This is a genomic window from Thermococcus sp. JCM 11816, assembly GCF_055396515.1.
In genome coordinates this window covers 818678-872346 of record NZ_AP043741.1, presented here as the reverse complement: position 1 = coordinate 872346, position 53669 = coordinate 818678, and the positions used below count along the sequence as shown (strand labels likewise).

Here is a 53669-nt window from a genome sequence, read left to right as displayed (position 1 = left end):
CTCTCGTAAAGCGGCCCCAGCTTTTCCATAAGCTCCGGGAACTTTGCGAACATCCTCTTTTTTGAGTCGGGCCTGAGCTTGAGGGTGGAGACCGTTATGTGGCTCACAAAGGAAAGTGCATCAAGCGTCTCGTCGAAGTCTTCCCATGTGTAGTGGGGGATTATCGGGTCTATCCGGGCGTAGACAGGAATGCCAGCGTTCTTTGCCTTTTTCAGTGCCTTTATCCTTCTCTTTGGGGATGGGGCGTTGGGTTCAAGGAGCTTTGCCTTCCTCTCGTCCACAGTCGTTACAGTTACTCCAACAGCGCACCTCAGCTCGCTCAGGATGTCTATATCCCTCTCAAAGATGTCGGACTTCGTCAAAAGGAGGCAACGGACGTTGTACCCCCTAAAAAGCTCGAGGATCTTTCTGGTAATCCCAAGCTCCCGTTCTATGGTTGGATACGGATCGGATGAGTATGAAAGTGCCACTATTGCGTTTTTGTCGAGCTTTCTGAGTTCCTTTTCAAGCTTGGGGAGAAGACCCTCTTTAGTCCTCACGCGGAAGGCGTTGGGAATGTAGCTGGTTATGTAGCAGTAAACGCATGCATGGTCGCAACCGGTGTAAGGGTTGAGGGTGTACTTGAAGGGGCACGTACAGAGGGGGCTTTTCCAGGGGTCGAATGGCCTTATGTACATGGTCTCCACTTGGAAAGACATTTAAAAAAGTAAACCTTAGCGCTCTCGGTGGTCTCATGGTCAAAGGGAGGGTAAAGTGGGTTCCGGGTGAGGAGTTTCAGTTCATCGGAAGGATGGAAGACGACAAGTGCTCTGTCATCCTGGGTGATGGCGGTATAAGTCCAATGAAGCTCCTCCTCCTGAGCGTGGCCGGGTGCACGGCCTACGACGTCGTCATGATCCTTCAAAAGATGAGGGAGCAGATAAAGGGGCTGGAAGTCGAGATTTCTGGAGAAAGGCGCGAGGAGCACCCGCGCATCTACACCAAAGTCCATATCCATTACAAGATATACGGAAACGTTAAAGAGGAGAAGGCTAGAAGGGCCATAGAACTCAGCCAGGACAAATACTGTTCCGCCTCTGCACACGTAAAGCTCAGCGGTGCCGAGCTTACATACTCCCTTGAGATAGTCCCTGATGATGAGTAAACCCGTTGCTGAGAAAAAGATGATGATGGATGGACCAGCTGACCTTTCTTTTTTAAAGCTCCCCACACAGCTCCGCGAAGTTGCGGTAGATGTCCGCTCCGTGTTCGGTGTGGGCAACCTCCGGGTGGAACTGGACGCCGTAGATAGGGAGGCTTTCGTGCTTCATTGCCTCGACGGGACAGGTCTCGCTCCTGGCTAAGAGCTTGAAACCTGGAGGGAGCTCCTTGACCTCGTCCATGTGGCTCTCCCAGACCCTCAGCTTCCTCGGAAGCCCCCTGAATATATCATTCTCGTTGAGTATCTCTATCTCGACGAGGCTGTATTCGGCCTTCTCTCCCCTTCCGACCTTTCCTCCGAAGTGCTTTGCTATGAGCTGGTGGCCGAGGCAGATGCCGAGTATCGGAACGTTGAACTCGTCGTAGTGCTCAAGGATGGCGGAGCAGTTTCCTGTTTTGTTGATGTCAGGGCCTCCCGAGAAGATTATCCCCTTCGGCTTCATCGCCTTGATCTCCTCGAGCGGCGTCGTGTTCGGGATTATCTTCGCCTCGACGCCGAGATAGCGAAGAGTTCTCCAAATCCTGTGGACGTATTGGCCCCCGTTGTCCATTATGACTATCATCCATTCACCCCCACGAGCTTGAAAAACTCATCGGCCTCTTCAACGAGGTAGAAAGCCTTCACACCAATGGACCTGGCCATTTCGGCCATTTTTCGGTCGTTGGTTAAAAGAACGGCATTCAATAGCTTAGCGGTGGCTATGAAATATAGATCGGAAACGTAGTGCTTCAGCTCAAAGGCAAGCTCCATAACGGTGTCCATGATGATCTCTTCAGGCACCCACGTTACTATCTCATCGTATCCCGAGAGGGCTTCGCTGACTTCACTCCTCTCAAAATACCTTGAAAGAACTGCCACGAACTCCGCCCTTCCAATCCTTGGGGCGAATCCTTCAAGTGAATCCGACTGAATCAGCTCGACAATCCGTTCCGCGATCCTCGTCCTCTCTGGATAAAAACTGGAGAAGAGGTGGAAAATCACTGAGGTGTCAATAACGGCCCGCATAGTCCCTCTCCTCACGCATCTTGAGCAGGTAGTCAGTTGGATCCATGTCCACGGTCTCTGGAGTGATCTTTTCTCTAAGCTTCCTCGCCAGCTCTATGATAGACCCTTTTTTCACTTTCAGCAGTACCCTCTCCCCTTCCTTCAGCTTCAGCGGCTTAAGCGGCTTCAGCACACCGTTCTCGTAAACCGCTTCAACGACCTCGACGTTCTCTCCCATTCTCCCACCGCTCTAGCTTAGTCTTCAAAGTAAATAAGGGTTTCACTCGAACTCTATCGTCGCCGGAGGCTTGTTCGTGATGTCGTAGAGCACCCTCCCGACCTCAGGAATCTCGCTCGTTATCCTGAAGGCTATCCTCTGGAGTACCTCCCAGGGGACGTTCATCGCGTTGGCCGTCATTCCATCGAGGCTCTCGACAACCCTAACGGCAACCGTCTCCTTGTAGGCCCTTATGTCGCCCTGAACGCCGACTGTCTTGACGCCCAGCAGAACTGCGAAAGCCTGCCATGGCTTAAGCCCGGCCTTCTCAATTTCCTCTTCAACTATAGCGTTTGCTTCTCTCACGATTGCGACCCTCTCAGGTGTGACCTCTCCAAGAACCCTAACGGCCAGCCCAGGTCCAGGGAAGGGCATGCGGTTGTATATCTTCTCCGGAAGACCGAGCTCCTTCGCCAGCTCCCTGACCTCGTCCTTGTAGAGGTCCCTCAAAGGCTCGATCAGCTTGAGGTTGAGCCTCTCAGGCAGTCCCCCAACATTGTGGTGGCTCTTTATCTTGCCATGGCTCTCTATCCAGTCAGGGGCTATCGTCCCCTGGATCAGGAAGTCGGCGTTTATCTCCTTCGCAACTTCCTCAAAGACCTCGATGAATACTCTTCCGATTATCTTCCTCTTCTCCTCCGGGTCGGTCACGCCCTTAAGCTCCCTGAAGAATCGCTCGCTCGCGTCAACGTAGTGGAGGTTCAGTCCAAACTCGTCCCGGAAGGTCTTGACTACGAACTCGGGTTCACCCTTGCGCATGAAGCCCGTGTTCACGAAGACAGCGTGCAGTCTGTCACCTATAGCCCTGTGCGCCAGAACTGCGGCGGTTGAGCTGTCAACACCACCAGAGAGGGCTATGATGGCCTTTCCATCACCGACAGTCTCTTTTATCTCCTTAACCTTCTCCTCGATGAAGTTCTCCCACATGAGCACCACCTTTCAACATTATCTTGCTAATTTTAGCTTAAAAATTTGTTGTTTTTGAGTCAAAAATGTTAAAACGAAAAACCCTCACTTCCCGAGTGGGTAGTTCGGCGCCTCGTTGGTTATCAGTATGTCGTGCGGGTGGCTCTCGATGTAGCCAGCGTGGGTTATGATAACGAACTCGCCCCTCTCCTTCAGCTCGGGGATGTTCCTCGCGCCCACGTAGCCCATTCCTGCCCTGAGGCCGCCTATGAGCTGGTAGAGAACTTCTCCAACCGGTCCCTTGTAGGGAACCACTCCCTCAACTCCCTCCGGGACGAACTTCTTCGTCTTCATGTGCCCCTTCTGGTAGTAGCGCTCCGCTCCTCCCTTCATCATGGCCCCGAGCGAGCCCATTCCACGGTACTGCTTGTATCTCCTTCCGTTCATGACTACCTCTTTGCCCGGCGCTTCCTTCGTTCCAGCCAGCAGGGAACCGAGCATAACGGCGTCAGCCCCGGCCGCTATCGCCTTCACTATGTCCCCGGAGTAGCGTATTCCACCGTCAGCTATCACGTGGAGGCCGTACTCCTGGGCTTTGTCGGCGACGAGGGCTATGGCGGTAATCTGAGGAACGCCCACTCCAGCAACTACCCTCGTGGTGCAGATGCTTCCCGGCCCGATTCCGACCTTGACGGCGTCTGCGAAGGTGAGATCATCAACCGCCTTCGGGTTTGCGATGTTGCCCACTATGAGGTCGGCATCCACGGCGTTCCTTATCTCCTTCATCGCCTTTATCGCCTTGAGGTTGTGGGCGTGGGCCGTGTCGACGACTATAACGTCGGCTCCAGCATTATCGAGGGCCTTTGCCCTCTCAAGGTCGAAGGGGCCAACGGCCGCAGCAACGAGCAGGTCACCGTTTTCGTCCCTTACCGCGTTCCGGTACTTCCTCCTCTTCGCGAGGTCGCTCATCGTTATTATGCCAACGAGCCTTCCCTCACCGTCAACCACAGGAAGCCGGTCTATCCTGTGGTCGAACATTATTTGTACTGCCTCCTCCGCCGTTACCGTCTCGGGCACTGTTATGACTTCGCCCGTCATGACCTCGCTGACCTTCGATCCCTGCTTCGCCGCTATGTCCTTCTTGGTGATCACACCAACGACCCTTCCTTCATCGTCAACGACTGGCAGACCGTCAACGCCGTTGCGCTCCATGAGGAACAGCGCGTAGTCGAGGCTCTCATCTGGCTTTATGCTTATGACATCCTCAACGATGAAACGCTCGGCCCTCTTGACCCTCTTCACCTGTTCGACCTGCTCCTCTATGCTCATGTTCCTGTGGATTACTCCCAGGCCGCCTTCCCTTGCCATCGCAACGGCCATCTCCCACTCGGTAACCGTGTCCATGGCCGCGCTGAGAATCGGGATGTTCAGCCTCACGTTGGGCGTTATCTGTGTAGAAACGTCCACGTCCTTCGGCTCGACTTCGGTCGCCTGCGGTATCAGGAGAACGTCGTCGAAGGTGTAGCCCTTAAGAGCATTAACAAGTTTTTGTTCAAATTTGCCCATATCTTCCGAACCTCCTCACCCTTTTTGACTTGAGAATGATGAGGGCTTTTAAGGCTTGCGGAAAAAGGGTTAAATATCAGGACAAAGTACTTTACCTGGTGGTACCGTGGACTCCTACCTAATGGCGGCGGCGTTTGACGCTGGAGTAAAGCTAGCTGCGGGAGGAATGCTCCTGTTTTTCTCCCACCAGCGGCATAGAAAGGCCGCCTACTACTGGGGTTTTGCCTGGATAATATATGCCTACGCTATAATCGGGGATCTAGGCATTCATCCTGAGATAGCGGCGGTTCTGCTTGGCTTCTTTTCATCTCTGATCCTGCAGGGGGTCTTAAGGGTAAACGAAGAGGTCTCAATGTCTCAGGATTACATCCGGGCTCTTTCGTGGGGACCGGCCGCCATTGGAGTGTACACAGCGATTCTCCTCCTTTTCCTCGAAAAAACGCCTGAAACAGCCGTTATGGGGATCGTCTACGGAGCCTCCGGTATCTTCTTGAGTATCGGCGGACTTATACTTTATCGGATGAGGGAATTCTACGATCAGGACACTGCGTACCTCGGCCTGTCCCTGAGCACGTACGGGGTATATCAAATGCTTTATCCCGTGTTATGGAGCGAGGGCTTTAAGTTCTGGGGGCTGTTCATTGGCCTGGTTCTGACCGTCGTTACGGCCCTCTTCATGGTTCAGCTCTCGCTTGGGGAGGTCTTTGAGATTGAAGAACCTAAAACGCAGGTGGAAATTCAGCCAGGAGTCCTGGTAGTGGATCCGGCACAGTTTGAAGACTTCAAAAAGCAGTTTAGGGAATACCCCGTTCTGGCTTTTGTGAGGAACGTCGAAGTGCCAAGTAGCTGGAAAGTATATAGGATAACAAACCTTGGCGGTTATGGGAACGTTTCTCCAACCAATCTCCCAAGGATCCTCGAAACTGCGGTTGATTACATCCGTTCATTCGAGAACTCTGATTTAAAGCCTGTCATCGTTCTCGAAGGGCTCGAATACCTCAAGCTCTACAACGATTTTAGGGCCATAGCAAAGTTCCTGACATCCCTGCGGGACTACGTCGCTGTTAGCAATGGAACACTCGTGCTCGTCCTAGAAAAAGACGCCTGGGAAGAAAGGGAGATGAAAACGCTGGAGAGGCTCCTCACGTGAGGAGTTCTCCCAGTCTGTCCTCTTCCAAGCCCTGCTTCAGCTCCATCGCTATCCTCCTGCCCGTGCTGACGGGGAAGTCGTATCGGAGCCAGGTGTACGGCGAGCCGTGCACGAAGGGGTTAGTTCCAGCCACTATTCTCGCGGATATCTCGAAGACCACGAACTCCATGTCAGGAGTAAAGACACCCTCCAGGCAGAACGGGCCCCAGAGGCCACCCATGAGCTCCTCCGCAGCTTTCACCACTCGTTCTCCAGCCTCGATGACGTCCATTAGCAGGCTTTCCCTTAGAACGATCGGAATGTTCCCGACGACGGTGTAGTCGGTGCTGATTCCAAGATCAATCTGCTCCCTCGCCGGAATTCTTCCTATGGCGTCCGCGTTGGACTCGTAGCGCCTGTCAACGCTCATCAGCTCAAGCTCGCCGTTGAGCTTCGAGTAGAAGTAGTGAGGGTAAACTGGAACGCCCACCACGTACTCTTGTATCTGCACTCTCGAGAGGTCTTCCTTCTCCCTGACGCCGAGCCTCTCAGCTTTCCTCCAGAAGTCCTCGGGGGAGCTGGCCAGGAAGTACCCCCTTCCCCCGCCTGCACCAAAGGGTTTTACGATGACGGGCCCGTCTATGTCGTCTGGATCTTCGTAAATCCTGGGAAGCCTAAGTCCGGCTTTCTCCAGCCACTTCCTTTCGAGGGAGCGGTCGCTCTCCCACCTTAACACGGCTTTGTTGCCGTAGTAAGGAACCTTCATCTTCTCGACCAGCTCAACGCCGAGGTGGGCAACGAAGGAGCCTGTTGGAACGACGACAGCCTCAAGCTCAAGCAGCTCCTCCTCGGGGTACTTGCCCTCTATGAAATGATCAGCAACTGGAAAGTACTTGGTGTAGAGCGGCTTAACCCTGGAAGGGCCGAAGGCAACCGTCTCGAACCCCTCGTCTTTTGCCCCTTTCAAAATCTGGAGGGCAGAGTGGGAAGCATAGGTCGCTACCCTCATTCCTCCTCACCCAGGAGCTTCGGAAAGGACTCGTGAACCTTCTTAAGCTCGGACACAGGCTTCCTTAGAAGCTCATCTCCATTCCAGAGGAAGACGGCACCGCTTCCTCCTGCTCTGCCGATTACTGCGAAGTGCCTGAAGAGCGCCTTAAGCTCCTCAAGTCTTTCCTCGGGGAAGACTACGATGTAGCGGCCGTGGCTCTCGCTGAAGGCAACCTCAAGCGGGTTAGAAGTCTCGGCGGGCACCTTCGAGAGGTCAGCGGTGAAGCCCGTGTTGCCCCAAACTGCCATCTCCGCCAGGGCCACCGCTATTCCGCCCTTGCTAACGTCGTGGACGGCCTTCACGAGTCCCCTTCTGATCGCCTCAAGGATTCCCTTGGCGTTCGCCTTTTCCTCCTCAAGGTTCACGCGCGGAGCGATTCCGCCTTTCAGACCGAGCCTTGTGTAGAGCTCGCTCCCTCCGAGCTCCCTCTTAGTGCTCCCAACGACGCCTATAAGGAGCCCTTCTTCGAGGCCAGAGCCAGGTATTTTCTCAAGCTCCACCTTTCCGAGGCCAGCAACGACTGGAGTCGGCTTTATCGGCCTGTCAACGACCTCGTTGTAGAAGCTGACGTTTCCGCTCACGTACGCTAAACCGAAGGCTCTTGCAGCATCCGCCAGTCCCCTGACTGTCTCCGCAAAGCTCCAGTAGACCTCGGGTCTCTCTGGGGAGGCGAAGTTGAGGTTGTCCACCAGGGCTAGGGGCTCGGCACCGACGCTCACGAGGTTCCTGACGACTTCAGCTACCGCACCCATCGCCCCGTGGTAGGGGTTCAGGTGGCTGTGGTTTGGATTACCGTCGGCCACGAAGGCCAGCCCGTAGCGCTCGTTTATCTTGAGCACTGCAGCATCTCTTCCTGGCTTTACCACCGTCCTGCCCTGAACCTCGTGGTCGTACTGCTCCCATATCCAGCGCTTGCTCAGAACGTTCGGGCTGTTCCAGACGAGCTCGAAGGCGTCAGAAAAGCTTATCTCGGGTGTCTTAACGTCCCTTTCGAGGCTGTAGGGCTTCATCTCCCACTCGATTGTCGGAACATCCGTGAGGAGTTCTATCGGGAGATCAGCGACCTTCTCACCGTTCCAGTAAACGATGTAGCGCGGCTCATTAATGATCTCTCCTACGACAGTCCATTCGAGGCCGTACTTCTCGAAAATTTTCCCGATTTCTTCAACGTCCTCTCCCCTGACTGCAAAGAGCATCCTTTCCTGGCTCTCGGATATCATTACCTCCGTCGGTGTCATGTTTGGCTCCCTTAGGGGGACGCGGTCGGCGTAGATAACGGCACCGAAGCCCTTCTTCCCGGCCATCTCCGAGGAAGCGCAGGTAAGTCCGCCGCCGCCGAGGTCTTTGAGCGCTCTAACTTTCCCTGTGTAGACGGCCTCAAGCGTGGCTTCAATTAGAAGCTTCTCGGTGAAGGGGTCGGGAATTTGGACCGCCGAGCGGTCTTCCTCCTCCGCGTTCTCGCTCAGTTCCTCGCTTGCGAAGGTCACGCCGTGGATTCCGTCCCTGCCGGTCCTGTTACCGACGAGGACGAGCTTTAACCCGGCTTCCTCAACGTAGCTGTGGACGAAGTGCTCCGGCCTCATTATCCCAACGCAGGCAACATTCACGAGCGTGTAGTTATCCAGGCTCTCGTCGAACTCTGTCTCGCCGCCAACCGTCGGAACTCCTATCCTGTTGCCGTAGTCCGCTATGCCCTTCACGACGCCCTGGAGGAGGTAGCGGTTGCGCTCCTTCTCAAGCGGCCCGAAGCGTATCGGGTCGAGGAGGGCTATCGGACGGGCGCCCATACAGAGTATATCCCTGACAATTCCGCCGACACCCGTGGCGGCACCGCCGTAGGGCTCAACGGCTGAAGGGTGGTTGTGGCTCTCTATCCCGACGGCTATCCACGTCTCCTCGTCGAACCTCACTATTCCAGCGTCCTCTCCCGGGCCCAGAACCACGTGCTCGTTCTCCGTTGGAAGGAGCTTAAGGAAGGGCCTGCTAGACTTGTAGGAGGCGTGCTCGCTCCACATTACTTCGAGCATGGCCTTTTCCACTTCGTTCGGCTCCCTCCCGAGCCTCTCCCGGATGAGCTTCTCCTCGTGGGGGAACATCGTGACACCTCCTTTATTATCAGAAAAATGTAAAAATTTGGAGTTTTTAAGGTTTATTTTGACGAAGAAATGTTAATGCACGTTCGCTTCTAAGCTCTCAAATCACTTTTAAAATGGGCCACAAGCCAGAGTGCGGAGACCGCTATGACCAATTCCATGATGCCTGCCGTGAGGAGCACGAAACTGACCCCCATTTTGTCTGCGAGCACTCCTCCCCCTGCCATTGAAACAAGGGAGAATGCCGAAGTCAGAAAGTACTCAAAGGACAAGACCCTCCCTAAAAGATCAGAGGGAACCGTCTTTTGGAACAGCGTCTGTAGGGAAATGTTGAGAACGCTGTTAGCGGCGCCGTTAAAGACTCCTATCGCTGCCGCCAGGGACAGATAACCCACCTGGCTCCACATTATTGGGGCGAGTGCCGTCATAAAGAGGCCAGCGATGAACGTCGTCTCATCAGAGAACCTGTCCCCAAGGAGGCTCATCAGAAAACTTCCTATGAAGAATCCCGCACCGAGGGCCGTGAGCAGGACGCCGTAGCCGACCTCGGCCGAAGCTGACAAGCCCGCCGAGTAGGGAACCAAAAGCACGTTTATTATTCCCCCGCCTATCATAAGCCCCCGGAGATTAAAAGAAGAGTTAGCACAGGCCTGGACGTTTTAACGAATGCCAGGCCTAATTTAACCTCCTCCAGAAAGCTGTCCTCCATGTCGGAGGACGGCTCTTCAACCACATCAAGCTTCTTTAGGAGTATCACCGAGATCCCAAAGATTATGGCCGCTAAGAGGGGTGCGCGTTCCCTACCAATCGCAAGGATCATGAGGGAAGCGAGCGTGGGGCCCAGAGTATCTATCAGGTCATCGGCTAATGTCAACAGCGAATTGGCTGTTTTAAGCTGGTCAGTTTTGACTATTGAGGGGATTATTGCGGAGCGGGCAGTTCCAAAAAACAGCGAACAGGCATCGAGCAGGAAGGTGACAAAGTACAGATACAGGAGAAGATAGATGCTGATGGAGGAGTTAAAAACCGCGGCGAGAGACAGCACGAAAACCGCTTTGAGAAGGGTTGAGGTTACCATAACCTTTTTTCTGCCGTGTCTGTCCACGATCACTCCAACTACTGGCGAGAGTAGTAAAAGCGCCAGTGTTTTTGCAATGAACACCCCCGAAGTGTCCGCTGTGGAAGACTGGTTGTAGATGTAGAAGACTACGCCGATGAAGAAGAGGTACTCGGCGATTCTTGAGATTAGCTGGTTGATAAGCAGATAGGGGAAGTTCTTCCGCGTAAGGAGGTCTTTTTTGGAGTTTAGACTTGGGACTTCCATAATCAGCACCACACGCTCCAACCCTGCCTTAGACTCCGAACAGCAACCTTGGAATGTCCCTAACCCTCTCGTCCGTGTAGTTTATGAATGCCTTGAGGAGCCGGTAGATTTCGAAGAGCCTCGCCTCCTCACCGGTTCTTGGCTTTTCCCTCCTATCTGCGCGCGAAAAGGCGTCGAGGACATCAAAGCGCTTAGCTAAAAGCCTCGGCGTTTCCTCCTCCATAAGCCAGTTTATGAAGTAGTAGACGTTGAAGGCCTTCTCCCTGTTGGTGGGATAAAGCTCCCTGACGAATGAAAAAGCTCCCACAATGACGTTCTCCAGTTCCTCCGACGAGAGTTTTTCCAGGGCCTTCAGGTACTCCTCTTTTAGCTCCCTCACGGTTTCATCCTCGCGGTAGCTTGATTTCCAGAGTTCAACACCCTTTAGCACCCTCTTTGGGTTCCTGACGTAAACAGCACCTTTATTTCCGTCGACGATTACCTCATCGCCGTCCCTTATCGCTTCAACGTCAACCCCGACCACGCAGGGAATTCCGAGCTCCCTCGCTATTATCGCCGGGTGGGAGAGAATGCTATCCACCTTCGTCACTATTCCTGCGGCCTTCGCGAAGAGGTTGTAGTGCTCGGCGTGGAGAACGTAGGTAACGAGAACCTCGCCTTCCCCAAAAATCATCTCGGCCTCTTCTGGGGGCTGGTCGTCCAGCACAAACCGCGCCCTACCTCTCGCCACTCTAGGGCTCGCCGGGATGCCCTTTAGAGCGTACCAGTTCTCGGCGCGGATATTCTCTGTCTCCCCTTTCTGACCGAGCACCGTTATGTCCCTTGACTGGAGTATCCAGAGCGTTCCATCGTAGGCCCACTCTATATCTTGCGGCCTTCCAAAGAGGGACTCGACTTCAAGACCCACGGTGAGAAGCTCCCTCATAAGCTCGTCATTAACCTCTTCCGGGTTTCTTGGAAGCAAAACCCGCTCAGCGCTTTTTCTACCACCCACAAGCTCCTCGCCGCTCCCCCCTACAAACTCGACTAAAGCTTTTTCCGGTTCTGTGGACGAGCGTGTAAAGAGCACACCAGCGAACTCGGGCGTTACCTCCCTCTGGACTATCGCCGCCATTCTCGGCTCTTCTTTTAGGCCCATCCGCTCCATGTAAGCCCTAACCCTCTCAGAACTGGCGCTCTCAAAAACCCTTTCTATTCCTTTGATTAAATCGTCGAAGGAGTTCACTCCAGTAATGCTCTCGAAAACCCCTGCAAAGCTCGCCTTAGAGCCGTCTTCTACTGTCGCGGAACTGCGCACAACGACTGGGAACTTTCCTTCGAGGAGGTAGGGAGAGGTGAAGTAGTCCTTCACTTCTTCCACGACTTCCTGGGGGAGCTTTCCTTCCTCCTTCCAGAGATCGTAAGCTCTCGTGGTCACCACGAAGCCTGTGGGCACGTTGAAATACCTTGTAAGGATCGAAAGGCGGTGGGCCTTGTTTCCGATTTCATCCACGCTGCCCCCAGCGGAAAGCGAGCGGACGAACATTTATAATCCCCTTTAGTGAAGGGAACACTACACTAAAAAGGTTTTTGGCAAAGAGTGCAAAGAAGGAGAATTTGAGAAGTTACTTCCTCGCCCACTCCACCATGCTCCTGAACAGCTTCAGCCCGTCCTCACTGCCCAAAAAGCGGTCGCTCGCCCTCTCTGGGTGAGGCATCGTTCCGAGGACGTTGCCCTTCTCGTTTGCTATCGCCGCTATGTTGAGGAGCGAGCCGTTCGGGTTCGCTTCCTCCGTGATGTTGCCTTTCTCGTCGCTGTACTGGAAGGCGATTCTGACCTTTGAGGGGTCGTCAGCGTAGTAGTTGCCCTCGGCGTGGGCTATCGGCATCCTGATGACCTCTCCGGGTTCGTAGAACTGGGTAAATGGGGTTTCGGTATCGGCGACCCTGAGGTGCACCCACCTGCAGATGAACCTCGGAACTTTGTTCGGCCTCAACGCCCCGGGTAAAAGGCCGGCCTCAGTCAGAACCTGAAAGCCGTTACATATCCCGAGGACGGGCTTCCCATCTCGGGCGAACTCCTTCACTTCCTCAATTATCTCCTGACGAGCTGCTATAGCCCCTGCCCTTAGGTAGTCGGCGTAGCTGAAGCCCCCGGGAAGGACGACGCCGTCAAAGTCCTTAAGCGAGGTCTTGTACCAGACTCGTTCAGCTTCCGCCCCAGCCTTCCGTATAGCTCTCTCAGTCTCGAAGTCGCAGTTCGTTCCCGGAAAGACAACGACGGCAAACTTGACCATGTCAGCTCACCGGCTCTATGCTGTACTCCCACTCGTGGATGAGGGGATTGGCGAGTAGCTTCCTGCACATCTCCTCGGCTTCTCTCTCTGGATTTTCGCTCTCGAGCTCGAACTCGAAGTACTTGGGAACCCTGAGGTTCTCCACCTTAAAACCGAGGTTTCTCAGCGCGTTCTGGATGACCCTCCCTTCTGGATCGTTCAGCCCCTCCCTGAGCCTTACGATGACCTTAACCTTCCACTTCATCCTCATCACCTCACGTAACAACCTTCTCAAGCTCGTCCAGCTCAATTGCCCTCTTGATTTCGAGCGCAACCCTTCTTCCCGTGCTCATCTCCTTCCGCCAGAGGGCGTTGCCGTAAGGATGTCCCATCGCCATGTGGATGTTTGTTCCCCCACCGGTTCTCGGGGCAACGTCGTAGATGTAGAAGTTCAGATCCTTGTCCACCGCAGTCTGGAGCGTGAACGGCCCGATTATTCCGGGTGGATAGTATCTCTTTGTTGCCTCGACGTACTTCTCGGCCATGTCGAATACCTTCTCCAGAAGAGACTCGCGGAGCGTCGAGGAAGCGTGGCCGGTGACGGTATATTCGGGCTCGAACTGCCACTCTGGAAGTGTGAGCTGCTGGCTTGCTGGAAGCCTAACGTGGCCGTCCAAACTCGTCTCAAAGCGCCAGTCTATTCCGAGGAGCTCTATCTCCTCATCGAGCGGCGAGTAGAAGAAGTCGAAGTTGAAGACCGGGCCGATTATGTAGCGCTCTATTCTAGCCCTGGCGAGATCTTCTTCTGTGATGACGCCGAGCTTCATTAAGCGCTCTGACTTCTCCCTGAACTCTTTGTAGGAGGCGGCCGTGAAGAAGCCCCTCTCAAGCCTCTTCTTTGCGTGGGGGAGCTTGACTATGACGAGGCCTACCTCGTCGATTTCCTCCGGCTTAACGGGTTCTGGGTAGGGTAGACCTGCCTTCTCAAGGAGCCAGTAATAGCTCTTCTCCTCGCTCCTCTCCTCGCTTCTCAGAAGGTTTCTGCTTCCAAAGAGGGGCACAAGGAATTCGTTCTCAACCCTGTCAATGCCAGTGTAGACAACAAAGGAGCGGTTCGGAACGAATATCACGTTCCTCTTCCTCAGCTCCTCCTGGATATCTATGATGTTGGCAAACTTCTCCAGGATCAGGACCTCGTCAATGAAGCCCTTGGTAAGACCGTCCCTTGTCTTCTTCTCCTTGAAGTACTCCGCATAGGTTTTGTGTCGCCCCCTCTGGGCAACCACGATTGTCTTAAAACCCTCCGCCTTTGCCCCATCGGCTATGTCAAGGGCCGAGTGGCTCCCGATGACGCCCACCTTTATCTTATCCTTCTCATACCCTTCAAGAACCTCAAGAATTTGCTTCCGTTCGATCATTTCACTCACCCCTCATAGCCCTAACAAGCTCTATTCTCCTTGCTATGCTCTCCCTCGTCCCCACGTCCTTCCTGTAGAAAATTTCCCCCCTTACGTGCCTTATTCCAGCTGAGGCTATTCTTTCGGCCTCCTCCAGAGAATCGGCAACTCCAACAACGGCCAAAGCCCTTGAGCCGAGCATCCTGAAGTTCTCGTCGAGGGAAGCGTAGTAGACTTTAGCTCCCTCTCCACTGATTTTCACTTCATCAACGTGAAGTTTGACCCCTCTAACGGGGTTGGTTGGATAGCCCTTTGGAGCGATGTATTTCACAACGGTGGCCTTCCGCTCGAACTCCGCTCTTTTGAGGTTGCCATCCACTATTCCCTCGCCTATTTCCACGAGAGAGCTCTTCAGAATCGGCAGGACGTTCATTGCCTCTGGATCGCCGAAGCGGGCGTTGAACTCTATTATCTTCGGCTCGTCCTTGGCGACCATGAACTGGCCGTAGAGGATGCCCTTGTAGGGTGTCCCGTTCTTCCTCATGGCCTCGACGGTTGCTTTGAGCGTCTCAAGGGCCTTCTCGTAGTCTTCCTTGGGGATGAAGGGGAGAAGATGGTCCTCGCAGGAGTAAGACCCCATACCTCCTGTTATCGGTCCCACGTCGCCTTCGTAGGCGTGGGGGTAGTCCTGCGCGAGGGGCATCGGGACGACTCTCTTCCCGTCGGTGAAGACCTGGAAGGTGAACTCCACGCCGTCGGTGCGCTCCTCGATGAGGACCTTCCCGTCCCTCTTTATCAGCTCCTCGGCGTAGGCTTTAGCCTCCTCGTTGTCCTTCAGCTGGTAGCCGACGACCTTGACACCCTTTCCACCCGTGAGGCCAAGGGGCTTGACGACAACTGGCCTTCCAAAGTCGTCGATCCAGGATTTCATCTCTGAAACGTCGTCGAAGACCTTGAAAAGCTTCCTTCCGGGAATCTTGTACTCTTCCATCAGCCACCTCGCGAAGGCCTTGTTGGTCTCGAGCATGGCCGCTTCCCTTGTGGGTCCTACCGTTGGAACCCCGTTCTCTTCCAGAACGTTGACGATGCCCTTCTCAAGGGGCGCCTCCGGACCGATGAAGGCCATATCTACTCCCCACTTGAGGGCAAAGTCGAGGACTCTCGGGACGTCGGTTTCCTTCGCGAGGGCGTAGTCCTTTGCGAGCCTCGCGATTCCGGGGTTTTTGTGGCCTGCCACAACGTAAAGCTCAGCATCTCTGGCAAGGACTTCAGCGATCGCGTTTTCTCTCCCACCTGCACCCACGAGCAGAACGCGCATGAGTTTCACCATTTTTGTGTAAAAAATTGAGGTTTTTAAGCTTTATTTTTACATTTAATTGGCAAAAAACTGTTTAATAGAAGTTGCTCCTAACTACTGGAGAGGGGACACCTATGGGGCTTTCAAGGTTGGTTGATTCTGTTCCTGAAAACGGAGTACTCACAGTTATTGCGAGGGGGCCCGATTCCAACGGGGACGTTATTGGGGTAAGGCTTCTCAAAGAGCTTATAAGGCGTGAAGAGCCTGTCTTTGTGGTTCTCTACGAGCCACTCCTCGTTTTCAGGTCTAACCTGGAAAGAGTAGGGATTTCTCTGGAAGATGTGCTTGGGGAGAAGTTTGTAGTTTTTGATGTCTTCGGGAGCTTTAAGGGGATAGATCGGAATCTCCCCCACGTTTATCAGCTGAGCGGGTACCTTGACGACGGTGTTTTTGTCACCAAGTACAGTGATTTTGTAAGAACTCTATCCGAGAAAATATCGGCCAGCCGTATCTGGCTCTTTACGTATTTGAGTTCTGGGGCCTGCAAGCTCTTCAAGAACCCCAGGAAGACCTACCAGTTGGTATGGAGTACAAAAACTGAAGTGACGAGTAAAATCCCAGACATTAGGGCCATACTGGTCTATGACAGTACAGACTGCCCCGAGATAGAGGACTTTATCTACACGTTCTCCGATATTGTGGTCGAGGTTACGAGAGAGATGTTTAAGAGAAAGGCATACGTAACGAAGGGACTTGAACCCGAGGTTTTCGATCCTTTTGAGGGTGATGAACATGATTAAACTCGGGATAAAGCCTCTAGACGAGGCCCTTGGTGGGGTTAAGGAGCACTCATACATACTGCTTCACGAGGAAGACCCTCGCTCCCTCGGCCGTGAGCTAGTCTTTGAGTTCATGAAGAATAAGCTTGAGAACGATAACCTGGTAGGGTTCTTCAACATCAGCCATGCTCTTCCAATCCTCATTGAGATCATGAAAAAGAGGGGCATTAATGTTGATGAGTACCTTGATTCGCTCAACCTAGCAATAGTGGATACCTTTGGAAGTCTTTACGGCCCGAGGATAGAGAGGCGCGGTGTCTGGTACCTTTCAGGTTCCCTCTCCTATGAGCTTCTGTCCAGGAAATACGCTGAGGTCGTCAGGGCACACAAGGAGCTCTGGAAGAAGGAGAACATGTTTGAGGGCAGGGAGCTATGGGGAGTGGCTATGGACCTTTCGGAGTATTCAAATATTTTCGGGGAAGCCAACGCCCTGAGCTACTTCGAGGTCTCTGCTGAGATTAGGAGACGCCACAGGGCCTACAGAGAATACCCAACGGGCACTAACATATGGGTCTTTTCTGGAAAGCCCGATCGTGTGTTCTCGTCCCTTTACAGGAGGGTCGATTACGTTGTGAGAACGAGGAGCGAGCTCACCGAAGAGGGGGTAAAGCGCTATATGTGCATACTCAAGGCCCCGGGGGTGTCTGATGTTATATCATTCGAGTACTCATTCACCCGGAATGGCATTGAGATGAAGAGGACTGATTAGCAAAGATTTTGAATTTTTATCCCGAGCCTTTTAATCGGCAAAAACAAAGAAGAATTAAGGGGGGAGATCCCCATTCTCAATTTTACCTTCCTCTCCCATTCCACTCTCTTATTCGAACTTGATTCCTGGTTACATCCCCTTTACTTAACCCTGCTGATTTTAGTACACCCACGTAACTTACCAGCGTGTAATGCTATTCCTGGGACTATTTAAATTTTTCGGGTATTTTCCAATACATTGGACTAGTAAGCATATATGCTCATTTTGTTAATGGCCAGAACTGTATCTAAGGAATGCCTACATCACTTAATTTTTGCCATAGGTGTTCATAACTTTGTAATAACATTCAACAGTTCGAAGCGGAAGAAAATTGAAGAATCAAAACAGGCGTCAGAGTAAGTGCTTTCTCTTCTCGTAGTCCTGGGAGTGCCAGTTAGCTGATCTCGTCCTCAGCTCTATCGAGTGGGCCACCATTTCGGCCTTCCTCTTTGCCTCTCCCACGTCTTTGTCCCACGCTATTGCAACGCCGAGCCTCCTTCCAGGGTAGGCCTCGGGCTTGCCGAAGAGCCTCACTGTGGCGTTCGGGACGCTGAGAGCCTTTGCCAGCCCCCTAAAGCGCGGTGAATAACCGGAAACGTTGGCCTTTATGACGTGAGTGGCCGCTGGAGTAAGCATAGGGAAGAGCCTGTAACCGTCTACCCACTCGCCTGGAATCGGGAGTCCGAGAACTGCCCTAAGGTGAAGTCCAAACTCCGAAAATCCAGTGGGGTGAGATGCCAGAGTCACCATGCCGGTGTCGTGGGGCCTCGGGGAGACCTCGTTTGCCCATACCTTATCGCCTTTCACGAACATCTCGACGCCAAAGATGCCCAGTCCGCCGAGAACGTCCGTTATGCGCTTCGCTATCCTGTAAACTTCCCTCTCGGCCCTTTCGCTTATCTCGGCTGGCTGCCAGCTCGAGTGGTAGTCGCCGTCAATCTGATAGTGGCCAACGGGCTTGGGGAAAGTAGTTACTACCTCACCGTTTTCGTCGTAGTGCCTCACAGCTAACTCCGTAATCTCCACATCGAAGTCTATGTGCTCCTCCACGATGAGTTTCTCGGCACTTCCCCTGGCTTTCTTCTTGGCCTCCTCCCAGGCTTTCGGGACGTCCTCAGGGCCTTTGACGAAGTAGGAGCCCTTCCCCGAGGAGCTCATTATGGCCTTGGTGTGGCAGGGGTAGCCTATCTTTTCACAGGCCTCGTAGAGCTCGTCGAGAGTTGAGGCATAAGTGTATCTGGAAGTTGGAACCTTCGCTTCCCTTGCCAGGGTCTCCCTCGTCCTCTCGCGGTGCATTGCTATCCACGTTGCTTTGGCGTTCGGAACTACGAAGTAGCCGTCTTTCTCAAGCTCGAAGAGGGCATCTAGATTTATAGCCTCGATCTCTGGAATTATCGCATCCGGTTTCTCCCTCTCGACGACTGAAAAGAGAAAGTCTGCTTTCCTCATGTCTCCCACGTAGGAGCGGTGGGCAATCTGCATAGCTGGGGCGTTGGCGTAGCGGTCAACGGCGATGACCTCAACTCCCAGCCTTTGGGCCTCGATCGCTATCTCCTTCCCGAGCTCTCCGCTCCCGAGGAGGACTATCTTCTGAGCGGAATCAGTCGTGGCAGTTCCAAGTTCATCGCGGGGCCTTATCATGAGCACCACCCCTTGTTTTAACGTTTAAATGTTAAAAACTTAAGATATTTAAGCCTTTTTAGTCATGAAAATGGCAAACTTTTTAAGCCGTTTCTCCAACTCTCCCCGGTGGTGCTCATGCTGACCTACGCTCAGGCGGGAGTCGATGATGAAAAGACTTCGAGGGCCTTGAAAAGCATAATCTCTCTTGCCAAGGGGACTTTCGAGTTCAGAAGGGGTAAGCTCGGAGAGCCGGCCGAAGACCTCGGCCACTACGCGGCCTTAATGGACTTTGGTGACTTCTATCTTGCCATTACTACGGACGGAGTTGGGACGAAGGTTTTGGTGGCTGAGGCCGTCGGGAAGTTCGACACGATAGGAATAGACATGATAGCGATGAACGTAAACGACCTGCTCTGCGTTGGGGCCGAGCCGGTCGCTTTGGTTGACTATCTTGCCGTTAAAGAGCCGGATGAAAGAGTGTTCGAGGGGATAGCGCAGGGCCTATACGAGGGGGCAAGGCAGGCTGGAATAGCTATCGTCGGAGGCGAGACCGCTGTGATGCCTGATCTAATCAACGGCTTTGATCTGGCTGGAACGGCCATCGGAGTCGTTGAGAAGAGGAAGGTGATTACCGGGAAGAAAATCAGGCCGGGGGATGCTGTGATTGGAATAAAGAGCTCGGGAATACACTCCAACGGTCTTACTCTTGCTAGAAAGCTCCTCATCCCCAAGTACGGTCTCGACTACGAGTACGAGGGGAAAAAGCTCTGGGAGTGGCTCCTCGAACCTACGAGGATTTACGTCAAGGCCGTCCTTGAGCTTATCGAGAACGTTAAGGTGCACGGCTTGGCACACATAACAGGAGGGGGCCTTCTCAACCTCAAGCGCCTTACTTCCTTCGGCTTCTCCATTGAGATGCCGCCTATTGAGGGAATCTTCAGGCTAATCTATGAGAACGGCGTCCCTCTTGAGGAGATGTTCCGCGTTTTCAACATGGGCGTCGGGATGGTTGCCGTTGTCCCGCGGGAGGAGAAGGAAGAGGCCCTCCAGCTCCTAAACAGACACTTCGAGAGCTTCGAGCTCGGAAAGGTTGTGAGAGAGCCTGGAATAAGGATCGAGAACTATGGGATAAAGCTTTAACGTCTCATTCCTCTTCTTTCTTCGGTGATATCATGGAGCTGACGGTCAGGAAGAAGGCATTCCTTGAGCAGCTTCCGGACGTTGTTAAAACGGCCGTTGAGGAGTACGGCACTGCCCTGAAAGGCATAGAAATAAAAGAGGACGATAAGGGCTGCTACACCGTCATGATTACCTACGAACGGGAGCTTCGCCTGTGATCCTCTCATAGAGCCTCTCGTAGGCGGAGATGAGATCGCCCTTGCCGAAGCGGAAGACGTCCTTGTCGAGGCTCTCCTTGGTTTCGGCATCCCAGAAGCGGCAGGTGTCGGGGCTTATCTCGTCGCCGAGGACTATTTCGCCCCTCGTGTTCTTTCCGAACTCCAGCTTGAAGTCAACCAGGATTATCCCCCTCTCCGCGAAGTACTTTCTCAGGACATCGTTCACCTGAAGGGCAATTTTTTCCATCTCTTTAAGTTCGCTCTCACCCACACCCAGGACTCTGGCGTGGTACTGGTTTATCATGGGGTCTCCGAGAGCGTCGTCCTTGTAGTAGAGCTCTATTATCGGCTCCGGGAGTTCCATGCCCTCCTCAAGCGGAAGGCGTTTCTTTAAACTCCCAGCCACGACGTTCCTCACCACAACTTCCAGAGGGTACATCTTGAGCCTCTCGCAGATGAGCCTGTTGTCGCCTGCTACACCGATGAAGTGGGTCTTTATGCCGTTCTCCTCAAGAACCCTGAAGAGATGGGCACTTATCTGGGCGTTGAGCCAGCCCTTTCCTCTGAATTGGGCCTTCTTCTCGCCATTAAAAGCGGTCGCATCGTCCTTGAACTCCATAATGACCTTACCGTCATCGAGAGGGATTATTTTCTTGGCCTTTCCTTCGTAGACGTCCACGCTAATCACCATTTTTATGTAAAAACTTTGTTCTTTTTAAGAATTTTTTGCCATTAGAATGTCAATCACTGGGCAAAGTTTTTAAACTTGAATCTGCAAAAGACTATCGTATGAAACGTTTAAATTAGCACGTTTAAATCAAAAACCCCTTTCAAGACGGTGCCCGGTGAGAGCAATGCGCGAAAAGTGCGGTATCTTTGCAGCACTCTCAGAGAACGCGCCGAAGAAAGCATACTACGCCCTGATAGCCCTTCAACACCGCGGCCAGGAGAGCGCAGGAATAAGCGTATGGAAGCACAAAATAAGAACCGTTGCTGACAGGGGACTTGTCCAGGACGTTTTCAATGGGAAAACACTCTCCTCTCTCCGCTCCAACCTCGCGATTGGGCACGTCCGCTACTCCACATCCGGCTCCCTCACCGAGACCCAGCCGCTTGAAACGGAGTGCTGTGGGAAGAGGATAGCAGTTGCCCACAACGGCACCCTCACGAACTTTCTCCCTCTGAGAAAGAGTTATGAGAATAGGGGGGTTAGGTTTCACCACTCCGTTGATTCTGAACTTCTTGGGATTTCGTTTCTCTGGCACCTGAATGAGACCGGCGACGAGTTTGAGGCCATGAGAGAAGTCTTTAACGAGGTTAAGGGCGCTTATTCGGTTGCTCTGCTCTTCGACGGCAAAATCCTCGTAGCGAGAGATCCCGTAGGGTTCAGACCGCTGAGCTATGGGATTGGGGACGGCCACTACTTCGCGAGCGAGGATTCGGCTTTGAGGCTTTTCGTTGACGAGACTGAGGGTGGGGAAATAAGGGACGTTCGGCCGGGCGAGGTCTTTCTACTCTCGGAAGGGAGTGTGGAGAGTAGAGTTCTGGCGAGGGAGAAGCACCACCACTGCGTCTTCGAGTACATCTACTTCGCCCGGCCAGACAGCACCCTGGACGGTGTGAACGTCTATCATGCGAGGGTGAAGATGGGAAGGGAACTTGCTAGGGAGAGTCCCGCCGATGCAGATGTTGTGATAGCGGTTCCCGACTCTGGAAGGGCCGCTGCACTGGGCTTTTCGATGGAGAGCGGGATTCCCTACTCGGAGGGTCTGATAAAGAACCGCTACATAGGGAGAACTTTCATAACCCCCGGCCAGTTCTACAGGGAGCTTAAGGTAAAGCTCAAGCTCTCGCCCGTGAGGGAAGTTATCAACGGAAAGAGAGTCGTTCTCGTTGATGATTCCATAGTCAGGGGGACGACCATGAGGAGACTAGTTTCCCTTCTGAGGAAAGCGGGAGCGAAGGAAGTGCACGTGAGAATAGCGTCGCCGCCTATAAGGCACCCCTGCTACATGGGTATAGACATCCCGACGAGGCACGAACTTATAGCTGCCTTCGGGAGCGTTGAGAAGGTGAGGGGAGCGATATGTGCTGACAGCCTGGCATATTTAAGCGTTGAGGGCCTTATCAGGGCTGTTGGCAAGAAAGACCTATGTCTGGCGTGCCTCACAGGGGAGTATCCGGAGTGGGCCTTCAGGTTTTAATGAACCGCTTCCTCAAAGCTTCAACAACCTTATCGCTGAAGCGGACTCCTTTGGTCCTGAGCTCAAGCAACAGGGGTTCGAGGTCTTCTTTTAGGAGGCCCCTTTCTTTGGCGATGAAAAGCAGCGCCAGGGTTCCCGCAACCTTTATTCCGAGGGACTTCGCTATGATCCTCGGGATCCTCTCATCGAGAACCAGCAAATCCGCGTTCAGCTCCCTGGCGAGCACTATGGCCTCGGCCTCTCCAATCTCGATCTCCTTCATGAGGATTTCAACGCTCAACCTGTCGTTTACGTCCTGAACCTTTATCCATTCTGCTTCGCTCACTTCCCGGGAGCCAGGACGGCCTCTGCCCTTCTCTACTACCTCTGCCCATACGGCTCGGGGGATGACAATCTCACCAAACAGCTCTCGTAGAAGTTCCAGTTTTTCAATCTTTGCAAGGGCTATTAGCGGTCCGGAGTCGGATACAACTATCATAGTAACCTCTCCAGGGTTTCTATGTCCTCCTGGAGATCTTCCTCAGTGTAGTTCAAAGGAACGCCCTTGGAGGCCAGAATTTCCATCATCTCTGCTTTGGTGACCCCAGCAATCTCTGCCGCCTTTCCAAGGCTAACTACGCCCTCCCGATAGAGTTCAACGGCGAGGTATATCCTGACAAGCTTTGGTAGCTGTTTCTCATCGACTCTGAGGATTCGCGAGAGGTCTGAGGGAATGACAACGGTGACTTCTCCCATCTTCCCACCATATCCAGTTGTTTTTGAGCCCTAAAAATATGTCGGCGACGGGGCGATTAGACTTTCCTAACCCTAGCCGCCGCGAACTTAAATTCTGGCGTTCCGGCCTTGTTTAGCGCATGGCTCGTCAGCTTGTTGGCCTTGAAGTGGAAGGGGACGGCGATAACTCCTTGGGGCACGTCCCCAATCTCCGCCGTCATTCTGATCTTCCCGCGCCTCGTCTCCACCTCTACCCAGTCCCCGTTCTGTATCCCGAGTCTCTCAGCATCTTCACGGCTTATCAGTGCTTTTGGCTCGCCCATGAGTCTGACAAGTGACGGGCTCCTCAGCGTCATCTCCCCGGTGTTGTAGTGACCTATAAGCCTGACCGTCGTGAGGACAAAGGGGTACTTATCGTCTGGGCCCTCCCAGGGAGGTATCCACTCAACTGCCATGAAGCGGGCTTTTCCATCCGGCGTTGCAAACTCCCAGGTGTGAAGCCTCTTCTTCGGCAGGAAGATTCCGTCCGAGTTCTTCAGCTCCTCTACGCTCTTCTCCTCAAGCTCCGGGAATAACCTGAAGTACTCGGCGGTTATTTCCTCAACTGAGGTGTAGTTAAAGCCAGGCAGACCGAGTGCCTTTCCGAGCATCGTCAGTATCTCCCAGTCGGGCTTTGAGTCGTATGCTGGCTCGCAGACTTTCTCGCTCCATTGAATTCTCCTCTCGCTGTTCATGTAGCTTCCAGCTTTCTCACAGAAGGCCGAAGCTGGAAGGAGATAGTGGGCATAGCGGGCCGTCCTCGTGGGGAAGATGTCCTGGACGACGAGTAAGTCAAGATTCCTTAAGGCCCTTCTAACCCTCATGAAGTCGGCCTCGCTGACAGCCGGGTTCTCGCCGACGATGTAGAGTGCCCTAACGTCGCCCTTCTCTATCGCATCCCACAGCTCGGTGAGGTAGAGGCCCCTCTCCGTCGGGAGGTCATCAACGCCCCAGAGCCCTGCAACTTTCTTCCTGAACTTCCCGTCAGTGAGCGGGACGTAGCCGGGTAAAAACTCGCTCAGAGCGCCCATATAAGCGGCCCCCTGCACGTTGTTCTGGCCGCGCATCGGGTAGAGGCCTCCCCTCTCGCCGATGTAACCGAGAAGCAGTGCGAGGTTTATGAGCGCGAGCACGTTCTCTACACCTGAAACGTGCTGGGTTAACCCCATCCCCCACATCTCTGCCCCGCTTCCGGCCAGGGAGAAATCCCTCGCCACTTCCTTGATCTTTTTCGCGGAGACTCCGGTTACCCTCTCGGCGTACTCTGGAGTGTACTTTTTGACCGCCATTCTTACCTCAGAGAAGCCAGTTGTCCTGCTCCGGATGAACTCCTCGTTGTAGAGCTCCTCCTCGATTATGACATGAGCGAGAGCGTTGGCTAGGACTATGTCAGTCCCGGGCCTTATTATGAGCCTATGGTCAGCGAAGGCCATCGTCCTCGTTTCCCTCACGTCAACGACTATAATCTTGGCACCGCTCTTCTTTGCTCTCAGAATATAGTCCATGACGACTGGATGGGTCTCGGCTGGGTTGTAGCCCCAGATCAGGACGGATTTGAACTTCGGTATGTCCTCGTAGGGGTTGGTCTGTGCCCCCGTACCAACGGCCAGCTTGAGGGCGTGAACGGAGGCCTCGTGGCACAGCCTTGCACAGTTGTCTATGTTGTTCGTGCCGAAGAGGCGCGCTATCTTCTGGAGCAGGTAGTTCTCCTCGTTGGAGACCTTGGAAGACGCCAGAAAGGCAACCGCATCGGGGCCGTAGAGCTCCCTTATCTCCAAAAGCTTATTCGATATCTCCTCCATCGCCTGCCCCCAGCTTATTGGAACTATTTTTGAGCCGACGCGCTTGAGCGGCCTTTTGAGCCTGTCTCTGGATTTGACGATCTCAGTAGAATATAGGCCCTTGGGACAGAGTTTGCCCCTGTTCGGCTCGCCCTTGTATGGCTTTACTTTAAGTGTGGCGGGATCAATGAGAAGTTTGCAGCCAAAGCCGCAGTAAGGACAGACGACCTTCTTCACGCTACCACCTGTTTGGCAAGAAAAAGTCAAAACTAAAAAGTTTTTTGGTAAAAATTGAAAAAGAATTGCTAATTAATTTCACGACTAAAAAATTGAGAAAGCTTCGCTGTGCTATCCTCCTTGTATGTAGAACCCAACCTCAAAGTAGTTGTCCCCAACCAGGACATAGCTTGGAAACCCCCGCCAAAATGCCTGCATTATTAAGGATTCGTTTGTTCCGGCCAATACCGTAATGTAAGTTTGGTTGTTCCAGGGGTTTCTTATGGTCTCTATAACTCCCCAGGGGGAGGGTGTTGGATACTCCAGTGGCAACTGCTTCACGGACTGGTTTGTAATTTCAAACGAGAAAAACTCTTTCACTGATGCGCTGTCTCTCTGGAGAATCCACGATCCATTGAAAACGAACTTCACCGGAAGTCCGTCGTTGAGCTCTTTCACTAGGTCGTTTGTCTGCGGCGTTCCAATGAGGATCAAGTTGGCCTTGGTATCCTCGGGAGTCAGCTCATCGTAGGCTTTTATCTCTATTGATGGTGCTTGGCCAAACTCCTCATTGTAAGAGTCCTCGAGGGCATCCTTAATGGTTTTAGCGGCTTCTCTTTCTTGTTCACTCGATCCGGGGACTATAACCACCCGACCGTAATGGAAGGCAGTGTTCCACTCATGGTCCCATGTTACTGGAGAGAGCTCCCAGTAGAGGGTGCTTATGTTGGTTGGAGTCGCCCACGTTCTCATGTGTTCGACCAATGTGGGTGCGTACTGAGGCAAAGTGCTGTTGGTCTTCCACACAACATCGTACTCTTCGAGGAGTTTGGATAGTGGAGGGAAATACATTGACATCAGCAACGTTGAGTAAGTCATGTAGTCTTTGGGTATGCCACACTTTAGAGCCGCGTACTTTGCTATGCTTTCGGTTAATAACTCATTAAGATACCTAGAGAAGGAACCGTAATGGGGTGTATCGTAGGTGGTCAACGCTGGCAGTTCTTTTTTGATTTCGTCTAAGTAGTAGTCCATGCCCTCAAAAAGCTGGAAGTTTTCATCCAGGAACTCCCCCACGAAGGGATGTGCAAACTCATGGAACATCCTGCGAACCTGACCGTAAAGTCTGCGGGGAGTCGTATTATGCGAGATCCATCCGATGTAATAACTGGTTTCATTCTCCCAACTGGCGTGGGGGTGTATCCATACTGAGTACGAAGCTTCAATCCTGAACTTGGTGTACCACTTTCCGAAAAAACGCCAGTATATAGGGATTGCACAGTTTATGTATGCTGAGATATTGGAAGTCGCCTTTGAATATTCTTTCAGATGTGCCCGATAAAATGCACTGAAGTTGCTCTCTCTGGCAAACTCTGATAAGAGCCTCAAATCTACTGCCAACACACTATCGTTGGTTATGTTCCCAAGGTATTCTAACTTCGCCAATTTGTTGCCAAATTTCATTATTGAATAGTCCCTAGTGTAATACGGGAGTGACGGGCCAAATACATCACGAACATATCCAACGACTACACTGTCATTGTACGGGCCAAAATAAGTTAAAACATCCTGTATGTACTCCTTGGGGGCTATTATGAAAGGATCGCTTCCATTGAAAGCGAGAATGTACACGACCGAGAACAGCTCCAGATTTGGATTAATCTCGACAGTTATATCTGCGGTGTGGTTTGCTGTTGCGTAGCTCGCCGTATTTGTTGTGGAGTTGGAATCCCTCCCAAGTTCCGTGGTGCTGGTAGTACCAGTTTCGGTAGAAGGCTGGGTAGTGTTCGAAGAAATACATCCTGCTGCCACAACGATTCCAACGAGGAAAAACACCAACAGCGTCTCTATTTTGGGCTTCACTTTTATTCACCAGTATCTTATTTGAGCTGTTGTCTTTAATAGATTTTCTTATTTGGTTAAATAGTTGTTTAAAAAGAGTGCACGTAATTTTTGGAAACTCTTCTTGTAAACTGTTCGGGGGATGAGATCTTTGTTTAAAAGCTATGCAGTAAATGATGGCCTTCAAAAATTAAGTGAACGATCTAAAAAGCGAAATCAAAGTGCCTTCCCCAGGAAGTACTCGTGCACCCTCGTGTCGTCGGTCAGCTCTGGGTGGAACTCAAGCCCGATGATGTTGTCCTGCTCAACTCCGACGACCCTGTCCCCGAGCCAGGCTATCGGCCTCACCCTCTCGCTGAGGAGCTCCACTATCCTCGGGGCGCGGATGAAGACACCGGGAAACGGCTCGTCGCTGAAGGCGAGCTTTATTGGGGCCTCGAAGCTGTCCACCTGCCTGCCGTAGGCGTTCCTGTTAACCTTCACGTCGAGGAGTTCGAGGAACTTTTGCTCCGGGGTAGCGCCGATGACCTCCCTGGAGAGCATTATCAGACCGGCGCAGGTTCCCATGATTGGAAGCCCTTCCTCGCCGAGCTTCTTTACGGGTTCGAAGAGGCCGTTCTTTACCATGAGTCTTGAGATTGTAGTGCTCTCGCCCCCTGGGATTATGATGGCCGAGATGTTCTCAAGCTGCTCCGGCTTCTTTAGCCAGATAACATCTCCAGAGACGCCGAGGTTTTCAAGGGCTCTCCTAGCAGCCCAGATATGCTCCTCCACGTCTCCCTGAAGGCCAATGACGCCTACCTTGACCATTTTATCACCTCCTAAAGCGGGAAGAAAAGAGGAAATCAGACGCCCCTCTCTTCGAGCCTGACCTCAAGCTCCTCGATGTCCTGGCCGCGCATCGGTTCGCCTATCTCCTTGCTGATCTCGACGAGAACATCTGGCTCGTCCCAGTGGTTGACGGCCTCAACTATCGCCCTCGCCATCTTCGGCGGGTTGGAGCTCTTGAAGATTCCAGAGCCGACGAAGACACCGTCCATTCCCATCTGCATCATCAACGCGGCATCGGCGGGGGTTGCGACACCTCCTGCCGCGAAGTTGACAACCGGAAGCCTTCCAAGCTTCTTTATCTCAAGGAGTATCTTGTAGAGCCCGTCAACGATCTCGCGGTAGGTGTAGTGGCCGTAGATCGGCTCGTTGTCGAGGACTCTCTGCGGAAGTCCAGCTATCTCCTTGACGTTGAGCGAGAGCCTGAGGTAGGGTTCCGCGAACTTTTCAGCAACGGCGTAGACCTGATCGTCGGTCATGGCCTGGATCTGCCTGATGCCCTCAGCCACGAGGCGGACGTGCCTGACGGCTTCAACTATGTTTCCGGTTCCGGCCTCGCCCTTGGTTCTGATCATGGCGGCGCCTTCCCATATCCTCCTGACGGCCTCACCGAGGTTTCTCGCACCGCAGACGAAGGGTACTGTGAACTCGCGCTTGTCTATGTGGAAGAACGGGTCTGATGGAGTAAGAACCTCGCTCTCGTCTATCATGTCCACGCCAAGGGCCTCGAGTATCTTCGCCTCGGCGACGTGGCCAATCCTGACCTTCGCCATCACCGGAATGGTTACCGCGTCCATAATCTCCTGTATCTTCTCGATAGGGGCCATCCTGGCGACACCGCCGGCCTTCCTGATGTCGGCGGGAACGCGGTGGAGGGCCATGACGGAGACTGCTCCTGCCTCTTCGGCAATTCTCGCCTGCTCGGCGTTGGTGACGTCCATTATAACGCCGCCCTTCACCATCTTGGCAAAACCGCGCTTCAGTCTCTCGGTGCCCTTGGCCTCAATAACATCAAGCTTTCCCATCTTCATCACCTTTTTGATGTTACTTGCAATAAGTTCAAGGCAAAACTTGAATATAAATCTTGGCTTCCCCGGGTTCCGTTTGTCGGGGTTGTATTTTTCTGAACTATCGTCATAAGCTTGTTAAACCATAAATAGTAGAATTTTTAAAGTTCTGGTACAATTATCCAGTGTGGTTGGGGAGGTTGAGCACAGCTTCAAGCTTCATGGTGAAACTGGTGATATTGACATTACTGCCTGGAAAAACGGTGAGATGGTTTATATTGAGTGCAAGAGAAGAAGTAGTAAAATATCTAGCGAACAATTATTGAAAGAGGCGGAATACGCCAACATAATGGGCGTAAGAAAACCAATCGTATATTACTTTTTTCTTTTGAAAGCCTCGCCCTTCAGGGTGGGGATGCAGTAATCGAAAGACCAGCCTGAGAGCAGGAAAGCAAAACTATTTTAAAGCCTAAAAAACATACCATACTTTGAAATGAAGCGGACAGTAACAGTAAAACTCCAGCCCTCAAAGGCTCAAGATAAAACCCTCAAGGAGTTAGCTCTAATCAGTTCAAAAGTTTGGAACAGAGTAAACTACCTTCGCAGGCAGGAATTCTTTGAGGGCAAACCAATAAACTTCAACAAAACCGAGAAGATTGTTTACGAAGAGTTTAAATCCAAAATAGGCTCAGCAGCAGTCCAGCAAATAGCGAGAAAGAACGCTGAAAGCTGGCGTTCATTCTTCTCCCTCTTAGGGGCCAAGCGGAACGGAGAACTTCCCAACTGGTTCGGGCCAAAACCTCCAAACTACATCAAGGAGAGAGGCTTAATCGTTCTAAGGAACGACCAATACAGGGTTGAGGGGAATAAACTCATCCTAAAAGGCCTTGGGAAGTTTAAACGCTTAGAAGTCCAGTTCAAGGGGAGAATACACCTGAAGGGCAAGCAGGGAAGACTGGAAATAACTTACGACCCCGTAAGGCGGAAGTGGTATGCTCATATTTCATACACGGTGGAAGAGAAACTAATCAATGGTGAGTGGGTTGAACTCCCAAGGCAACCCTTGGGCAACCTCTCCGCTGGAATTGACTTGGGAGTGAACAACCTAATGGCCGTTTATGTCGAAAACGGGGAAAGCTTCTTAGTGAATGGAAGACCGCTCAAGAGCATGGCCTTCTACTGGATGAAGAGGATTGCCGATTATCAGTCAAGGCTTAACAAAAGCGGTGCTAAAAGTAGCAAGAAACTCGCAAGAATGCACCAGAAGGCAAAACTTCAGGCTAAGCACTACATTAACACCGCAGTGAGGAGAACCGTTGAGAGGCTCTACCGTCTTGGAGTTTCGAGAATAGTTGTTGGTTATCCGAAAGGAATCGCCAGAAACTCTGACAAAGGCAGAAAGCAGAATTATCTTCTCTCTCACGTTTGGCGGTTTAACACAGTGATAAAACGGCTCAAGGAAGTCGCCGAAGAGTATGGTATTCAGGTTTTGGTGGTTGATGAGGCTTTCACTTCGAGGACTTGTCCCGTTTGCGGGAAGCCCCACGAGGGGGCGAGGTTTGTTCGTGGGTTGTTTAAGTGTCCCGCAGCGGGGCTTATCTTCAATGCAGACCTCGTTGGAGCGTTTAACATTTTGAAGAAGGTTGTGAAAACCATAACCCCGAGCTTGGGTGGTTTGTATGCCCAAGGGAGGGGTAACTGGCTCAAGGCCCGAGCCAGAGGGGTTGAAAACCTGGCTGAAAGTTGGGTTCAATGAGACCCCTCAAACCTCTCCGTCATTGGCAAGGGGTTGACTCGTTGGAACCCTCGCCGTTCACGGCGGGGAGGAGGTCAGTCACGCGATACTGCTAGTATGAGGCAATGGTACAAAATCAAGGATGCAATTCGTGATGCAAAATCCAAGTATAACGTTGAGATCAAAATTGAATATCACGGCTCGGAATTCAACTGAAAGGGTGAGGCCGATGGGGACGGAATACTTCCTCTGTTTTATTTTTGATAAGTCTCCGGAAGATACTGAGCGATTCGTTAGCTCGAACTTTAAAGTCCGGCTCCGAAAGCCGGACGAGTCCGATAGGAAGTTCATGGAGTTTGAGAGAGTAGAGTTCATCAAGAAGGGTCTCTGGAAGTACCCAGTAGTGCTGGTTAAGAAAGGAGGATTATGGCCGAACGATCCCTTAAAAACCGCAGATCCGCACTTTATGCCCATTGAGTACTTTAATCTAAGACTGTTCGAGGTTGGGGGTTATTCACTCCTCGAACTAAACCCGCACTCAAGGAAGTCCTGGGCGTTCGTGAAGTCCAGCGAGCTGTTGGAGTTTTTAAAACCCTTCCTGAAGTGGGGAGTTCTGCTAGTGGCGGGATACAATGACAGCATTGGTCTCACCGAAATAGGATTGGAAGAAGACGATGAGAACCTTCTCTTCATGGAACTCGTTGGGATAGCAAAGGAAGGAATTGCCCGTAAGGTTCCTTCGGCGCTGACGATCGTTCGTAAAGGCTATGTTAAACTCAATGAGGGCCTGTACGAGATTCCAATTCCCTGGTGTTCAAACGAGAGCGGATTCCTATTCATAACGGAGTTAATGGACTACACTGTCCTGTGGTTCCTTGGCAGCGTGGACTTTAACGATCCGGAGGATGTTTACGAGTCCCTCTACGAGCCCTGGCAACTGGCCAATGACATAACTATACCGGCTATGCTGCCACTAGAAGCCATCAGGAAGGTAAAGGGGGAAGGGTTGGAGAGATTCGTGAACCGAGTATTCAACGCTCATGTATCGGGGGATTGCGTTTTCTCTCCGTGCGGGGAGATACTGGAGGATTAAAAAGCCGTTAGAATGCGAAACATGACTAATTGATCATCAGTCGAGGATTCGTTTCGTATTTGTAGGGGCAAAGACGCAAAGACAAAGTTATACATAAGTTGGGGGGAAAGTCCTAAAGCTAAACCCTTAAGGGGTGAAATATTTTGAGTGAAGAAAAGAGTTCAGAAGTTAATTCCTTAAAGCCTGCCAATTATCTCAAGGCTTACATCAAAGTTCTTGACCGAGTGCGTGAGATACCCAAGGCTGATGACGTCAACGTCGAGCTTCGCGTATTCAGTTATGTTCTCGGGGGTTATCCCTCCGGAGACTTCTATTTTGACCTTCCCCCTCAGGCCTTCACGCTTGAGGGCTTCAATAACCTCCGCTATTTCAGCAGGCTTCATGTTGTCGAGCATTACCACATCGGCCCCTGCTCTCGCTGCTTTCAGGGCATCTTCAAGGCTCTCGACCTCAACCTCGACAACCTTGTAGATGGAGAACTCCTTGGCGCGTTTTATAGCCTCTTCAAGGGGAACTAAGGCGAGGTGGTTGTCCTTTATCAGTATCGCGTCGCTGAGGGAGAAGCGGTGCGTTTCTCCACCGCCGATGAGGAGAGCACGCTTGTCTATGGGTTTGAGGAGGGTCTTCCTCGTCCCGGCGACTCTGACTTTGGGGTTCACGCTCTTGACTTTCTCCACGAGCTTCCTGACCTCAGTTGCAATCCCACTCATTCTGCCCATTATGTTCAGGGCGGTCCTCTCCACCAGGAGAATCGCCCTCGCGTTGCCCTCAAGCTCGAGTATAACGTCTCTCTTCCCAACTAACTCTCCGTCCCGTTTTTTAACCTCTACTTTGACCCCAAAGTGTTCGAAAAGCGCTTTGGCCTCTTCCACGCCGGCTATGACACCATTCTGCTTTGCTATGATGACTGCCCTTGCCTTCATATCTTCAGGAATCACGGCCTCACTTGTGACGTCTCCAAAGGGCGCGTCTTCCTCGATGAACCTGAGCAGATACTCGAGCGGAACCATCACTCTCACCAGTTCTCACTCTAGTTCTCTCTTTATTTTGTTTTCTGATTTTGCCTTAATCACTGCCATTTTCCCTTCGGAGGGGATACTTTTTTATTTACTTGTGACAAAGTTAAACGGTGGGCCACCATGATAAAGAAAGCCGTCATCCCCATAGGTGGAGACGCCACGAGGCTCCGCCCTCTCACGATAGAGACTTCTAAGGGCTTGGTCAGGCTTTTGAACAAGCCTATTCTGGAGCACTCCATTCTCAGTCTCGCGAAGGACGGAATTGAGGAGGTCTACCTTGGGGTTAGGGGCTATGTGAACTACACGACGCTCTTTGACTACTTTCGAGAGGGCTACTGGCTGCAGAAGAAATATGGCCTTGAAAAAGAAATTAGAATCCGCTACATGCCGCGCTATGAGAGTACAACCAACGGCGACGCCGTTTGGTACACAATGGAGTACTACGGGATAAAAGAACCTGTCGTAGTTATCCAGGGCGACAACATCTACCAGCTCAACATTCAGGACATGTACAAGTGGCACAGGAAGAAAAACGCCTTCATGACGATTGCCCTCCAGCCGGTTGAAGACGTCACAGGCTTTGGTGTGGCAAAGATAGACGATGACTACCGGATTGAATACTTCGTCGAGAAGCCAAGGCCGGAGCAGGCACCCAGCAACCTCGCCAACACAGGGATTTACATCCTCTCTGAGAACTTCTGGGAGTTCCTCAACGAGGGATGGGCAAAGGAGATGAAGGAAACTCGGAGGCTGGACTTTGGAGGTGACATAATCCCTGCCCTCATAGAGCACGGCTACGAGGTTTACGGCTATCCGATGGAGGGCTACTGGTTCGACGTCGGTACGCCTGAGAGGTATCTCAACGCCGCCATGTACCTGCTCCGTCACCTTTCACCCGAGGATATGGAGGCCGTTGAAATAACCCACGACGTTTACATGCAGGGCAAATCGGAGATGTCCGAAGACCTCCGGAGGAAGTTCCGGGAGATGATAAAGACTGGGAAGCTCATCGTGGAGGGTAAGGTGCTCCTGGGCAGGCACATCAGCATCGGAAAGGGGACTGCACTTGAGGACGCTGTTATAGACAACTACACGATCGTTGGTAGGAACTGCGAGATCCTCCACTCCGTTGTCATGGACAGGGTGAAGCTCGGAGACAACGTTAGGATAGTGAACTCCATAATAGGTCGCCACGTCGAGATTGGGAACAACGTGAGAATCGTAAACTCCGTAATCGGCGACAACGCCGTCATAGAGGACAACGTGAGGATGTACAACGTCAAAATCTGGCCACACGAGTTCGTGGAGAGGGGGGCAACGCTTGAGCACTACACCGTTAGGACGGGTGTGCCGAGAAGATGATTAAGATTGGAGTAAAGCCAGTCTTATTAGTGGCGTATTCCTTTTTCGTCTTTCTTGTTGAGGCATCCCTCGGAATCCACAGGAAGGTCGCTGACCTCTACCGGACTACTCAACGGATTGGCGGGATCCCCGGCGTTAAGTTTTACTGCGTTACCTCCACCTGGATTCTCGCCCTGGCCATTTTGATAGCCCCTCTCCTCCTCGGCTACCTCCTCCTTGAGCGCTACGAAGCCCTGAGAGAGCACGCGAAGAGCCACTTGCTTTTCGGTCTCCTCCTCGTCCCGGTCGGCCTCTGCAAGACTCTTTATGCTGGAGGCTTTGTAACGATGCTCTACTTCCTCTCCCTCGCAACCGGCCTGTCGTATCTCCTTCAGCAAGACTACTACGAAAAACGCCTTCACGAGCTCGCTCTGGTTGTCTTCACGTGGTTTTTAACCACATCGGCACTGATGCTCAAGCCCTGGGTGTGCTGAGGGACTTGCATCCCCAGCTTTGACTCTCAATCGAAAGGTATTAATTTCTGGTACTCAAACTAACTTCGGTGGGACGATGCACTACGAAGAAGTTGAGGTTCTCCTTCAAAGATCAGAGGACTACATGGAGCTTGCTGATTCTGCTTTTGATGAAGAGAAGTACGACGCCGCGATTTTTCTGACAGAACAAGCGATTCAGTTTTACCTCAAAGCCCTTCTGATTAAATACGCTGACGTGAGACTCAGAACTCACTCGGTAAGGGAGCTTCTGGCGGCCCTTGGGAAAGCCCTTGAAGCGGAAGAGAAGGTAGCTGACTTCATAAGGTCGCACCGGAGCCTTCTCAGAGAGCTTGAGGATGCATACATAGGGGCGAGGTATGAGCCGCGGCGCTACTACCGCGAGGACGCGGAGGAGCTTATGGAGTTCGTGAGGGAAGTTAGGGACTTCGTGGAGGGTCTAGCGGATGAGTTCGAAAGGAAGAGCCATTGAGGCAATGATCGAGCGCGGGAGGAAGAGGTACCTAATGATAAAGAACTACAAGCGCTACCTTCCAGCGATAAAGAGGGCTTGCGAGGAAGTCTTTGGTAAGTGCGAGCTCTACGTCTTTGGCAGCGTCCTGACCGGGAAGTTCACCGCTGGGAGTGACGTTGATCTGATGATAAAGGTTCAAAAAGTCCCAAAAAGCCTCCGCGAGAGGGCTGAATTCAAGGCGAGGATCGAAGAGCTCGCAGGCCTGCCCGATTATCACCCCTTTGAATTCCACATCGTTGATGAAGAGGGATTCGAGCGGTACGTAAAACTGCTGAAAGCCGAGCTGAAAAAAGTGGAATGAAGCAAAACTTAAGGTCTTCCTCTCTTCTTTGCGATCCACAGGAGGAACAATCCAGCCACTATGAATCCAGCAAGACTTGCGCCGTAGGGCAGCGTTGGGTGGACGCTCGCAAGGAAACCGGCTGTGATCGGCGTTACGAGGCCGAGGGCTCTGTTGTAGCTCGAAAGGGCGGCGTGGAACTCGGTGGTTTTTTCCTTCGGGATGAGTTTGAAGAGCCACGAGCGATAGAATGGGAACCACAGCGCGTTGCCGAAGTCCCCAATGGCGTAAACGACCAGGGCGAGCCAGAAAGGTGGGGCAAGGGTCATCACAAAGGCGTAGAGGGCGTTGAGAAACATTCCCAAAGCTATCACGTGGAAGCCCTTATTCTTTGGAACCCTCTCGCTGACGTATGTGCCTGCTATTCTGAGAAGACTGCTCGCGACTGCTATCAGCGTTATCTCGAAGACCGTCTTGTGAAGAACGAAGACGACATAGTTTATGAGGACGAACTCAGGAGCCAGCCCCCACGCGAGGGTCAAGAGAGTTTCAAACGCGATTAGGCGCTTGAACTCACCTGCTTTGAAAGTGAACCCCTCAGGACTTATCCTCTCCTCCTTCCCGACGCTCGGGAGGAAGAGCCAGAGGTAGGTGACAGTAACGACCGAGAATAGACCGAAGAAGAGGAAGGTCAGGCGGTAGTGCTCCGGCCTATTGTACACATACCCGAGGAGGTAGCCCATTATCGGAAAGCTCACCAAAGTGGCTATCTCGGGCAATCTTAGATGCCAGGCGAATATCTCCTCGTATTTGTCCTCAGGGTAAATTATCTGCTCGTAAGCCTGATATAGGGGATAGAGGAGAGTGGAGAGCTTGTCGATCACCTTGCCGCCGAAGAGCATCAGCGGCGCTATCGCTCCCTTGGCGAGGCCGTACATGACGTAGGCTATTCCATCGAGGATGTCTATCACTATGAGGCCCTTTTTGATATCCCAGCGGTTGAAGAGCCTGCCGAAGAGGTAGGTGAGCGGGATCGAGGCGATGTTCACTATCGTGAAGAACGCCCCGACTTCGAGGACGGAGTAGCCAGTCATCATGAGATAGAGCGGGAAGAGAGTCCAGGTTATTAGTCCAGGGGCTATGAGAGTGTGGTAGATCATGTAGGCCTTGGCTTCCCTGGGAATTTCGCTCCAGCGCATAAAGAACCCTCCGAAGGCCTAAAGTGTCGTGCTTTGAGTGAAAAAACTTTAAATAATTTTCGGCGGGAGTAACGATGGTGCCATGGATGGAAGAAAGGTGGGACTTTGACTCGTGGGCGGAGAGCTATGACGAGGACGTTATGAGCGACGGCTGGATACACAGCGATTATGAGAGAGTCCTTCGGCTTGTCGCGGAGAGGGCTAAGGGAGTGGTCGTTGATGTGGGCTGTGGCACGGGCAACATCCTCCGCTTCCTCCGCTGTGAGCGCTACATCGGCGTCGAGCCCTCGGAGGGGATGCGGAAGGCTTTTCGCGAGAAGTGGGGCTTTGAGCCCATTGACGGCCACTTCCTCGAAATCCCTCTTCCGGAGGGGAGCGCGGATACAGTGGTGAGCACCTACGCCTTCCACCACGTTCCTGACGAGGAGAAGGGGGAAGCGATAAGGGAAATGCTCCGCGTGCTGAGACCGGGAGGGATCCTAATCATAGCCGACGTCATGTTTGAGTCGGAAGACGAGAAAAGGCGCATAGGCGAGGAGGATGGCATACTGGAAGAGGTTCTGGAGGAGTACTTCGCGACCCTTGACCATTTGAGGGCGATTTTTGAAAGGCTGGATGTGGAGTGGAAGGCTGAGAGGGTTAACAGGTACGTCTGGGTGGTGGCGGTGGAAAAGCACTCCAACCTGCTCACCCCTGACCACAACCCCTAAATGGTTGAGCACCCAACTAACTAACATGCCCGACGAAGACCTAGCCAGGGAAGTCCAGGAGCTCAGGGAGGCCCTTGAAACGCTGAGGAAGAGCTTCGAGATAGTCTCCCAGATGGCCCAGTCCTACCTCCGGCTCCTCAACCTCTACGCGGAATACGGCGGGCTTAGCATAGACGTTGTTATTCCAGAGATAAAGCATGACCCGATAGCGAGGGAGATTGTGAAGATTCTCTTCGACCTGAGGAGGGCAAACGTGAGCCAAATAGCGCGGGAGCTCAAGGGGAGGCGTGGAAAGGCCTCGCGGAACACAGTCAGGGCAAAGCTTGAGGAGCTGGAGGAGCTGGGCGTCGTTAGAGAGGTGTCCTCCGAGGACAACAGAGGCAGGATATATACCCTCTCCCGCGATGTGGTCAGGAAGTGGTTAGAGCTGATCGGAATGCCGATTAGGTTTGAGCACGCTAATGATTATTGAGGTGATTGGTATGGTGAACGCGGAGAAGATTGAGAGGTTGATTGACGAGATCGTTGAGGAGATGAGGAACGCCAAGACACCGGAGGAGCTCGAAGCCCTCCAAAGGAAGGTGGAGATGCTCGAAGACCTCATAGAGGCCGTCGAGGGCGACAAGGACATCGAGAAAGCAGCAATTCTGATGGACAAGATCGGTCCCATAATGGAGGACATAATAGAGCCTATAAAGGAGCTCCTCAAGGAGCTATATAACCCTGAGAAGATGGCGGCAATGGGGAAGAGCGTCGCCGATTTCTACAAGAACCTCGTCGAGGCGGGAATGGACAAGGAGGCTGCTCTTGAGCTGACGAAGGAGTACATGGCCAGCATAAACGTCGTCAAGACCCTGACTGAGACCTTCGCAAACATGATGGCAAGCAAGGGCGGCAACGTGAGCGTTAACATCCCCCTCGGCCACAAGAAGGTCAGGGAAATAGAGATCGAGGAAGAGGAGGAGAAGGAGGAGTGAGCTTAGTCAGCTCTCTCCTTAAGCTTCTCTTTTTACATATTCCAAGGTCTCTATTCCAAATTGCGGGGTTAGTTAGGATTGTCCGCAGGGGAAGGAGGGCCTTTAGAAAGGCTTTGAAGAAGGAAGGCCTACCAGAAGAGGTTGTGGATGCTCTCACGGAGGAATTTTTCGTTGAGGTTGACTGGAAAGGGATGATTTTTAGAAAAGAAAGAGACTAAGTAAGGTCTTTTCTGAACACCAGCACGTTCGGCTCGTCGGTCTCGTCCCATAGGGACAGACCGAGCCGCTTGAGGCCGGGCAGGACCGGCATCATGCTCGCCGGGAGCATGAGGTCAAAGGCTTCGTCCCTATCCTTCGCTACCCACGCCATAGCTGGAAGCATTGCCTTTATGCATCCGAGGCCGAATGAGAGCGGTGTGAACGTAGTCCTTCCTTTCTCGACCAGGAACTTGAAGCCCGCTATCTCGTAAACCTCGGCCTTCCTTCTCAGCCACTCAAGGGCCTCCTCGCTTCTGTGGACGAACTTCCAGCCGAGAGGGATGATGCCGAGCGTTAGGTCCTCCATCGTCAGCTCCGCCGGCTCCGGTTCAACCGGCTCAAAGTCCTTAACTTTCGCGGCAAGGTTGAGGAAGCGTGCAAGGACTTTAAAGCCGTCCTTTTTGGCCATCGCTATGCTCTCCCTGTTGAGGAAGTAGGTCGCGAACTCAAGGGCATCTATCTTGCCCTCTTCGGCCAGCTCCTTCCCCCTCTCGACTATGAAGTTGTGAAGCATTCTTCCAAAGCCTCTGCCGCGGTAGTCTGGGTGTACTCTAAGCCCCTCCATCCAGCCGACTCTCTTGGGCAGGAGGGTGAGCTTCGCCGTCCCGATTACCTTTCCATCAAGCTCAAGCACGTAGAAGTTCCCGTCTTCAACCCACTCGTCGAAGACGCGCGCTAAATAATCTTCACCGCCCCACGTCAGCCTCGCTATTTCCTCGATGAAGGGCTTATCTTCGGGTTTGGCTTCACGTATGATGGGTTCCATTGTGGTTCACCTGATAGGACTTATCCCGCTTCAGGTTTTAGAGCTTTGGGCTTCTCTTCCCCTCTTCCCGAATTAACTCGTAAAACAGCTCGTCCACGTATTTCCCATCGCTTCAGCCGAGGCCTGCCACTCTTCCCTCATTATGTCATAGAACAACACATCAACGTACCCCTCCGGCGTCCACGCATGTTTCCTTAATTTTCCCGTCAGCTTGAAGCTGTTCTTCTCAAGAACCTTTATTGAGGCGGCGTTGTTCTCATAGGTTCTCGCAAAGACCTTGCGCAGGTTCATGTATTGAAAGCAAAATCTCAAGGCCAGCTTTACAGCCTCACTCGCGTAGCCCTTCCCCCAGTGTTCTTTTCCGATGAAATAACCTATCTCTGCCGTTCCGTTCCTGAAGTCTATTCCGCTCAAGATAACTGTCCCAACAAGTTCGCCATCATCATTAAGTACTGCAAAGGCCCTCTTGGTTGGCTTTTTGGCCGTCAGATTCTCGTACCACCTCATCCACTCTTCGAGCGTTGAAACATCGGATGGATCGGCGAGACTTTTGGCGACCTCTCTGTCGTTATTCCATTCCCATATTTTCTGAACGTCCTCCTTGATAATCACACCTAAGGCGACTTTCTCCCCCTTAAGGATGATGGGCCTCATAGCCATCCCCACGGTTACAACGCAAAAGAGTTTTTAAAAAGTTTTCATGCAAAGTTATTTTGGAGATGTGGGATGGAACGGTGGAGAAGGGGCGTTAGTTTGACACTGATTTCAGCTTACTAGGTGGTTCAAGATGAACATTCTAAAGCTCTACTATGAAGAGGCCCTCAGAACGTTTCGGGAATCGGGAGGGGGCGAGGAAGATTTCTACTGGCTCGTCGGCAGCTTACTAGCCAGATATCCCTCCTATAGAGAAGAGCTGGAGATCAGAAAGAGGCTCATGGAGATGATAACCGAGGAAGTTAAGGGGAAGGTTCTCGACGTCGGCTGCGGGACTGGAGTTCTAACGTTCAAGATGGCCTTAAAAGACGGGGTTGAGATGGTCGTTGGCGTTGATAGGAAAGAGGAGGTAATCGAGTTCTGCAACCGCTTGGGGGATAGAGTTACGAAAAATGCCAAGTTCGTTCAGGGAAACTTTTTGGAAATGGGCCTCGACGAAAAGTTCGACTCCGTAGTGTTCTCGTACGTTCTGCACGACTTTGAGCCGGAGCCGTTTCTTGAGAGGGCCCTCGAAGTGCTCGAAGAAGGAGGGCGCGTCATCGTTGGGGACTTCGACATTAACGACCTGAGGAAGAGAATAAGGGAATTCGCAAGATGGAAGGGGATGAAAATAGTCAAGGGCGTTACCGTTGGCCGGGCGGAGAGCCACGGCGATCTACGGGAGGCGTTTTTGATGGTTGTTGAGAGGTTGTGAGTTGAGACTTTGCAGCCATCACGGGAGTTAATGGTATCGATCGCCCAATAGTTGGCCACTTCAGAAGGCTTTCTAGATGTATGAGTTTGTGTCTGGCTTTCGATGTTGAACGGGGAAAAGATGTGAGCTAGTCTCCGCTTTCCTCCAGGTGGTGCAGCTTTAGATGCTCTCCCAGGAATCCCAGAACTTCTCCAGCCTTGAAGCCGGCACCGAGCACCAGCAGAGCTATTGCGAACATCAGTCTGGCCCCAGACAGACCCAGCTTGTCCACAGCAAAGCCGTAGACGGCATAGAAAACCGCCATCACCAATCCGGCGAGCATCCTGTCGAGGGAAAGGATGGTTGCCCTCTTCTCGCTCGGTATCCTGTGCTGGAACTCCACGTTCAGGTTGAAGCCGAAAGCCGCCGTTATGATGGTGAGGGCTATTCCAAGGGCGACTATCCAGAGAGGGTTGGTGTAAACCACGGAGAGAACCGTTAACAGTGGGAGGAGAACTGGGGCGAGGGAGTAGGCTTTCCTGCTCCAGGAGTCGCGGAGGCGGACGCCGATGAGCCTTGGAACCGTCCTGACTGTGACCTCGACGACACCGAGAAGTCCTAAAGTGCCCATGAGTGTTGTCCCGAGGCTTTTGGCCAGTACCCCTCCAAGGTAGGGCTCGAAGAACTTCCTGAACTGATTGGTTTGCATGCCAACGATGATAGATAGCAAAACCAGCCAGAAGAGCCTCGGCTGGAAGAGCTCCCTTAGTGAAGAGAGAGTGTGACCTAGGTAATTTCTCTCCGTTTTCTTGAACTCGTACTCCGGGATCGAGAGGATTAGGGCTACCGCCAAAAGCTCAACTATGAGGCCCAGGACGATGGGCAGGGTGAAGCCGTAGAACTGCGCCAGAAAAGCCCCCACAACGAGGGTTGTCGCAGAGAGAGGAATCGTTATGCTTTTAGCTTCGCGCATAACCTTTCTGTATTCCCTCTCCCTCCCTATGTGCTTCAGGTCGTCGAAGAGCCACGCCTCAAAGCTTCCACTGACGAAGGAGGCGCCCAGGGCGGATATGAGCGCATATAGGAGAAGCATGGGGAAGTTGTGAAGGAAGAGGAGAACAACACTTCCAAATGCATGGATGGTAAAGCCGAGGAGGACGCTCAGCTTCCTGCTTATTTTGTCGCCGACGACCCCAGTTGGAACCTCGAAGAGAAAGCCACCAAGAACCATCACCGAGGTCTCAAGGCCTATCTGGGCGTAGCTGAACCCCTTGGAGAGGAAGTAGATGACGAGCAAGTTACCGAGGAAGCCAGTGCTCATCAGGGCCATCAGGAGCTTAAACTTCTTGATTAAATCCATACTTAATCCCTCCAAACGTTTTAAAGCATGCAACTTTGTTTTCACCATTCGCCTATCGATTCAACCATCATAACAGTCTTCCCGTCCTCCTCTTTCACACCCGCAGCGAGGTCTTTGCCCAGAACCTCCACCCAGCCGCGCTCCCAGAGGGACTTTTTCCAGAGGACTTCCCCGTTTGGGCTGAGCTCCATAACGGAGGCCGTTCCTTCGACCTCTCCTCCGACGAGAAGGCCATCTCCAAGCGGAAGGAGTGAGGTGGCGGCGCCGTTTGGAAGGGTTACTTCCCACTCCTTGCTCCAGACCCAGAGGTCATTTTCCTTGTAGCCGGCGAGGATAAGTTTGTCGTCCCAGAGCGTTGAAGTGAGAGCTATTCCTTCCTCCGTTATTGTTGTCCTATCCAGAAAGTTCCCCTCGGAATCGAAGTCAAAGGCGACGACTTTCCAGCACTCCTCCTTAACGCTCCCGATGAGCTTTGGCTTATCTCCTAGAAGGAGGGATACCGTAACAACCTCCTCCCAATTGCCAAAGTCCTTCAGCCACTCCAGCTCGCCGTCCATCGAGAGCTTTCCAACAAAAAAGCCCATGTTTCCTGGCCGTCCTGTGTCGCCGGCTATGAACACCGAATCCCCCGCGAGAAGGATGGAGTAGGTAGCCTCGTTGCCCCTTATCTCAATCTTCCTCTCCCAGAGGACGTTTAAATCCTCATCGAGCCTTGCAACGTAGGCCTTCCACCCAACACCGCCGTCGGACGTTGCTTTCCCCTCGGCGGCACCCCCTATCATGTAGCCTCCCTCTATCCTCGCTATCGAATGCCCCTCCCAGTCGTTTTTTCCACTCAAGAAGTGAGTTTCGAGGATTTCTTCGCCCATAACTCTGGCCAGCAGGATTTTATAGTTCCTTCCGTCGTGGACGCTCCCGATGAGCAGGTCATCCACCAGAGCGACTGGAACTGTCTCAAAGCCGAAGGAATACCTCTTCATTTGAAGTCCTCCCGTTTAGCTAACCGTTTTTAAAGATAAAAGTTTTAAGGTTTTTGTGGGCGGTAGTAATTGTGTGGTCATAATGGGAAAGAACAGCTTCAACAGTGGAATCCTCACCCTCCTCGTGGTAATCATGATAATCCTCGCCTTTGTTCCTGCCTACTTCATCGGATACCTCTACTTTGGCCTGGTGGTCGTTTATCTTGCCATCCTCTACGTTGTCGAGAGGAGAGGGCACAGGAAGCTCTCTATGGTGATTTCCTACCTCTTTGGCCTTGTTGTGGTGTACCTCGTCATGAAAAAAGCCGAAAAGTGGGATGTCAGGCTTTTCACTTTGGTAGCGGTTCTGGGCGCGCTTTCACTCATAAGGAGGGTGAAAAATGAGGGTAGCACTAATCCCAATGCGCGTTGAGGACGGAAACTTCGGGGCCAACTGGGAGGAGTTCAAAAGGCGCTTTAATGAGGCCTTAGAATATGATACTGATTTTCTCGTTTTCCCCGAGTACTGCCTGACGGGTTTTAAGGAGTGGGACTTCAGTGGAGCGGAGCTCTACGACGAGATAACCGCGAGGGTGAGCGAGCTGGCGAGGAAAAACAACGTCTACGTCGTCTTTGGCCTGCTTGAGCCATACAAGAACTGCGTTTACAATTCCGCCTTACTCATCGGGCGGAACGGCAAAGTCCTCCTCAAGCACCGCAAGTTCCAGGAACCTTACAAGTTCTGCACGGGCAACACGGTTAGGACTGCCAGAACGGAGTCCGGGAAGGTTGCCATTATCATCTGCGGCGACCTCTACAACAGGCGCATAGCCAAGTGGGTGAGGAGGAAAAGGCCAGATTTTCTCTTCGTGCCCATGGAGTATTCGCCCGAATACGGAGAACCAAACGAAGAGGACATCGCGGCCATGTCGGAGCGCGTCGGACTCCTAGGGGTTAAGACTTTCATCGTGAACAGCTTTCCGCCCGGCGGTGCATGGGTCTTTGATGGAGACGGGACGCTAATCGGTGAGAGCAGGGGAGAGGAGCTCCTCCTCTGGGAGGGGCAACCCTAAAATACCCCCACTCCAACTTTTTTTCGGTGGTTCCCATGGAGCTCTACGACGTTGATGAGTTCTGGAAGTTCGACCTCCGCGTCGGGCTGGTTAAGAGGGCCGAGAAGCTGAAGCGTACGAGGAAGCTCATAAAGCTCGATGTGGACTTTGGGGGCGAGGAGAGGACGGTAATAACGGGCATAGCCGACCAGTACTCCCCGGAAGAGCTTGAGGGTAAGAGGTTCGTTTTCGTCCTCAACCTCAAGCCGAAAAAGTTGAGCGGTGTTGAGAGTCAGGGGATGCTCATAGTTGCGGAAACCGAGGACGGTAAGGTCTACCTCCTGCCGGTTCCGGAAGAGGTACCCGTCGGAACGAGGGTGTGGTGAATGCTCTTCGGAATTCCAGAATCCAAAAACCCGAACCTCCTGCTCCTTGGAATCCGCTGGGACGGCTCTTCTTCATACCGGAGGGGCGCGAGGGACGGCCCAAAGGCCATAAGGGAGGCAACATCAAGCGAGCTATACAACAGCTACACAGAGAATCTCGTCAACCTTGCGGAGAGATGGCGGTACAGAGACCTTGGCGACGTGGAGGGGGAATCCTTCGCGGAGGTTCTTGAGAGGGTGAGGAAGCTCGTGGGGGAGAACTACAGTGGTGAGAGGTTTCTCTTCCTCGGCGGCGACCACTCCATAACCTACGCCACCTTCAGGGCCCTCAGGGAGGCGAGCGGGGAAGAGTTTGGGCTGATATACTTCGATGCTCACCCGGACCTCTATCCTGAGTACGAAGGTGACCCCTACTCCCACGCCTGTCCCGTGAGGCGCCTCGTGGAGGAGGGCTGGGTTAGGGGCGAAAACGTTGTTCAGGTGGGGATAAGGGCCCCAACTCCTGAACAGCTTGACTTCGCTGAGAGAGAAGGCATACTGATTTACTCCGCCTCGGAAGTGTGGAAGGGGGCCGAGGTGGAGGTTCCCTTCGAGAGGGCCTACCTCTCCTTCGACCTCGACGTCCTCGACCCGGCGTTTGCCCCCGGCGTTGGAAACCCGGAGCCTGGAGGGCTCAGCACGAGGGAGCTCATTGAGCTCATAAAAAGCATTGACGCCGAGGTTGTGGCCTTCGACGTGGTAGAGCTCAACCCGCACTATGACGTGAGCAACGTAACGGCCTTCTCGGCAGCTAAGATAATCAGGGAAGTCCTTGGGAGGTGAGAGGATGTGGCCCTCCGCGAAGTTCATTGATGAGAGAGTGGCATTCTCACGGATGCCGGCGGAGAGGGAGCTCGACGAAGTGACTAGAGACTTTGACGCAGTAGTTGTTCTCGTTGAGGAGCACGAGCTTCCCTATTCGCTCGATGAGTGGGAAAAGAGAGGTTTAGAATTCCTTCACAGCCCCATTCCAGACTTCACGGCTCCAAGCGTTGAGCAGCTCCTCGAAATCCTCCGGTGGATCGAAGAGCGAGTTAGAGAAGGCAAGAAAGTTCTAATCCACTGCATGGGCGGCCTGGGAAGGAGCGGAACGGTGGCGGTTGCTTGGCTCATGTACTCGAGGGGTCTTTCTCTCCGCGAGGCCCTCATGGAAGTCAGGAGAAAGAGACCTGGAGCGGTTGAAACACAGGAGCAGATGGAGGTTTTGAAGGAGCTTGAGGAGAGAATCTAACGCCTGGATTTTTGCTTTTGTGGACAGCCTTTCCTGGCGACAGGTTTATATACTTTCACCATCACCCGGCCCCGGTGAGTACCATGGTAGAGAGAAGCATTAAATCCCGGGTTTTATCTATGGGCGCATCACTGCTTTTCAAGGTGACTTACTGCCATCATCTCTTCTGAAGATGTCCCTGGCCTAAAGGTTAGTGCAGACTTTTTCGGGGGGTGTTCTTCTTGAGGTACACACTCCGGGACTATTTGAGGCTAGCCGAGATTGGGAACCGGCTCAGAGGGGTCTTCGACCTCTGGAACTACCGCGAAATAGTGTTTCCCGCAGTAGAGGAGTACTCTGAGTCAATAAGGAAGGGAACGAAGTTCGCCCACAACAACGAGTTTTACGTGATATGCCCAGACGCCACGTCCAGGATAATAAGGGATTTCAACAACGGGGAAGCGAGGATCTACTACATAAGCGAGGTTCTCGATGGAGAAATCCACGGGGTCTGGGAGGCTGGAGTGGAGCTGATCGGCGGCAGAGAGCCGGATATGTACGTTGAGGTCCCGAGCGTTCTGATAACTGCCCTCGAATCACTCGGAATCGAGGACTTCTACATAGACGTTGGGAGCGTTAAGGTCTGGGAGGAGGCAACGAGGGGCATTGAACCCTTCAGGGAAGAAGTCAGGAGGGCCCTTTTAACCAGAAACTTCGGGATCATAGAATCCCTGCCGATATCCGCGGGCAGGAAAAGGGCTTTGTGGAGACTCTTCAACTTCAGGGGGAAGAGGTCGGGCGTCGAAAAGCTCGACGCGATAGCGGAGCTCCTCGGCGATGAGAGGGTTTTCCTGGACTTCGGGACCGTGAGGCCGCTCCCCTACTACACGGATGTTATCTTTGAGGTCTATTCTCCGAGGCTCGGGAAGCCCCTTGGCGGCGGCGGGGAGTACCTGGTGGGGAATAAAAAGGCCATAGGCTTTGCCCTCGACTTAGGAGCCCTCTTGAAGCTCTACAGGGGGCGGGAAAGGAAGAGGCAGGTGCTCACGGGAGAGCCTGGGGAAGTCTACAGGAGGGCCAGGGAGCTCGTGAAAATGGGCATTCCCGTGGAGGTGAGGCCATGAGGTTCGTTCTCCCGAAAGGAAGGCTCCTAAAGCCCAGCATAGAGTTCCTGAGGAAAGCTGGAGTTGAGCTGGAGCTCCCGAACGGGAGGGAGCTTGTTTCGGCCGATGGTAGGGTTCTCCTCGCGAGGGCCTTCGACGTTCCCGTTTACGTCGAACACGGGGTTGAGGTGGGGATAGCTGGCAGCGACGTGGTTTTGGAGAGGGGGAGCGACCTTTTCATTCCCCTGGAACTGCCCTTCGGAAAGTGCAGGATAAGCGTGGCCGTTCCCGGGGAGAGGAAAAGGTATCCTGAGGACATGGACGGCTTCAGGATAGCCACGAAATACCCACGGATAGCAAGCTCTTATTTCGACTCGATTGGCGTTGACGTTGAGGTTATGAAGCTCCACGGGAGCGTTGAGCTCTCCGTCAGGACGGGGATAGCCGATGCCATAGTTGACATCGTCGAGACCGGCCAGACGCTGAGGGAGAACGGCCTCGTCGAGGTTGCCAAGGTTATGGACGTTTCCGCGCTCCTTCTCGTCAACAGGATAGCGCAGAAGGTTCTGTTCGATGAGATAAACGAGCTTGTGATGAAGCTTAGGGGGGTTTTGGATGAAGGGGCTTGAAGAATACGTTAGGGAAATCCTGGAGGACATCAGGAGAAGGGGCCTTGAGGCCCTGAGGGAGTACTCGGAAAGGTTCGACAACTACTCGGGCCCGTTCAGGGTTTCGGAGGGGGAGTTCGAGGAGGCAGAGGAACTCGTGCCAGAGGAGGACAAGAGGGTAATCGAGGAGACGATGGAGCGCCTCTGGGAGTACCACGAGAGGCAGTTCAGGGATGCAGAGCTCTACATCAAGAGGGGCTCTCTCTACGGCCTTATATATCGCCCGATAGGGAGGATAGGGATATACGTTCCCGGGGGAAAGCCGCTCCCGTCGACGTTCATGATGGTCGGGATTCCAGCCAGAATAGCCGGGGTCAGGGAGATAGCAGTCACGACGCCGCCCAAAGACGGGAAGGTGAACCCCTACGTTCTCTACGTGGCAAAACTGCTCGGGATCGAGGAGGTCTACAAGCTCGGCGGGGTGGGGGCAATAGCGGCGATGGCCTACGGGGTTGGCATGAGGAGGGTTGACAAGATATTCGGGCCCGGGAACAGGTTCGTCAACGAGGCCAAGAGGCAGGTGTTCGGCATTGTTGGAATAGACAGCCTCGCAGGGCCTTCTGAGATAGCCGTGATAGCCGATGAGAGTGCAGATAAGGATTACGTGCTCGCCGATCTCCTCAGTCAGCTCGAGCACGGGAAGGACAGTAAGGCATGGCTCCTGACCACCTCCAGGGAGCTCGCAGATTACTGCTCAAGGGAGGGGATAGAGGTTCTCCTATGCAGGAACCTGGAGGAATGCGCCGAGAAGGCCAACGAGATAGCCCCCGAGCACCTTGAGATAATAACCGAAAACCCTGAGGAGCTCGTTGACCTCATCGAGAACGCTGGAGCCATCTACCTCGGCCCCTACACTCCCGTCCCAGCAGCCGACTACTTCCTCGGCGTTAACCACGTCCTCCCAACAGGAGGAGCGGCCAGGTTCAGCGGGGTTCTGACGGTGATGGACTTCATGAAGCCCATAACCCTCGCGAGGGTGAGCAGGGAGGAGTTTTTGGCCTACAGAAGGCTGGGGGTGAGGATGGCTGAGATAGAGGGGATGGAAGCCCACAGGAGGAGCCTGGAGGTGAGGAGATGAGGCGAACGACAAAGGAAACAGATATAGAGGTCGAGCTCGACGTCGAGGGGACCATAGAGACGGGCGATCCTGTCTTAGATCACCTCCTGATGGCCCTCTTCCACTACATGGGAAGGAATGCCCGGGTTAAAGCCACCTACGACCTCAGGCACCACCTTTGGGAGGACGTGGGGATAACCCTGGGGCTGGAGCTGAGGGAGAAGCTCCCAGGGAAGTTCGCCCGCTTCGGGAGCGCTGTAATGCCGATGGACGACGCGCTCATTCTGGTTGCCCTTGACATCTCTGGGAGGCCCTACCTGAACCTTGAGCTCTTCCCGCTGGAGGAAGAGGAGGGATTCAGCGTAACACTCGTCAGGGAGTTCCTCTGGGGGCTGGCGCGCTCGCTCAGGGCGACCATCCACGTCAAACAGCTTGGGGGAGTAAACGCGCACCACATAATAGAGGCCGCCTTCAAAGGGCTAGGAATAGCCCTCGCCCAGGCTATAGCGGAGAGCGAAAGGCTGGAGAGCACCAAGGGGGTCCTAGAATGATAGCCGTAGTTGACCTCGGGATAGGGAACCTCGCCAACGTGAGGAAGGCCCTCGGAGGGGTGATCACGAGCGACCCCTACGCGATAGAGGGGGCCGAGAAGATAGTCCTCCCGGGGGTCGGGAACTTCGGGGCGGTGATGGAAAAGCTGGAACCGCTCAGGGGAGTTATAATCGATGCGATAAACGACGGAAAGCCCCTGCTGGGTATCTGCCTCGGCCTCCAGCTTCTCTTCGAGGGGAGCGAGGAGAGCCCCGGAAAGCCTGGTCTGGGGGTCTTCAGGGGAAATGTCGTGCGCTTCCAGGGCGTTAGGGTGCCCCACATCGGCTGGAACCAGGTGTGGCAGAGGAAGGAGTGCCCGCTCTTCGAGGGCATAAAGGACGGTGCCTACTTCTACTTCGTCCACTCCTACTATGCTCTCCCCGAGGAGGACGTAACGGTGGGAGTGACGGACTACGAGTCGAAGGGGGCCAAGGTGGTCTTCACCTCGGCCGTCTGCAGGGACAACGTTTACGCCGTCCAGTTCCACCCCGAGAAGAGCGGGAGGAACGGGCTGAGGCTTTTGGAGAACTTCAGGAGGCTGTGAGATGGACGTTTATCCGGCTATAGACCTGATGGGTGGAAAGGCCGTGAGGCTCTACAGGGGGAGGAGGGAGAGCGTTAAGGTCTATGGAGATCCAGTGAAGATCGCCCAGGGCTTTTCGGAGCTCGTGGACAAGATTCACGTCGTTGACCTCGACGGGGCGTTCGAGGGGCGGCCCAGGAACCTCGACGTGGTGGAGAGGATAATCGAGGAGACCGGCCTGAGGGTTCAGGTCGGGGGAGGCTTCAGAACCTACGAAGCCGTGGGGAGGGCTTACGAGATCGGCGTGGAGAACGTCATACTCGGCACGAAGGCCCTCGATACGGCTTTCCTTGAAAGGCTCACCTATGAGTTCAGCGGGATAACCGTAAGTCTGGACGTCAAAGACGGAAGGATAGCGGTGAAGGGCTGGGTCGAGGAGGGTTCGATAAAAGTGAGAGATGCCTTCGAGATCCTCAGGAACTACGTGAACCGCTTTGTGTACACTTCCATCGAAAGGGACGGTACTCTGACTGGAGTTGACGAGATAGGGCGCTTCTGGGGGGACGAGGAGTTCATATACGCTGGTGGAGTTTCCAGCGCTGAGGACATCGTTAGGCTTGCCGAGAGGGGCTTTTCTGGGGTTATTGTGGGGAAGGCCCTTTACGAGGGAGTAGTTAAGCTGGAAGACCTCCTGGAGGTGGCCAAATGCTTGCGAAGAGGATAATAGCGGCCCTGGACATAAGGGCGGGAAGGGTGGTCAAGGGGATAAAGTTCAGGAACATCCGGGATGCGGGCGATCCCGTCGAGCTGGCGAGGAGGTACGAGAGCGAGGGGATAGACGAGATAGTCTTCCTTGACATAACGGCGTCGCACGAGAAGAGGGGAATCCTCTTAGACCTCGTTGAGAGGGTCGCCGAGGAGATATACGTCCCCTTCACCGTTGGCGGCGGAATCAAGAGCGCCGAGGAAGCGGGGGAGATAATCAAGCGAGGAGCTGATAAGGTCTTTGTGAACACTGCAGCGGTCGAGAGGCCCGAGCTGGTGGGGGAGATAGCCGAGCTCGTAGGGAGCGCGAACCTCGTGGTTGCCATAGACGCCAAGTGGAACGGCTCCTTCTGGGAGGTCTACACCCACGGAGGGAGGAAACCGAGGGGAATCGACGCGGTTGAGTGGGCCAGGAAGGTGGAGGAGCTGGGAGCAGGGGAGATACTCCTGACGAGCATGGACACCGACGGGACGAAGGAGGGCTTCGACATCCCCCTGACGAAGGCGGTGGCGAATGCCGTTGACATACCCGTCATAGCCTCCGGGGGAGCCGGAAGGCCGGAGCACTTCTACGAGGCCTTCAAGGCTGGAGCGGAGGCGGCATTAGCCGCTTCTATATTCCACTACGGAGAATACACGGTCGGTCAGCTTAAGGAGTTCCTGGCCGGGAGGGGGATTCCAGTTAGACTGGACTACTGAGGTGGGAGCATGAGCATCGAGGAGCTGGTAGAGAAGGTTGACTGGGAAAAGAACGGAGGGGTCGTTCCCGTTGTTGTCCAGGACACGGAGGGGGAGGTACTAACCCTCGCCTACATGGACAGGGAAGCGCTGAGGAGGACCCTTGAGACGGGCTACGCCCATTACTACTCCCGCTCCCAGGGAAGGGTGAGGATGAAGGGGGAGGTGAGCGGAAACCTCCAGGTCGTCAGGGAGATCAGGGTAGACTGCGACAGCGACGCCCTTCTCCTGAAGGTCGAGCCCAAAGGCCCGGCCTGCCACACGGGGAACTACTCCTGCTTTTACCGAAAACTCGGGGAGCCCGAGAGGGTTCTCCCGATGGATTACTCGCTCACAATCCTCAGGGAGCTCGAGGAGCTGATAAGGAAGAGGAAGGAAAGCCCCGTCGAGGGTTCCTACACGTCGAGGCTCTTCAGGGAAGGCAGGGAGAGGATATACAAGAAGTTCGGGGAGGAGGCAGTTGAGGTTCTCGTGGCGGAAAACAGGGAGGCCTTGATCTACGAAACTGCCGACATGCTCTACCACCTCCTCGTTCTCCTGGCCTACAACGATGTTTCCCTCGGGGAGGTCATGGCCGAGCTCAGGAGGCGGCGGAAATGATAAGGGATGAGGTAAAGGCCTTCAAGCCCTACCGCGTTCTGGAGGGGAACTATAGGGTATGGCTGGACAAGAACGAGAGTCCCCACGACCTTCCCGAGGAGCTGAAGGAGGAGATATTTGAAGAGCTGAAGAGCGTTCCCTTCAACCGCTACCCCCACATAACCTCCATGCCGGTGAGGGAAGCGATAGGAGAGTTCTACGGGCTCCCGGCTGAAAACGTGGCCGTTGGGAAGGGAGGTGATGAGCTCATCGGCTATCTCGTCCGCCTCTTCGAGGGGAATTACGTGATAACAACCCCCCCGACCTTCGGGATGTATTCCTTCTACGCCAGGCTGAACGGGATTCCTGTGGTTGAGGTGCCTCTGAGAGAGGACTTCACGATAGACGGCGACCTTATTGCCGAGAAGGCGAAAAAAGCGTCGGCTGTCTTCATAGCATCGCCCAACAACCCCACGGGAAACCTCCAACCTGTGGAAGAGATCATCAAAGTCCTCGAAACGGGAAAGGCCGTTGTCGTTGATGAGGCCTACGTCGAGTTCGCGGGAAAAGACCTCCTCGGCCTCCTGGATGAGTATCCCAACCTCGTCCTGCTGAGAACCTTTTCAAAGGCCTTCGGCTTAGCTGGAGCTAGGATAGGCTACGCCCTCGCTAGCGAGGAGATAATTGAGGCACTCTACCGGATAAAGTCGCCCTTCAGCGTGGACATCTTCGCCCAGGCTGTCGTTAAAGTCGTGCTGATGCACCCAGGGCTCTTCAGGGAGAGGATTAGGGAAATAGTGAGGGAGCGCGAGAGGGTGAGGAGATCGCTCGGAGAGCTGGCCTACCCGAGCGACGCCAACTTCCTCCTGGTTAAGGCGGACGCGCACTCCTTCCTCCTGGAGAGGGGGATCGTGGTTCGTAAGCTCTCGGGGAGGCTGAGGGGACACATAAGGGTCACGATAGGGAGGAGGAGGGAGAACGACGCCTTCCTGAAGGCGATGGAGGAGTGGAAGGATGTGGCTGGTCTTTGACGTTGACGGGACGCTCATAAACGTGAGCGAAAGCTACGACATGGCCGTGAAGCTTACCTCTGAGTACCTCCTGGAGGAGCTTGGAAAGCCCTCGGAGGTTGAAATCGAGCTGGTAAGGGAACTGAGGAGGAAGGGGGTCTTTGGAGACGACTTCAAGCTCAGCGAGGCCCTGGTGAGGGCCCTCTTCGCTAGTCTGAATGACTGGGAACAAATTCCAGAGGGAGCTGGCGTTGAGTACTTCAGGAGAAACTTCCCGCTTGGAATTGACCCGGGTCACGTTGAGAGGGTCTTCAACACCTTCTACATGGGAGAGCTCTACGAGGACAGGCTCTTTGACTTCGAGGGCCTCTGGAGGCTTGAAAAGCCGCTCGTAGATGTCGAGCTCCTCCGGGAGGCGGGGGAGAGGTTCAAGCTGGGCGTTGTGACGGGGAGGAACAGACTGGAGATGGAGCTTGCAGAGAGGATCATCGGCTTCAGGTTTCCGAAGGTTGTGACGAGGGAAAGCGGTTTGAAGCCCGACCCCGAGCTCCTCCGATGCCTCGTAGGGGGTGAGGAGGGGGTTTACATCGGGGACACGGCAGGGGACGAGCTGTTCATCGAGAACTACAGGAAAAAATACGGGGACTTCGGTTTTCTGATGGTCGGCAGGGACATGGAAAATGCGAACGAAGCGATAAAAATGTTTTTGGAGGGGGTTAAACGAGGGCCTTAACGCCCTCTCGGTCTTTTTGGCTACTCCCCTGGACACCTAAACATGTCCAAAGCCTTATATCCTAACTCCCCATTTTGACACCGGTGAGCTCAAATGGGTGATGGTTTTTGGATTGAGCAGGGCTATTAGAAAAGCCGAGAAGAACGCCATAATAGCCGAGCTGAAGGTCTATTCTCCGAAGTACGGGGATCTTCTGAAGGGCAGGGACCCCTTTGAGATTCTGAGGGCCTACGAAAGGGCAGGAGCTGTTGGAATCTCCTACATAACCGACCCGAAGTACTTCAGAGGGAGCTTTGAGTTCCTCAGGAGACTCTGCAGGGAGACGAAACTGCCGGTTCTGCGGAAGGACTTCATAGCCAGCAAGGAGGAAATCGAAAGGACTGCTGAAGCAGGAGCTTCGGCGGTTCTCCTGATAACGCGGCTTCTGAAAGAGGAACTGCCCGAGTT

General features: G+C 53.4%; 64 protein-coding genes (2 of these 64 running past the window's edge). 35 read left to right on the top strand and 29 right to left on the bottom strand.

Features of this window, described 5'->3' with window-relative positions; genetic code table 11:
- Positions 1-677, bottom strand: partial view of an SPL family radical SAM protein gene (locus ACZ5TN_RS04915; protein ID WP_464917326.1) — the 5' portion only. It extends 163 nt beyond the left edge of the window; the window shows 677 of its 840 coding nt (coding positions 1-677); its start codon is at positions 675-677; its stop codon lies beyond the left edge, outside the window.
- A 56-nt stretch (positions 678-733) separates the two neighbouring features.
- On the opposite strand from ACZ5TN_RS04915, the gene ACZ5TN_RS04910 reads away from it, so the two are divergent.
- A complete protein-coding gene (locus ACZ5TN_RS04910) occupies positions 734-1144 on the top strand; it encodes an OsmC family protein (RefSeq protein ID WP_054840098.1) in 411 nt (136 codons plus the stop codon).
- Between the two features lie 52 nt (positions 1145-1196).
- On the opposite strand, the gene ACZ5TN_RS04905 is transcribed toward ACZ5TN_RS04910, so the two are convergent.
- The 5 genes from ACZ5TN_RS04905 to guaB all read right to left on the bottom strand — a co-directional run bounded on the left by ACZ5TN_RS04905 (position 1197) and on the right by guaB (position 4934).
- On the bottom strand, positions 1197-1763 hold the full coding sequence (locus ACZ5TN_RS04905; protein ID WP_464917325.1) for a GMP synthase subunit A: 567 nt from the start codon (positions 1761-1763) through the stop codon (positions 1197-1199).
- A complete protein-coding gene (locus tag ACZ5TN_RS04900) occupies positions 1760-2206 on the bottom strand; it encodes a type II toxin-antitoxin system VapC family toxin (RefSeq protein WP_464917324.1) in 447 nt (148 codons plus the stop codon). The genes ACZ5TN_RS04905 and ACZ5TN_RS04900 overlap by 4 nt, the downstream gene beginning before the upstream one ends.
- Complete coding sequence (locus tag ACZ5TN_RS04895) at positions 2190-2423, bottom strand: antitoxin AF2212-like protein (RefSeq protein WP_464917323.1); 234 nt, start codon at positions 2421-2423, stop codon at positions 2190-2192. The genes ACZ5TN_RS04900 and ACZ5TN_RS04895 overlap by 17 nt, the downstream gene beginning before the upstream one ends.
- A 42-nt stretch (positions 2424-2465) precedes the next feature.
- Positions 2466-3389 (bottom strand): glutamine-hydrolyzing GMP synthase, encoded by a 924-nt coding sequence (gene guaA, locus ACZ5TN_RS04890; RefSeq protein WP_464917514.1) that lies wholly within the window; start codon positions 3387-3389, stop codon positions 2466-2468.
- 84 nt (positions 3390-3473) lie between these two features.
- Positions 3474-4934, bottom strand: coding sequence for an IMP dehydrogenase (gene guaB, locus ACZ5TN_RS04885; protein WP_464917322.1), 1461 nt, complete (start codon positions 4932-4934; stop codon positions 3474-3476).
- 106 nt (positions 4935-5040) lie between these two features.
- On the opposite strand from guaB, the gene ACZ5TN_RS04880 reads away from it, so the two are divergent.
- Positions 5041-6084 carry a DUF835 domain-containing protein gene (locus ACZ5TN_RS04880; protein ID WP_464917321.1) on the top strand — a complete coding sequence of 348 codons (1044 nt, stop codon included), beginning with the start codon at positions 5041-5043 and terminating at the stop codon, positions 6082-6084.
- Here ACZ5TN_RS04880 and ACZ5TN_RS04875 read toward each other — a convergent pair.
- From ACZ5TN_RS04875 to purD, 9 genes are all read right to left on the bottom strand, one after another.
- Positions 6077-7072 (bottom strand): formate--phosphoribosylaminoimidazolecarboxamide ligase, encoded by a 996-nt coding sequence (locus ACZ5TN_RS04875; RefSeq protein ID WP_464917320.1) that lies wholly within the window; start codon positions 7070-7072, stop codon positions 6077-6079. The genes ACZ5TN_RS04880 and ACZ5TN_RS04875 overlap by 8 nt on opposite strands.
- Positions 7069-9210 (bottom strand): phosphoribosylformylglycinamidine synthase subunit PurL, encoded by a 2142-nt coding sequence (purL, locus tag ACZ5TN_RS04870; protein WP_464917319.1) that lies wholly within the window; start codon positions 9208-9210, stop codon positions 7069-7071. The genes ACZ5TN_RS04875 and purL overlap by 4 nt, the downstream gene beginning before the upstream one ends.
- A gap of 89 nt (positions 9211-9299) precedes the next feature.
- On the bottom strand, positions 9300-9821 hold the full coding sequence (locus ACZ5TN_RS04865) for an MFS transporter (protein ID WP_464917318.1): 522 nt from the start codon (positions 9819-9821) through the stop codon (positions 9300-9302).
- A complete protein-coding gene (locus tag ACZ5TN_RS04860; RefSeq protein WP_464917317.1) occupies positions 9818-10531 on the bottom strand; it encodes an MFS transporter in 714 nt (237 codons plus the stop codon). Before ACZ5TN_RS04860 ends, ACZ5TN_RS04865 begins: the two co-directional genes overlap by 4 nt.
- A 28-nt stretch (positions 10532-10559) precedes the next feature.
- Positions 10560-12056 (bottom strand): PEP/pyruvate-binding domain-containing protein, encoded by a 1497-nt coding sequence (locus tag ACZ5TN_RS04855; RefSeq protein WP_464917316.1) that lies wholly within the window; start codon positions 12054-12056, stop codon positions 10560-10562.
- A gap of 79 nt (positions 12057-12135) precedes the next feature.
- Complete coding sequence (gene purQ, locus ACZ5TN_RS04850) at positions 12136-12807, bottom strand: phosphoribosylformylglycinamidine synthase I (RefSeq protein WP_464917315.1); 672 nt, start codon at positions 12805-12807, stop codon at positions 12136-12138.
- 1 nt (position 12808) lies between these two features.
- Positions 12809-13051 (bottom strand): phosphoribosylformylglycinamidine synthase subunit PurS, encoded by a 243-nt coding sequence (gene purS, locus ACZ5TN_RS04845; protein ID WP_464917513.1) that lies wholly within the window; start codon positions 13049-13051, stop codon positions 12809-12811.
- A gap of 10 nt (positions 13052-13061) precedes the next feature.
- Complete coding sequence (locus ACZ5TN_RS04840) at positions 13062-14204, bottom strand: formate--phosphoribosylaminoimidazolecarboxamide ligase family protein (protein ID WP_464917314.1); 1143 nt, start codon at positions 14202-14204, stop codon at positions 13062-13064.
- Position 14205: 1 nt separating this feature from the next.
- Positions 14206-15501: a phosphoribosylamine--glycine ligase gene (gene purD, locus ACZ5TN_RS04835; RefSeq protein WP_464917512.1), complete on the bottom strand. Its 1296-nt coding sequence runs from the start codon at positions 15499-15501 to the stop codon at positions 14206-14208.
- A 113-nt stretch (positions 15502-15614) separates the two neighbouring features.
- On the opposite strand from purD, the gene ACZ5TN_RS04830 reads away from it, so the two are divergent.
- Together ACZ5TN_RS04830 and ACZ5TN_RS04825 are read left to right on the top strand one after the other, a co-directional pair.
- Complete coding sequence (locus ACZ5TN_RS04830) at positions 15615-16280, top strand: hypothetical protein (RefSeq protein ID WP_464917313.1); 666 nt, start codon at positions 15615-15617, stop codon at positions 16278-16280.
- Positions 16267-17028 (top strand): hypothetical protein, encoded by a 762-nt coding sequence (locus tag ACZ5TN_RS04825; protein ID WP_232500589.1) that lies wholly within the window; start codon positions 16267-16269, stop codon positions 17026-17028. Before ACZ5TN_RS04830 ends, ACZ5TN_RS04825 begins: the two co-directional genes overlap by 14 nt.
- Before the next feature lie 390 nt (positions 17029-17418).
- Here ACZ5TN_RS04825 and purT read toward each other — a convergent pair whose 3' ends face one another.
- On the bottom strand, positions 17419-18708 hold the full coding sequence (gene purT, locus ACZ5TN_RS04820; RefSeq protein WP_011249162.1) for a phosphoribosylglycinamide formyltransferase 2: 1290 nt from the start codon (positions 18706-18708) through the stop codon (positions 17419-17421).
- Between the two features lie 117 nt (positions 18709-18825).
- Here purT and purM point away from each other — a divergent pair, with 117 nt between their 5' ends.
- Together purM and ACZ5TN_RS04810 are read left to right on the top strand one after the other, a co-directional pair.
- Positions 18826-19830 carry a phosphoribosylformylglycinamidine cyclo-ligase gene (gene purM / locus ACZ5TN_RS04815; protein WP_464917511.1) on the top strand — a complete coding sequence of 335 codons (1005 nt, stop codon included), beginning with the start codon at positions 18826-18828 and terminating at the stop codon, positions 19828-19830.
- Positions 19831-19862: 32 nt separating this feature from the next.
- Entirely contained in the window at positions 19863-20027 is a 165-nt protein-coding gene (locus ACZ5TN_RS04810; protein WP_464917312.1) for a hypothetical protein, read from the top strand.
- On the opposite strand, the gene purC is transcribed toward ACZ5TN_RS04810, so the two are convergent.
- Positions 19999-20706 carry a phosphoribosylaminoimidazolesuccinocarboxamide synthase gene (gene purC / locus ACZ5TN_RS04805; protein WP_464917510.1) on the bottom strand — a complete coding sequence of 236 codons (708 nt, stop codon included), beginning with the start codon at positions 20704-20706 and terminating at the stop codon, positions 19999-20001. The genes ACZ5TN_RS04810 and purC overlap by 29 nt on opposite strands.
- A gap of 175 nt (positions 20707-20881) precedes the next feature.
- Here purC and purF point away from each other — a divergent pair, with 175 nt between their 5' ends.
- Complete coding sequence (gene purF, locus ACZ5TN_RS04800; RefSeq protein WP_464917311.1) at positions 20882-22231, top strand: amidophosphoribosyltransferase; 1350 nt, start codon at positions 20882-20884, stop codon at positions 22229-22231.
- On the opposite strand, the gene ACZ5TN_RS04795 is transcribed toward purF, so the two are convergent.
- The 6 genes from ACZ5TN_RS04795 to pdxS all read right to left on the bottom strand — a co-directional run bounded on the left by ACZ5TN_RS04795 (position 22221) and on the right by pdxS (position 28676).
- A complete protein-coding gene (locus ACZ5TN_RS04795; protein ID WP_011249167.1) occupies positions 22221-22709 on the bottom strand; it encodes a PIN domain-containing protein in 489 nt (162 codons plus the stop codon). The genes purF and ACZ5TN_RS04795 overlap by 11 nt on opposite strands.
- Positions 22706-22966 carry a UPF0175 family protein gene (locus ACZ5TN_RS04790; RefSeq protein ID WP_011249168.1) on the bottom strand — a complete coding sequence of 87 codons (261 nt, stop codon included), beginning with the start codon at positions 22964-22966 and terminating at the stop codon, positions 22706-22708. Before ACZ5TN_RS04790 ends, ACZ5TN_RS04795 begins: the two co-directional genes overlap by 4 nt.
- A gap of 56 nt (positions 22967-23022) precedes the next feature.
- Positions 23023-25002 carry a formate dehydrogenase subunit alpha gene (gene fdhF / locus ACZ5TN_RS04785; protein ID WP_464917310.1) on the bottom strand — a complete coding sequence of 660 codons (1980 nt, stop codon included), beginning with the start codon at positions 25000-25002 and terminating at the stop codon, positions 23023-23025.
- Between the two features lie 111 nt (positions 25003-25113).
- On the bottom strand, positions 25114-26844 hold the full coding sequence (locus tag ACZ5TN_RS04780) for a hypothetical protein (RefSeq protein WP_464917309.1): 1731 nt from the start codon (positions 26842-26844) through the stop codon (positions 25114-25116).
- A 195-nt stretch (positions 26845-27039) separates the two neighbouring features.
- Positions 27040-27633: a pyridoxal 5'-phosphate synthase glutaminase subunit PdxT gene (gene pdxT, locus ACZ5TN_RS04775; RefSeq protein ID WP_464917308.1), complete on the bottom strand. Its 594-nt coding sequence runs from the start codon at positions 27631-27633 to the stop codon at positions 27040-27042.
- A 35-nt stretch (positions 27634-27668) separates the two neighbouring features.
- A complete protein-coding gene (pdxS, locus tag ACZ5TN_RS04770; RefSeq protein ID WP_464917509.1) occupies positions 27669-28676 on the bottom strand; it encodes a pyridoxal 5'-phosphate synthase lyase subunit PdxS in 1008 nt (335 codons plus the stop codon).
- A 169-nt stretch (positions 28677-28845) separates the two neighbouring features.
- Here pdxS and ACZ5TN_RS04765 point away from each other — a divergent pair, with 169 nt between their 5' ends.
- The 3 genes from ACZ5TN_RS04765 to ACZ5TN_RS04755 all read left to right on the top strand — a co-directional run bounded on the left by ACZ5TN_RS04765 (position 28846) and on the right by ACZ5TN_RS04755 (position 31486).
- Positions 28846-29082: a hypothetical protein gene (locus ACZ5TN_RS04765; protein ID WP_054840084.1), complete on the top strand. Its 237-nt coding sequence runs from the start codon at positions 28846-28848 to the stop codon at positions 29080-29082.
- 69 nt (positions 29083-29151) lie between these two features.
- On the top strand, positions 29152-30414 hold the full coding sequence (locus ACZ5TN_RS04760; protein WP_464917307.1) for an RNA-guided endonuclease InsQ/TnpB family protein: 1263 nt from the start codon (positions 29152-29154) through the stop codon (positions 30412-30414).
- Between the two features lie 208 nt (positions 30415-30622).
- Positions 30623-31486 (top strand): hypothetical protein, encoded by an 864-nt coding sequence (locus tag ACZ5TN_RS04755; protein ID WP_464917306.1) that lies wholly within the window; start codon positions 30623-30625, stop codon positions 31484-31486.
- Between the two features lie 176 nt (positions 31487-31662).
- Here the strand turns inward: ACZ5TN_RS04755 and nadC are convergent, their stop codons facing one another.
- On the bottom strand, positions 31663-32496 hold the full coding sequence (gene nadC, locus ACZ5TN_RS04750) for a carboxylating nicotinate-nucleotide diphosphorylase (RefSeq protein WP_464917305.1): 834 nt from the start codon (positions 32494-32496) through the stop codon (positions 31663-31665).
- 129 nt (positions 32497-32625) lie between these two features.
- Between nadC and ACZ5TN_RS04745 the strand changes: the two genes are divergently transcribed.
- From ACZ5TN_RS04745 to ACZ5TN_RS04730, 4 genes are all read left to right on the top strand, one after another.
- Entirely contained in the window at positions 32626-33867 is a 1242-nt protein-coding gene (locus ACZ5TN_RS04745) for a sugar phosphate nucleotidyltransferase (RefSeq protein ID WP_011249174.1), read from the top strand.
- Positions 33864-34340 (top strand): hypothetical protein, encoded by a 477-nt coding sequence (locus ACZ5TN_RS04740; RefSeq protein WP_464917304.1) that lies wholly within the window; start codon positions 33864-33866, stop codon positions 34338-34340. Before ACZ5TN_RS04745 ends, ACZ5TN_RS04740 begins: the two co-directional genes overlap by 4 nt.
- Positions 34341-34416: 76 nt before the next feature.
- Entirely contained in the window at positions 34417-34830 is a 414-nt protein-coding gene (locus ACZ5TN_RS04735) for a HEPN domain-containing protein (protein ID WP_011249176.1), read from the top strand.
- Positions 34805-35173: a nucleotidyltransferase domain-containing protein gene (locus ACZ5TN_RS04730; RefSeq protein ID WP_464917303.1), complete on the top strand. Its 369-nt coding sequence runs from the start codon at positions 34805-34807 to the stop codon at positions 35171-35173. Before ACZ5TN_RS04735 ends, ACZ5TN_RS04730 begins: the two co-directional genes overlap by 26 nt.
- An 8-nt stretch (positions 35174-35181) precedes the next feature.
- Here ACZ5TN_RS04730 and ACZ5TN_RS04725 read toward each other — a convergent pair whose 3' ends face one another.
- Complete coding sequence (locus ACZ5TN_RS04725; protein WP_464917302.1) at positions 35182-36351, bottom strand: MFS transporter; 1170 nt, start codon at positions 36349-36351, stop codon at positions 35182-35184.
- An 86-nt stretch (positions 36352-36437) separates the two neighbouring features.
- Here ACZ5TN_RS04725 and ACZ5TN_RS04720 point away from each other — a divergent pair, with 86 nt between their 5' ends.
- The 4 genes from ACZ5TN_RS04720 to ACZ5TN_RS04705 are packed head-to-tail and all read left to right on the top strand — an operon-like array spanning position 36438 to position 38256.
- The gene (locus tag ACZ5TN_RS04720; protein ID WP_464917508.1) at positions 36438-37061 is read left to right on the top strand and encodes a class I SAM-dependent methyltransferase; all 624 of its coding nucleotides are present in this window, start codon (positions 36438-36440) and stop codon (positions 37059-37061) included.
- 25 nt (positions 37062-37086) lie between these two features.
- On the top strand, positions 37087-37533 hold the full coding sequence (locus ACZ5TN_RS04715; protein WP_011249180.1) for a helix-turn-helix domain-containing protein: 447 nt from the start codon (positions 37087-37089) through the stop codon (positions 37531-37533).
- 10 nt (positions 37534-37543) lie between these two features.
- A complete protein-coding gene (locus ACZ5TN_RS04710) occupies positions 37544-38038 on the top strand; it encodes a hypothetical protein (RefSeq protein WP_011249181.1) in 495 nt (164 codons plus the stop codon).
- Complete coding sequence (locus ACZ5TN_RS04705; protein WP_011249182.1) at positions 38035-38256, top strand: hypothetical protein; 222 nt, start codon at positions 38035-38037, stop codon at positions 38254-38256. Before ACZ5TN_RS04710 ends, ACZ5TN_RS04705 begins: the two co-directional genes overlap by 4 nt.
- On the opposite strand, the gene ACZ5TN_RS04700 is transcribed toward ACZ5TN_RS04705, so the two are convergent.
- Both ACZ5TN_RS04700 and ACZ5TN_RS04695 read right to left on the bottom strand, forming a co-directional pair.
- On the bottom strand, positions 38253-39062 hold the full coding sequence (locus ACZ5TN_RS04700) for a GNAT family N-acetyltransferase (RefSeq protein ID WP_464917301.1): 810 nt from the start codon (positions 39060-39062) through the stop codon (positions 38253-38255). The genes ACZ5TN_RS04705 and ACZ5TN_RS04700 overlap by 4 nt on opposite strands.
- Before the next feature lie 72 nt (positions 39063-39134).
- Positions 39135-39722 (bottom strand): GNAT family N-acetyltransferase, encoded by a 588-nt coding sequence (locus ACZ5TN_RS04695; RefSeq protein WP_464917507.1) that lies wholly within the window; start codon positions 39720-39722, stop codon positions 39135-39137.
- A 127-nt stretch (positions 39723-39849) separates the two neighbouring features.
- Between ACZ5TN_RS04695 and ACZ5TN_RS04690 the strand changes: the two genes are divergently transcribed.
- Positions 39850-40470: a class I SAM-dependent methyltransferase gene (locus tag ACZ5TN_RS04690; RefSeq protein ID WP_464917300.1), complete on the top strand. Its 621-nt coding sequence runs from the start codon at positions 39850-39852 to the stop codon at positions 40468-40470.
- A 127-nt stretch (positions 40471-40597) separates the two neighbouring features.
- Here the strand turns inward: ACZ5TN_RS04690 and ACZ5TN_RS04685 are convergent, their stop codons facing one another.
- Positions 40598-41809, bottom strand: a complete 1212-nt coding sequence (locus tag ACZ5TN_RS04685; protein WP_464917299.1) for an MFS transporter — start codon at positions 41807-41809, stop codon at positions 40598-40600.
- A gap of 41 nt (positions 41810-41850) precedes the next feature.
- On the bottom strand, positions 41851-42789 hold the full coding sequence (locus ACZ5TN_RS04680) for a hypothetical protein (protein ID WP_464917298.1): 939 nt from the start codon (positions 42787-42789) through the stop codon (positions 41851-41853).
- A gap of 73 nt (positions 42790-42862) precedes the next feature.
- Between ACZ5TN_RS04680 and ACZ5TN_RS04675 the strand changes: the two genes are divergently transcribed.
- From ACZ5TN_RS04675 to trpC, 16 genes are all read left to right on the top strand, one after another.
- Positions 42863-43201 (top strand): hypothetical protein, encoded by a 339-nt coding sequence (locus ACZ5TN_RS04675; RefSeq protein ID WP_054840076.1) that lies wholly within the window; start codon positions 42863-42865, stop codon positions 43199-43201.
- Entirely contained in the window at positions 43170-43841 is a 672-nt protein-coding gene (locus tag ACZ5TN_RS04670) for a carbon-nitrogen hydrolase family protein (protein WP_464917297.1), read from the top strand. The genes ACZ5TN_RS04675 and ACZ5TN_RS04670 overlap by 32 nt, the downstream gene beginning before the upstream one ends.
- A 35-nt stretch (positions 43842-43876) precedes the next feature.
- Positions 43877-44206, top strand: coding sequence for a methionine--tRNA ligase subunit beta (gene metG / locus ACZ5TN_RS04665; protein ID WP_464917506.1), 330 nt, complete (start codon positions 43877-43879; stop codon positions 44204-44206).
- A complete protein-coding gene (speB, locus tag ACZ5TN_RS04660) occupies positions 44207-45028 on the top strand; it encodes an agmatinase (protein WP_464917296.1) in 822 nt (273 codons plus the stop codon).
- A gap of 4 nt (positions 45029-45032) precedes the next feature.
- Positions 45033-45476: a protein-tyrosine phosphatase family protein gene (locus ACZ5TN_RS04655; protein WP_464917295.1), complete on the top strand. Its 444-nt coding sequence runs from the start codon at positions 45033-45035 to the stop codon at positions 45474-45476.
- A gap of 221 nt (positions 45477-45697) precedes the next feature.
- Positions 45698-46579, top strand: a complete 882-nt coding sequence (locus tag ACZ5TN_RS04650) for an ATP phosphoribosyltransferase regulatory subunit (RefSeq protein ID WP_011249197.1) — start codon at positions 45698-45700, stop codon at positions 46577-46579.
- Positions 46576-47187 (top strand): ATP phosphoribosyltransferase, encoded by a 612-nt coding sequence (hisG, locus tag ACZ5TN_RS04645; RefSeq protein ID WP_464917294.1) that lies wholly within the window; start codon positions 46576-46578, stop codon positions 47185-47187. Before ACZ5TN_RS04650 ends, hisG begins: the two co-directional genes overlap by 4 nt.
- Positions 47174-48304 carry a histidinol dehydrogenase gene (hisD, locus tag ACZ5TN_RS04640; RefSeq protein ID WP_464917293.1) on the top strand — a complete coding sequence of 377 codons (1131 nt, stop codon included), beginning with the start codon at positions 47174-47176 and terminating at the stop codon, positions 48302-48304. The genes hisG and hisD overlap by 14 nt, the downstream gene beginning before the upstream one ends.
- A complete protein-coding gene (gene hisB, locus ACZ5TN_RS04635; protein WP_464917292.1) occupies positions 48301-48834 on the top strand; it encodes an imidazoleglycerol-phosphate dehydratase HisB in 534 nt (177 codons plus the stop codon). Before hisD ends, hisB begins: the two co-directional genes overlap by 4 nt.
- Positions 48831-49418: an imidazole glycerol phosphate synthase subunit HisH gene (hisH, locus tag ACZ5TN_RS04630; protein ID WP_011249201.1), complete on the top strand. Its 588-nt coding sequence runs from the start codon at positions 48831-48833 to the stop codon at positions 49416-49418. The genes hisB and hisH overlap by 4 nt, the downstream gene beginning before the upstream one ends.
- Before the next feature lies 1 nt (position 49419).
- Positions 49420-50121 carry a 1-(5-phosphoribosyl)-5-((5-phosphoribosylamino)methylideneamino)imidazole-4-carboxamide isomerase gene (gene hisA / locus ACZ5TN_RS04625; protein ID WP_464917291.1) on the top strand — a complete coding sequence of 234 codons (702 nt, stop codon included), beginning with the start codon at positions 49420-49422 and terminating at the stop codon, positions 50119-50121.
- Positions 50103-50861: an imidazole glycerol phosphate synthase subunit HisF gene (gene hisF, locus ACZ5TN_RS04620; RefSeq protein WP_464917290.1), complete on the top strand. Its 759-nt coding sequence runs from the start codon at positions 50103-50105 to the stop codon at positions 50859-50861. The genes hisA and hisF overlap by 19 nt, the downstream gene beginning before the upstream one ends.
- A 9-nt stretch (positions 50862-50870) precedes the next feature.
- Positions 50871-51500, top strand: a complete 630-nt coding sequence (gene hisIE, locus ACZ5TN_RS04615; protein WP_011249204.1) for a bifunctional phosphoribosyl-AMP cyclohydrolase/phosphoribosyl-ATP diphosphatase HisIE — start codon at positions 50871-50873, stop codon at positions 51498-51500.
- Positions 51497-52510 carry a histidinol-phosphate transaminase gene (gene hisC / locus ACZ5TN_RS04610; RefSeq protein WP_464917289.1) on the top strand — a complete coding sequence of 338 codons (1014 nt, stop codon included), beginning with the start codon at positions 51497-51499 and terminating at the stop codon, positions 52508-52510. Before hisIE ends, hisC begins: the two co-directional genes overlap by 4 nt.
- Positions 52494-53222 (top strand): HAD family hydrolase, encoded by a 729-nt coding sequence (locus tag ACZ5TN_RS04605; protein WP_464917288.1) that lies wholly within the window; start codon positions 52494-52496, stop codon positions 53220-53222. Before hisC ends, ACZ5TN_RS04605 begins: the two co-directional genes overlap by 17 nt.
- A 97-nt stretch (positions 53223-53319) precedes the next feature.
- Positions 53320-53669 carry the 5' portion of an indole-3-glycerol phosphate synthase TrpC gene (gene trpC, locus ACZ5TN_RS04600; RefSeq protein ID WP_464917287.1) on the top strand. 337 nt of this gene lie beyond the right edge of the window, so 350 of the gene's 687 nt are visible here — the first part of the coding sequence; the start codon lies at positions 53320-53322; its stop codon lies off the right edge, out of view.

Coding starts and splice junctions, on each gene's coding strand:
- hisD (WP_464917293.1), top strand. CDS start 47,174: ATGAAGGGGCTTGAAGAATACGTTAGGGAAATCCTGGAGGACATCAGG.
- ACZ5TN_RS04905 (WP_464917325.1), bottom strand. CDS start 1,763: ATGATAGTCATAATGGACAACGGGGGCCAATACGTCCACAGGATTTGG.
- ACZ5TN_RS04860 (WP_464917317.1), bottom strand. CDS start 10,531: ATGGAAGTCCCAAGTCTAAACTCCAAAAAAGACCTCCTTACGCGGAAG.
- ACZ5TN_RS04875 (WP_464917320.1), bottom strand. CDS start 7,072: ATGAGGGTAGCGACCTATGCTTCCCACTCTGCCCTCCAGATTTTGAAA.
- ACZ5TN_RS04710 (WP_011249181.1), top strand. CDS start 37,544: ATGGTGAACGCGGAGAAGATTGAGAGGTTGATTGACGAGATCGTTGAG.
- ACZ5TN_RS04695 (WP_464917507.1), bottom strand. CDS start 39,722: ATGGCTATGAGGCCCATCATCCTTAAGGGGGAGAAAGTCGCCTTAGGT.
- ACZ5TN_RS04730 (WP_464917303.1), top strand. CDS start 34,805: ATGAGTTCGAAAGGAAGAGCCATTGAGGCAATGATCGAGCGCGGGAGG.
- purM (WP_464917511.1), top strand. CDS start 18,826: ATGCTGACCTACGCTCAGGCGGGAGTCGATGATGAAAAGACTTCGAGG.
- ACZ5TN_RS04735 (WP_011249176.1), top strand. CDS start 34,417: ATGCACTACGAAGAAGTTGAGGTTCTCCTTCAAAGATCAGAGGACTAC.
- hisC (WP_464917289.1), top strand. CDS start 51,497: ATGATAAGGGATGAGGTAAAGGCCTTCAAGCCCTACCGCGTTCTGGAG.
- ACZ5TN_RS04825 (WP_232500589.1), top strand. CDS start 16,267: ATGAACATGATTAAACTCGGGATAAAGCCTCTAGACGAGGCCCTTGGT.
- hisG (WP_464917294.1), top strand. CDS start 46,576: ATGAGGTTCGTTCTCCCGAAAGGAAGGCTCCTAAAGCCCAGCATAGAG.
- purD (WP_464917512.1), bottom strand. CDS start 15,501: ATGCGCGTTCTGCTCGTGGGTGCAGGTGGGAGAGAAAACGCGATCGCT.
- pdxS (WP_464917509.1), bottom strand. CDS start 28,676: ATGGGAAAGCTTGATGTTATTGAGGCCAAGGGCACCGAGAGACTGAAG.
- ACZ5TN_RS04700 (WP_464917301.1), bottom strand. CDS start 39,062: ATGGAACCCATCATACGTGAAGCCAAACCCGAAGATAAGCCCTTCATC.
- ACZ5TN_RS04830 (WP_464917313.1), top strand. CDS start 15,615: ATGGGGCTTTCAAGGTTGGTTGATTCTGTTCCTGAAAACGGAGTACTC.
- ACZ5TN_RS04725 (WP_464917302.1), bottom strand. CDS start 36,351: ATGCGCTGGAGCGAAATTCCCAGGGAAGCCAAGGCCTACATGATCTAC.
- pdxT (WP_464917308.1), bottom strand. CDS start 27,633: ATGGTCAAGGTAGGCGTCATTGGCCTTCAGGGAGACGTGGAGGAGCAT.
- ACZ5TN_RS04865 (WP_464917318.1), bottom strand. CDS start 9,821: ATGATAGGCGGGGGAATAATAAACGTGCTTTTGGTTCCCTACTCGGCG.
- ACZ5TN_RS04810 (WP_464917312.1), top strand. CDS start 19,863: ATGGAGCTGACGGTCAGGAAGAAGGCATTCCTTGAGCAGCTTCCGGAC.
- speB (WP_464917296.1), top strand. CDS start 44,207: ATGCTCTTCGGAATTCCAGAATCCAAAAACCCGAACCTCCTGCTCCTT.
- ACZ5TN_RS04900 (WP_464917324.1), bottom strand. CDS start 2,206: ATGCGGGCCGTTATTGACACCTCAGTGATTTTCCACCTCTTCTCCAGT.
- ACZ5TN_RS04790 (WP_011249168.1), bottom strand. CDS start 22,966: ATGGGAGAAGTCACCGTTGTCATTCCCTCAGACCTCTCGCGAATCCTC.
- ACZ5TN_RS04755 (WP_464917306.1), top strand. CDS start 30,623: ATGGGGACGGAATACTTCCTCTGTTTTATTTTTGATAAGTCTCCGGAA.
- metG (WP_464917506.1), top strand. CDS start 43,877: ATGGAGCTCTACGACGTTGATGAGTTCTGGAAGTTCGACCTCCGCGTC.
- hisIE (WP_011249204.1), top strand. CDS start 50,871: ATGAGCATCGAGGAGCTGGTAGAGAAGGTTGACTGGGAAAAGAACGGA.
- ACZ5TN_RS04655 (WP_464917295.1), top strand. CDS start 45,033: ATGTGGCCCTCCGCGAAGTTCATTGATGAGAGAGTGGCATTCTCACGG.
- hisH (WP_011249201.1), top strand. CDS start 48,831: ATGATAGCCGTAGTTGACCTCGGGATAGGGAACCTCGCCAACGTGAGG.
- ACZ5TN_RS04760 (WP_464917307.1), top strand. CDS start 29,152: ATGAAGCGGACAGTAACAGTAAAACTCCAGCCCTCAAAGGCTCAAGAT.
- ACZ5TN_RS04670 (WP_464917297.1), top strand. CDS start 43,170: ATGAGGGTAGCACTAATCCCAATGCGCGTTGAGGACGGAAACTTCGGG.
- ACZ5TN_RS04895 (WP_464917323.1), bottom strand. CDS start 2,423: ATGGGAGAGAACGTCGAGGTCGTTGAAGCGGTTTACGAGAACGGTGTG.
- hisF (WP_464917290.1), top strand. CDS start 50,103: ATGCTTGCGAAGAGGATAATAGCGGCCCTGGACATAAGGGCGGGAAGG.
- ACZ5TN_RS04855 (WP_464917316.1), bottom strand. CDS start 12,056: ATGTTCGTCCGCTCGCTTTCCGCTGGGGGCAGCGTGGATGAAATCGGA.
- ACZ5TN_RS04840 (WP_464917314.1), bottom strand. CDS start 14,204: ATGATCGAACGGAAGCAAATTCTTGAGGTTCTTGAAGGGTATGAGAAG.
- ACZ5TN_RS04715 (WP_011249180.1), top strand. CDS start 37,087: ATGCCCGACGAAGACCTAGCCAGGGAAGTCCAGGAGCTCAGGGAGGCC.
- ACZ5TN_RS04910 (WP_054840098.1), top strand. CDS start 734: ATGGTCAAAGGGAGGGTAAAGTGGGTTCCGGGTGAGGAGTTTCAGTTC.
- purL (WP_464917319.1), bottom strand. CDS start 9,210: ATGTTCCCCCACGAGGAGAAGCTCATCCGGGAGAGGCTCGGGAGGGAG.
- ACZ5TN_RS04795 (WP_011249167.1), bottom strand. CDS start 22,709: ATGATAGTTGTATCCGACTCCGGACCGCTAATAGCCCTTGCAAAGATT.
- purS (WP_464917513.1), bottom strand. CDS start 13,051: ATGAAGTGGAAGGTTAAGGTCATCGTAAGGCTCAGGGAGGGGCTGAAC.
- ACZ5TN_RS04685 (WP_464917299.1), bottom strand. CDS start 41,809: ATGGATTTAATCAAGAAGTTTAAGCTCCTGATGGCCCTGATGAGCACT.
- hisB (WP_464917292.1), top strand. CDS start 48,301: ATGAGGCGAACGACAAAGGAAACAGATATAGAGGTCGAGCTCGACGTC.
- nadC (WP_464917305.1), bottom strand. CDS start 32,496: ATGGTTCCGCTCGAGTATCTGCTCAGGTTCATCGAGGAAGACGCGCCC.
- ACZ5TN_RS04720 (WP_464917508.1), top strand. CDS start 36,438: ATGGAAGAAAGGTGGGACTTTGACTCGTGGGCGGAGAGCTATGACGAG.
- ACZ5TN_RS04745 (WP_011249174.1), top strand. CDS start 32,626: ATGATAAAGAAAGCCGTCATCCCCATAGGTGGAGACGCCACGAGGCTC.
- ACZ5TN_RS04690 (WP_464917300.1), top strand. CDS start 39,850: ATGAACATTCTAAAGCTCTACTATGAAGAGGCCCTCAGAACGTTTCGG.
- purT (WP_011249162.1), bottom strand. CDS start 18,708: ATGATAAGGCCCCGCGATGAACTTGGAACTGCCACGACTGATTCCGCT.
- guaB (WP_464917322.1), bottom strand. CDS start 4,934: ATGGGCAAATTTGAACAAAAACTTGTTAATGCTCTTAAGGGCTACACC.
- guaA (WP_464917514.1), bottom strand. CDS start 3,389: ATGTGGGAGAACTTCATCGAGGAGAAGGTTAAGGAGATAAAAGAGACT.
- ACZ5TN_RS04605 (WP_464917288.1), top strand. CDS start 52,494: ATGTGGCTGGTCTTTGACGTTGACGGGACGCTCATAAACGTGAGCGAA.
- purF (WP_464917311.1), top strand. CDS start 20,882: ATGCGCGAAAAGTGCGGTATCTTTGCAGCACTCTCAGAGAACGCGCCG.
- ACZ5TN_RS04680 (WP_464917298.1), bottom strand. CDS start 42,789: ATGAAGAGGTATTCCTTCGGCTTTGAGACAGTTCCAGTCGCTCTGGTG.
- purQ (WP_464917315.1), bottom strand. CDS start 12,807: ATGGTCAAGTTTGCCGTCGTTGTCTTTCCGGGAACGAACTGCGACTTC.
- ACZ5TN_RS04740 (WP_464917304.1), top strand. CDS start 33,864: ATGATTAAGATTGGAGTAAAGCCAGTCTTATTAGTGGCGTATTCCTTT.
- hisA (WP_464917291.1), top strand. CDS start 49,420: ATGGACGTTTATCCGGCTATAGACCTGATGGGTGGAAAGGCCGTGAGG.